We start from the raw sequence: 54,670 nt of genomic DNA on the forward strand, positions 1-54,670 counted from the left end.
GTGCACGTTGGCGAGGGACTGGCCGTAGGTGTCGTGCAGATGCAGGGCGATCGCCTCGACGGGGATGCCGGCCGCGCGCGCCTCGCCGATGATCGACGCCGTGTGACCGGGCGTCGCGACGCCGATCGTGTCGCTGATGGCGATCGTTCGGGCACCCGCCTCGTGCAGGGCGCCGGCCGCCGAGACGACGGCGTCGGACTCGACGGCGCCCTCCCACGGGTCGCCGAACGCCATCGACACATACCCGCGCACCGGCACGCCTTGACGGGTCGCCTCGGCGATCACCTCGACCGCGCGGTCGATCGCGCCCGAGCGGGTCGTGTTGAGATTCGCCTGGGCGAACGACTCGGTTGCGCTCACCACCACGGACACCTCGCGGATGCCGGCGTCGAGCGCGCGCTGCAGACCGCGCAGGTTCGGCACCAGTCCGACGGCCCGCGCGCCCTCGGGCACCTCGAGCGCCGCGACGACCTGCTCGGCGTCGGCGAGCTGTGGGATCCACGTCGGCGGCACGAAGCTCGTCACCTCGACGTCGCGGCTGCCCGCGGCGTACAGCCGTCGGCACAGCTGGGCCTTGATCGGCGCGGGGATGATGTCGGTCTCGGCCTGGAGGCCGTCGCGGGGCCCGACCTCGAACACCGTGACGCGGGCCGGCAGGCCCTCCTCGCGGACGACCCGGGGGGCGGGGAGCGCGTCGGTCATGCGGATGCCCCGGCGCGCAGCTCGGCGAGCACCTCGCGGGCGTGCTCGACGCGGATGCGGCGGTCGGCGACGATGCGCGCGGCGACGGCGCCGATCTCGTCGACCTCCGCGCCCGCCGAGGCGGCGATCGTGCGGGCGTGCAGGGTCATATGCCCCCGCTGGATGCCCTCGGCGGCGAGCGCGCGGCACGCGGCGAGGTTCTGCGCGAGGCCGACCGCGGCGATCACGCCGGCGAGCTCGCGGGCCGTCTCGACGCCGAGCAGGCGCACGGCGGCCTGCGCGGTGGGGTGCGCCCGTGTGGCGCCGCCCACGAGGCCGACCGCGAGGGGCACCTCGAGGGTGCCGACGAGGTTGCCGTCGGCATCCTTCTCGAACTGCGACAGTGCGGTGTAGCCACCGGCGCGCACGGCGTGCGAGTGGCATCCGGACTCGACGGCCCTGGTGTCGTTGCCGGTCGCGAGCACGACCGCCGTGATGCCGTTCATGATGCCCTTGTTGTGCGTGGCGGCGCGGTAGGCGTCCGCCTCGGCGAAGGCGCTCGCGGCGACGATGTCGTCGACGACCTGCGCTCCGCCGAGCATCTCGGCGTCGAACACGGCGCGGGCGCGGGTGAGGCGCAGCTCGGCCTTGTTGGTGAGGATGCGCAGCAGGGTGCGTGTGCCGGCGACCTCGGCGATGCGCGGGGCGATCGCCTCGGCCATGGTGTTGACGGCGTTCGCGCCCATCGCGTCGCGGACGTCGACGTGCAGGTGCACGATGACCTGCGTGCCGGCGCGGGTGGGCAGCACCCGCACCGAGATCTCGAAGGCGCCGCCGCCGAGCGACACGAGCATCGGGTCCTGCTCGTTGGCGAGGGCGAGCAGCTCGTCCTTCGCCTCCAGCAGCGCGAAGCGCGTACCGTGCGGGTCCACCGCGTCGAGCACCTGGATCTGGGCGATCATGACGTCGCCCGTGTAGGACGTGGTGAAGCCGCCGTGCGCGCGGGCCATACGGGCCGCGTTCGAGGCGGCGGCGACGACGCTCGGCTCCTCGGTGGCCATGGGCACGAGGTGGTCACGGCCGTCGATCGTGAAGTTCGTGGCCACTCCGACCGGGATCCCGACCATGCCCACAACGTTCTCGATCATGTGGTCGGCCTGGGCGAGCGAGAGGCCGCCGTCCGGACGCAGCGCCTGCAGGGCGTCGGCGTCGAGCCCCGCCCCCTCGGCGACGAGAGCGAGCCGCTCGTCGGGCGTGTGGTCACGCAGTCCGGAGATTCGGCTGTTGGTCGGCATCGGCCACCTTCCTTCGTCCAGCGACCGGGTCCTCGGCGCTGTGGTCACAGATGACACTAGGAGCGTGCGTCGGGGTCGACGATGGGTGGAACACTCATCGCCGGGGCCTCTCTGTATGCGGTCCTCACATCTCGTCCGCCCCGAGACGAACCTAGACTCGCACCACGCCCGCACCGCGGCCCCGCCCCCGAAGCGCGAGGAGAACCGATGCCGTACACCGAAACCGCCGACGTGCGCCTCTACTACGAGGTGTTCGGTTCGGAGCACGACCCCGTGCTCGTGCTCGTCTCTGGCGGCGGTGCGCAGCTGCTGAGCTGGGACGAGGAGTTCATCCGTCTGCTGACGGCCGGTGGCCTGCGCGTCGTGCGCTTCGACAACCGCGACACCGGACTCTCACAGCTCTTCGGCGGTGACGACGAGGTCGACGGCGGCTACGACCTCATCGATCTCGCGGAGGACGTGCTGCGTGTCCTCGACGAGCTGGGCGTCGACTCGGCCCACGTGGCCGGACATTCGATGGGCGGCATGATGGCGCAGGTGCTCGCGATCGAGCATCCGGAGCGCGTGCGCAGCCTCGGACTGCTCTCGACGATCCCCGGCCAGTCCCGCCGCTACGTGCTGCACGGCGAACGTCCCGAGCTCGCCGAGCCGCCGGTGCGCGTCACGCGCGAGCAGGCCGTCGCGTTCGCCGCCGCCGCGGTGCAGGCGGGCGGGCCCGGCCGGTACGACCCGCAGGTCGAGTGGCACGTGCGAGCCGCGGGCGAGGCCTACGATCGCGGCTACCACCCGGCCGGGTTCAGCCGGCAATGGGCCGCCCTGCGGCGGGCTCCCGAACGGCTTGAGGCTCTGGGCCGCGTCCGCGTCCCGACACTCGTCTTCCACGGGCGCGACGACGACGTGCTGCACTGGGCGTCCGCGGTCGACATCGCCGAGGCGATCCCCGACTCCGAGCTGCAGGTGCATCCCGACATGGGGCACCTCATCCCGCACGAGCTGTGGCCCGATCTCGCCGCCGCCCTGCTGCGCACGGCCGCCCGCGGCGAGGAGCAGCGCGGCGCGCGCTGATTCCCGCGCCGACGATCCGACGGCGGCGATCCCAGCGATTTGAGGGCGGCAAGGGTCATGCTCGACACTGAAGTCGGACGCCTCCCGGCGCCGCGCTCTCCGGAAGGGACGACGATGCCCGAACACGACGACGCGATCGCCGCTCTCCTCGACGCCGCCTACGACCCCGAGCTCGTCGGTCCCACAGGTGTGAGCGACGCGCTCCGACGACTCGGCGCGAGCGATGCGGACGCCGCTCTCCTGGCGGATCGTGTGGCGCGGACCCAGCGCGAGCTCTCCCGGCTCCGGCGGCGCGAGCACGAGCTGACCGCCCTGTTCTCCAGCGCACGCGAGCTCGCAGAGCTGCGCGACAGCGACGCCGTGCTCGCGCGACTCGTGCAGCGCGCTCGCGAGATGATGGGCGTCGACCTCGCCTACCTCTCCGAGTTCGACCCCGACACCTCGGAGCTCCGGGTGCGCGAGACCAGCGGCTCGGTCAGCGCGTCCTTCCAGCAGCTGCGAGTGCCGCCGGGACGGGGACTCGCGAGCGTCGTCGTCGAGTCGCGCTCGGCGCACTGGGCGGCCGACTACGCCCTGTACACGGCCGACCGCCACGACGCCGGGATCGACGACGCGGTGTCGGCCGAGGGACTCGTGTCCCTGCTCGGCGTGCCCATGCTCAGCAGCGACGACGTGCTCGGCGTGCTGTTCGTCGGCAACCGCGAGAAGAAGGAGTTCTCCCCCGACGAGGTGGCGCTGCTGTCGGCGCTGGCCGACCACGCGTCGGTCATCCTGCAGACCACGCAGACCCTGCGCGACCTGCGCGTCTCGGAGGATGCGAGCCGCCGCACCCTCGAGAGCCTCACGGCGCACCTCGTCGAGCGCGACCGCGCCAACACCGTGCACCAGGAGCTGGTGCAGGCGGTGCTCGCCGGCGGCGGTTTCGCGCCCGTCGCCGAGACCCTCGCCTCGGCTCTCGGCCGCGCCGTCGCGATCATCGACGCGCAGGAGAACGTGATCGCCGCGGCGGGGCTCCCGCTCGCCCCCGGGATGCTGTCGCTCGACGAGCCGGTGCGGGCGGCGCTTGCCGAGAGCCGCCGTCACGGTCACTGCGTGCCGGTCGCGGAGCCCGGTGTCCGCGCGGTGTCGGCTCTGACCGCCGGCAGCCGGCATTTCGGGGCCCTGCTGCTCGGCGACGGCGCCTTCGAACTCGGCGCGGTCGATCTGCGCACGATCGAGCGGGCCGCACAGGTCGGCGCGCTGCTGGAGCTCCAGCAGGAGGCGGCGTCGGGTGCCGACCGCCGGGTGCGCAGCGAGCTCATCGCCGACCTCCTCGACGACGTGCCCGAGCGCCGCTCCGACGTCGAGCGCCGCGCCCGGCGCCTGGACGTCGACCTGGCGGCCCTCGACTCGCTGCTGCTGCTGGCGGTGCCGGGCGACCAGCAGGCCACGGCCGCCCGTGCCCTCTCCCGCTCCCTCGATGACCGAGCGCTCGTGGGCGAATACCGCGGCTTCGTCGTCGCCGCGCTCGCCGGCGCCCGCACCGAGGTCGACCCCGAGCGAGTCCGCACGCAGGTCGCCGCTGCGATCCAGGACGAGGCAACGGTCGTCGTGCCTCCGCCCGCGAAGGATCCGCTGCCCGCGGCGTTCCTCTCGGCGCGGCGAACAGCACGCCTGCTCGCGGCCCTCGGGGTGGGCGGCCTCACCGCGCGGGTCGAGGACTTCCTCCCGTACTCGGCGGTGCTCGACACCGACGCGCACGGGCTGTCGACGTTCCTGCGAGACACGATCGGCGCCGTGCGCGCCTACGACGCCGACCGCAACGCCGACCTGCTCGGCACGCTGCGCGCATTCGTGCGGCACAACGCGAGCCCGACGCGCACGGCCCGCGCGCTGAACTTCCACACCAACACGATCCTGCAGCGCCTCGACCGGCTCGACCACGTGCTCGGCGCGGGGTGGCGCGACGACGAGCGCATGTTCCGCATCGGCATCGCCGTGCGGCTCGACGAACTCCGCGAGCGGCTGCAGGGCCCGGCGGCCTGACCCCGCGACGTACGCCGCGCGCGCCCGGCAGGAGATCACCCGCCCCGCAGGAGAGGATGCCGCACAGCATCCTTCCGATCGTGCGATCTCCTGCACAGCGTGCGGGCCGCGCCTACCGCTCGGCCTCGGCGTCGAAGATCTCGACGCCGGTCTGCGGGAAGGGATGCGGGCCCCGCGGGCCGAAGACCAGCACGAGCTCGGCGACGGCATCCGATTCGTTGCGGACCCCGTGCCGCATGCCCTCCGGCGCGTAGAACGCATCGCCGACCCGCAGCGTGCGGCGCTCGTCGCCGGCCGTGATCACGACCTCGCCGCGCGTGACGATGTACATCTCGTCGGAGCTGTTCGGCGAGCAGCTGTCGGGGTCGTCGTCGAGGTGATGGTGCTGGCCCTCCTCGGCGCCCGGCTCGAGGCGGTAGAGCATGACCGAGGTGGGGAGCGCCGTCGTCTGGCGGAAGTACCACTCGATGCCGATGCGGCCCTCGCCGTGGTACAGCTCCCAGTCGTGGCTGTCGTCCCCGCGCTTCTGCACGCGCATGCGGAATCCTCCCGTCAGGTCCGGTACAGCACCGGCATGGAGTCGAGCAGCGATCGCGTGTACTCGTGTTGCGGGGCGTTCATGACCTGCTCGCCCGTGCCCTCCTCGACCACGCGGCCGCGGTGCATGACCGCCACGCGGTGCGCGATGTGGTGCACGACCGACAGGTTGTGCGTGATGAAGAGGTACGTCACCCCGGTGTCCTGCTGCAGCTGCACGAGCAGGTTGAGCACCTGCGCCTGCACCGACACGTCGAGCGCCGAGGTGGGCTCGTCGAGCACGACGAACTCCGGGTCGGCGGCCATCGCGCGCGCGATCGCGATGCGCTGACGCTGACCGCCCGAGAACTCGTGCGGGAAGCGGCCGGCGGCGTCCATGGGCAACGCCACGCGGTCGAGCGCGTCGGCGATGCGGCGACGGCGCTCCTTCGCCCCGACGCCCGCGGCGACGAGGGGCTCGGCGATCGACCGGGCGACCGTGAAGCGCGGGTCGAGGGAGTCGTTGGGGTCCTGGAACACCATCTGCACCCGCCGGCGGTGACGGCGCAGCGCGCTGCCGCGCAGACCCGTCACGTCGACGCCGTCGAACTCGATCGACCCCGACGTGGGGGCGCGCATGAGCAGGATGGCGCGGGCGAGCGTGCTCTTGCCCGACCCCGACTCCCCCACGAGCCCCAGCGTCTGCCCGCGGGGCACCGTCAGGCTCACGTCGTCGAGTGCGGTCATGGTGTCGGCGCCGTGGCCGAAGCGCTGGGTGACGTTGCGCACCCGCAGCACGTCGGCGAGCGCGTCGTCGGCGAGCACGTCGGCGGTCATGAGGCCTCCTCGAGCACCGGGGCGACCTCGGCGAAGTCGTTCACGGCAGGGATCACGGCGAGCGGAGAGCGCACCGGGACGGACGGACGGGGGATGCTCTCGAGCAAGGCCCGGGTATAGGGATGCTGCGGGTCGTCGAGCACGCGGCGAGCCGAACCCGACTCCACCACCCGGCCGCGGTACATGACCGCCACGCGCTCGCAGAGCTGGCCGATGACGCCCAGGTCATGACTGATGAACAGCACGCCCATGCCCGTCTCGTCGCGGAGCCCGCGGATGAGGTCGAGGATCTGCGCCTGCACGGTGACGTCCAGCGCGGTGGTCGGCTCGTCGGCCACGAGCAGGTCGGGGCCCGCCGCGACGGCGATGGCGATCACGACGCGCTGGCGCTGGCCGCCCGACAGCTGGTGCGGGTAGTAGTCGAGGCGCCGTTCGGCATCCGGCATCTGCACGAGCTGCAGGATCTCGAGCGCCCGGGCACGCGCCTGCCGCTTGTCGGCTGTGCCGTGGATCCGCAGCACCTCGGCGATCTGCGCGCCGATGCGCATGCAGGGGTTCAGCGCCGACATCGGCTCCTGGAAGACCATCGAGGCGGCGACGCCGCGCACGCGGGTCCAATCACGTTCGCGCGCGCCGTTCATGTCGTGGCCGGCGACGTCGAGCCGCGAGGCCGTGACGCGGGCCGAATCGGGCAGCAGGCCCATCATGGCGAGCGCGATGCTCGACTTGCCGCTGCCGGATTCGCCGATCACGCCGACGATCTCGCCCTTGCGCACACGCAGCGACACACCCGAGACCGAGGGCGGCGCCCCGCCGTAGGCGATGCTGAGGTCGTCGACGCGGAGGGCGTCGGTGTCGTCGGTCATGCGCATCTCGTTCCTCTGCTGCGGGCGATCGGTCGGCCGGCGCCGATCCGCGGGTGGGGTGCCCCGGCGCCCGGAGGCCGGGCGCCGGGGCGGGGTGTCACTGCGTCAACCAGGCGTGGTCGAGTGCGGAGCGCGAGTAGAACGCGTCGTTCGTGTAGTCGTGGAGCTTGTTCGCGTCCCAGACCTCGAAGTACACCGGCACCGCGGCGGGCACGAACTCGAGCGCCTTGTCGGCGGCCTCGTTCGCGAGCTGCGCCACGAGGTCGTTGTACTCCTCGGGCGTGGCGGCGGACTTCGCCTGCACGAGCAGCTCACGGGCCTTCTCGGCGTCGGGGTTGCCGTCCCAGTGGTTGTAGTAGCCGCCCTCGAGCAGCACCGGCTCCAGGTAGTAGGCAGCCGAGGCGCGGGGGCTGCCCGGGATCGCCACGAGGTCGGTCCAGGACTCGCCCGTCGTGAAGATCGGCGAGATCTCGGCGAGCGGTGTGGCCTTGAGGTTTAGGGTGATGCCCGCTTCGGCCAGCTGCTGCTGCATCATCTCGTAGACAGGGTGGTGGGCCGCCGCGACATCACCCATGTAGCTGAGGGTGATCTCGGGGTTGGGCTGGCCGGCCTCCGCGAGCAAGCGCTTCGCCTCGTCGACGTCGCGCTCGTAGTACGGCAGCTTCGCGGCATCCGTGGCGCCGGGGTCACCCGCCGGCGGCACGAACGAGATGCCGGCGTTGCCGAGCATCGCGGTATCGACGATCGCCTGACGGTCGAGCGCGAGCGAGATGGCACGACGCACGTCGATGTCGGCCAGCGGTCCCTGCTCGGGGTTGATGTAGATCGCGAGGTTCTGTCGGAACGCGGCGTCGCCGAGGGTGAAGCCCGACGACGCGGCCTGCTGCGCGAGACTGCCGTCGATGAACGACGCGGCCTGCACGCTGCCCTGCTGCACCGCGGCGAGCAGGGTGTTCTCGTCGGGGTACAGCTCGAACACGATCGTGTCGAGATAGGGCTCCTCGCCCCAGTAGTTCTCGTTCTTCTCGAGCGTGACCGAGACGCCCTGCTTCCACTCGGTGACCTGGAACGCACCGGTTCCGACGGTCGTCGTCTGGCGCTCCTCCTCCGAGGCGTTGCCGTAGGCCTCCTCGCTCACGATGAGGAACGTCTGCCGCGCCGAGACGGCGTCGAGGAACGTGCCGTCCGGCGCACTGAAGTGGAACGTCACCTCGTGATCGCCCGTCGCCTCGACGCTCTCCATCAGGTTCAGGTAGGTGGCGTTCGTGCCTCCGTCCTTGCGCGTCTCGAAGGAGTACACGACATCGCCCGCGTCGAAGGGCGAGCCGTCGGCGAACGTCACGTCGTCGCGCAGCTGGAAGACCCACGTGAGCTCGTCGGGCTGCTCCCACTCGGTCGCGAGGGCGGGTTCGACCGTGCCGTCGTCGTCGCGCGTGAGAAGGGTGTCGTAGGCGATCGAGTCGATCACCTCGGCGGCGATCGCCGAGGCCACCATGGGGTCGATGCCGCCGGCCGAGGGCTCCGCGGGCACGCCCCAGGTGAGGGTGCCGCCGGAGACCGGGTCTCCCGCATCGCCGTCGCCGGTACCGGCGCCTCCGCCGGCCGAGCATCCGGCGACCGCCAGGGTCGCTGCGGCGACGGCTGCGGTCGCGGCCCAGCGTCGGCCGGTCCAGCCTCGTCCGGCCCAGTGTCGTCTGTTCATGAGCTGTGCTCCGTTCGGGTGTGGTGCATGGATGGGGTGGTGCGGTCGGGGGAAGCGGTGGCGCGGCCCGCGGCGCGAGCGGCGCGGCGGGCGGAGCGCCCGCCCAGCGAGAACGCGGGCTCGCGGCGGGGCGCGAGGTAGTCCTGCAGTCCGTCGGCGAGGAGGTTCCACGCCGCCGAGAGGAGGATGATCACAAGCGACGGAAGGATGATGAGCAGCGGCTGCATCTGCATGAAGCGGGTGAACTCGCTGATCATGCGTCCGGCGGACGGCTCGGGCGCCTGCACGCCCTGGCCGAGGTAGCTCAGTGCCGCCTCGATGAGCACGACCTGCGAGGCCACCGAGGCGAACTGCACGAACAGCGGCGTCAGCACGTTCGGCAGCAGGTGCTCAACGATCACGCGCGCGGGGCGGACGCCGCTCAGGGTCGCGGCGAGCACGAAGTCGCGCTCGCGGAGGGCGATCACGGGGGCGCGCATGACCCGGGCGAAACCGGGCGCGAACACCAGCCCGAGCGCGAGGATCAGGGGCCAGGGCCCGTTGCCGATCACGACGCCCACGACGAGCGCGACGAGGATCGCGGGCAGGGCGAGCACCGCGTCGACCACGCGCATGATGACCGCGTCGACCCACCCTCCGACGTAACCCGCGACGAGACCGAACACCGTGCCGATCACAGCGCCGAGCAGAGCGGCCGCGCCCGAGATCACGAGGCTCGTGCGCGCGGCGAGCGCGAGACGCGTGAAGGTGTCGCGACCGAGGTTGTCGGTGCCGAGCGGGTGATCGAGGTCGGGCGGTGCCAGCGCGGGACCGGAGGCGACGAACGGGTCGTGCAGCGGCCACAGGGTCATCCAGCCGGCGACGGCGAGGATGACGACCAGGATCCCGGCACCGCTCCAGAACGACGGACCGAAGCGGCGGCGACGCGGACGCCGTCCGGCGACCTCGGCGAGGGCGAGTTCTCTCGTGACGGTCATCGCGTGTGCACTCTCACTCGGGGATCGATCAGCGGATAGAGCAGGTCGACGGCGAAGTTGATCACCACGTAGACGACCCCGATCAGCAGCACCGTGGCCTGGATGATCGGATAGTCGGAGGAGCGGATGCCGGTGAGCAGCAGCGACCCCATGCCCGGAAGCGAGAACACGGCCTCGATCACGACGGTGCCGCCGACGAGCGCCGCGAGCTCGATGCCGATCACGGTCGTGACGGGGATCAGGGCGTTGCGCAGCGCGTGCCGCCCGACCAGGCGCGCCGGCGAGGCGCCCTTCGCCCGCGCCGTGCGCACGAAGTCCTGACCGAGGGTGTCCAGCAGCGTGCCCCGCGTGTACCGGGCGACGATCGCCGCGAGCACGATCCCGATGAGCAGGGCGGGCAGGATGAGCACGCCGATCGCGCGCAGCGGGTCGTTCGCCGCGCCCGCATAGCCCACGAGTGGCAGGCGCAGCGTGAGCGAGTTGACGAGGATCAGCACGGTGCCGAGCACGAACGGCGGCGTGGCGAGCAGCACGAACGAGAAGCCGCGCACGAGGTGGTCGGGCGCTGTCCGCCAGCGGGTGGCGGCGAGCACCCCGGCGGGGATGCCGATCACGGTGCCGAACACGGTCGCCATGACCGCGAGCGTGAGGCTCAGGGGCAGCCGCGTCGCGATCAGACCCGACACCTCCCCCGGGATCGTGATGGCCCGACCGAAGTCGCCCTGCACGACGCCCATCAGCCACGAGAAGTACTGGGTGATCCACGGCCGGTCGAGGCCCAGCTCGGCGCGCAGCGCCGCGAGCTTCGCGGGGTCGGGGTTCGCGGGGTCGACGAACGCGGCGAGAGGATCTCCCGGGATGACCCGGACCATCGAGAACACGAGCACCGACAGGATGAACAGCACGAGGAGCGACGACAGCACGCGCTGCAGGATGTATCGGGTCACGATCGCGTCATCCGTCCGTCAGGCGGGAGCCATGGCGTCCGCGGCGGCGAACTCGCTGAGATCGTCGGTCGATTCCCCGTCGAGCGCGAGCTCGGCGAGAACACGACCGAGCGCGGGAGTGAACTTGAAGCCGTGACCGGCGGCCAGTCCGACGATGATGTCGGGATGCTGGGGCAACGCGCTCAGCACGAACCGGCGGTCCTTCGTGAGCGCGTACTGGCAGGTGACGGTGCGCAGCTCCGGGCCGGATCCCGGGATCACGTCGTGCATGAACCCCGTGAGCTGCTCGATGAGTTCGGGCGAGGGGACGAACGAGCGCGTCGCCGGCGTCATCCGGTTCTCCGATACGTCCCGCGCGGCCTTGATGGTCGGCTCGCCGAAGGTCGGGAAGCCGTAGTAGCACTCCTCGTCCTCCCAGATCCAGACGGGGAACGACGAGCGATCGTACTGCCCGTCGTCTTCGGGCCGGAAGTAGCTGACCTGCTCCTGCATGATGTCGAGCGGGATCGTCGCGCCCAGCGGATCGAGCAGCTCGTTCGTCCACGCATCCGCGGTCACGATGACCTTGCCCGCGCGGATGTCGCCGTGCGCGGTGCGGACGATCACCCCGTCGCCGTCCGGCTCCAGCGCGAGCACCGGGGTGCGGTCGCGGATGTCGGCGCCGTGCACGCGAGCGCGCATCTGGAGCGTGGCGACCGTGCGAGAGGCGTGCGCGATTCCCGTGTCGGCCGTGTACACGGTCTCGACGTTCTCGGGAACGCGGAACTGCGGCCAGCGGCGCTGCACCTCGTCGGGCGCGAGCAGCTCGTGCTCCACCTCGCACTCGGTGAGAGCCGCGGTGAAGTCGGATGCCGAGTACGGGCCGTCGACGGGCAGCATGATGATGCCGCCGGTGATGGTGAGCAGGCGCTCCCCCGACTCGGCTTCGAGGTCCGCCCAGTCGCGGTATGCGGACTGCGCGAGGCGCACGTAGGCGCTCGCTCCGTACGAGGTGCGCACGATCCGAGAGGTGTCGTGCGAGGCTCCGCGCACGTGCCCCAGCTCGAACTGCTCGAGAGCCACGACCCGGGCTCCGCGACGGGCCAGGTGGTAGGTGGCGGCACTGCCGAGCGCTCCCATCCCGACGACTGCGACCTCGAACGACTCCATGACTCCCCGTCTCCTCCGTGTCGCTCCGCGCGACGACGACTGTGTGTGACGTTCAGTGTGGAGGGGCTGGGCGAGGGCGACCATGGACGGTCCACCCATGGTGGGCGGCGTGCAGTGTGCGGTCGTCACCGGATGCGGGCGGATGTGACGCCGCTGATGCCGCTGTGTTTCGGCGCGGTTTCGGTCACGGTTCGCGAGTGTCTCTCCTCACCGCACCGCGGTCAAGCCCCTGAGTGTTCGCGACACGGCGGGCGTAGCGTCGCCGGTCAACCGCAGAAGGCAACCGCACGAGACAGAGGAGAGGACCATGAGCGATCCGTCCAACACCCAGGGGACGCCGGGAGTCGACGAGGAGGCCGACACGGCCTCCGGTGGCGCTCCCGACCAGCCGGACGAGTCATCCGACCAGGACGACGACGTGCAGCAGACACTCGACGACCAGACGACCGACGACGACGGCGCGCCGCTCGAGAACCCGTCGGGCGGCTGACCGTGCCCCGCTGGCTCGCGTGGGTGCTCGTCGGCAGCGCCGCCACCGCGGGGCTGATCGCGGGCGCGCGCCTCGCACGCCGCACCTGACTCAGCCCGCGTACATCTCCCCCACCGGCACCGGCACGTCGAGGACGTTGCCCGGCTGCGCGAGGGGGCACGCCCATGCCGGGTCGTACGCGCACGAGGGGTTGTAGGCGAAGTTGAAGTCGAGCACGAGCGTGCCCTTCTCGGCATCCGCTCCGAGGTCTGCGCCCTTGATCGTGTCGATCAGGTAGCGTCCGCCGCCGTAGGTGCCGCCCGCCCGACCGGCGAGCGCATCGCGGATGGGGATGAACAGTCCGCCTCCGTAGGACATCAGGCGCCACACGTCGAGCGACCCGGCATCCGGCACCTCGACGCGGCCGATCCTCTCGAACGGCACGACTCCGTCCGTACCCGTCGCGAACTCGAACCCTCCGGGCTCGGCGTCGAGGATCGGCAGCTCGAACCGCCAGGCGGGATCGTAGGACACGATCGGCAGCCCCTCGAACAGGACGCGGTCCTCGGGGAGCAGGGCGGTCGCCGGATGCCGGAGCATGAGCTCGTCGCGTTCGATGCGCCACAGCTCATGCGCCTCCTCCGGGCTGTCGGCCCGACGGATCTCGGCGTACAGGGCGAAGATCCTCCGCCGCCAGTCGACGACCTCGACGGCGGTGCGTGCACTCGTGCCAGTCATGCTCCTCAGGCTACGCGAGCCCCGACGACGTAGGTTGGGAGACATGACCTCCCCCGTCGCGCGCACCGTGCTCGTCACCGGAGCGAACGCGGGCATCGGATACTGGTGCGCCGAGCGGCTCGCGGCGAGGGGCGCCCGAGTGCTGCTCGGATGCCGCTCCCCCGAACGGGCCGCCGTCGCGGCGTCGTCGATCCGCGCGCACGCGCCGGAGGCGGAGATCGACGTGCTCCCGCTGGACCTCGGAGACCTCGGCGCCATCGCCCGGGCTGCCGCCGCCGTGGACGAGCGGATCGACGCCGTGATCTGCAACGCCGGGGTCAAGGCGGCGACCCGCGAGGCGCGCACCGCCGACGGACTCGACCTCATGATCGGGACCAACGCACTGGGTCACTTCGCACTGCTCGCGGGGCTCACCCCCGTGCTCTCGAAAGACGCCCGGGTGGTCGCGGTCGGGTCGATCGCGCACCGCTTCGCGCACCTCGACCCTGCCGCCCTCGACGCCCCCTGGGCGGGCTCGTCGCTGCGCCAGTACGGGCGCTCCAAGGCCGCGCTCATGGCCCTCACGTTCGAGCTCGACCGCCGGTGGCGCGGCACGGCACGGTCCGCGCTGTGCGCGCATCCGGGGTACGCGGTCGATCCCCTGACCCCGCAGCGCGACGGGCTCGCCGAGGTCTCTCCGATCTCGCGGGCGCTCGCGGCGCCGACGCGCGTGCTCGTTCAGGGCAAGGATGCCGGGGCGCTGCCCGTCGTGCACGCCGCGATATCCGCCGACGCCACGGGCGGCGACTACTGGGGTCCGGGCGGGCTGCTCGAGTTCCGCGGTGCTCCTGCGCGCGTGCGGGCCTCCGACCCGGTGCGCTCGCCCCAGCTCGGTGCTGCGCTGTGGACGGCCGCCGAGCGCCTCACCGGAGTGCGCTTCGACGCCTGAGCTGGGCCGTCACCTGTCGGCCAGCGTCGGGATCTCGTCGATGGTCCGGTAGACGGGGAGCCCCCGCTCGAGGGCGATCTCGACGTCCTTGTCGGCTCCGGTCGAGTCGCCCGGAAGTCGGAGGACCGCGTCGCAGTGCTGGAGGAGCCGGTGCGCCGTCTCGTACATGACGTCGCCCTCCGCGGTCTCCTCAGGTCCCATCCCTCGCAGGATCGGCAGCGCGACCCACTCGCCGATCATCGGGACGTGTCCCAGGCGGTGGATGGGGGCGGCGGCCTGCTCGAGACGTGCGAGATTCGCGGCGATGAGGTCGGGATCGCCGCCGGTTCCAGAACGGTAGGGGCCGGCGATCAGGATCAGGAGTGGTGTGTTCATGCCGGAGACTGTAGCGTTAACCGTGCACAAACGTGAAACTTCGTGAAGGAACAAGATGCTCGGTGCGCAGCGCAAGGCCCATCTGCAGGAGATCCTGAGGCGTGACGGTCGCGTCGTCGCGAAAGACGTCGCCCGCGCGCTCGGAGTCTCGGAAGACTCCATCCGCCGGGACCTGCGCGAACTGGCGGATGCCGGCGAACTGGTGCGCGTCTACGGCGGAGCGCTGCCCGTGGCACCCGCCGACCGGCCCGTCGACGCCAGGGCCTCGCTCGCCACGGAATCGAAGGCGCGCGTCGCACAGCGGGCCGTCGAGCTCATCCCCCCGGGATCGACCGTGATCCTCGACGCCGGCACCACCACGCTCGCGATGGCCGCCCTGCTGCCTCGTCGCTCGGACCTGACCGTGATCACGCCGAGCCCCGCCGTGGCGATCGCCGTCGCTCAGCAGTCCGAGGCGCGCATCGTGATGATCGGAGGGGAACTCTCCCGCCACTCGATGGTCGCCGGCGGATCGCTCGCGATGGAGGCCGTGCAGCACCTGGCCGCCGATCTGTTCTTCCTCGGCGTCACGGGGATCGACCCGCGCGCGGGCCTCACGACCGGTGAGCTCGACGACGCCGTGACGAAGCGCGCGCTCGCAGCCCGCAGCTCCCGCGTCCTGGTGCTGGGCAGCGAAGAGAAGATCGGGGTCGCCTCGCGCTTCCCCGTGCTCGACCTGGACGCCGTGCACGGAGTCGTCGCCGATCCGCTCGACCGCAATCCCGTCCTCGCCGAGCTCCCGGGGACCTCGGGAGCGACGTTCAGCTGACCGTGGCCGCGACGACCGCCGGGGTCATGGCCGCCATCATCGCCGCGGCCATCGCCGTGTTGAGCGCGGCCGCCACGGCATCCCCCACGACCGCACCGGACGCGTCGGTCGAGCCGGAGACGAGCTCCTCGATGCGCGCCTTCAGGTCCTTCGCCGATGCGCCCGCGCACTCCTCGCGGAGGATCGCGTGCGCGGCTCCCAGGTTCTGCAGGATGCTCAGCAGCGACAGGTCCGCACGGGTCGCCTCCCGCGTGCCGGCGATCACCTCGGCAAGGCGCGCGCGGAGCACGAGTTCCGGCGCGGGATCGGACTCCGGGGTGCGTGCCGATCCCCAGCCGAAAAAGCCGCGCTCCCCGCGGATCAGCACTCCCTGCACCACGAGCGACTCCACGACGACGTCGAGCGGGTCGAGCTTAGGTCGCATGATGAGCGACTGCAGACGCTTGCCGCGCATGTGCACGATGCGATCGAGCGTCGAGTCCAGCACGGGATGACCGGTGGGTTCGGTCGACGCGATCTCGACGATCGGATGCCGTTCCTCCGTGAGGCGGATGCGTCCGCGCAGGGCGAGGTCGGTGAGGACGGCGGCGACCTCGCCGTACAGGCGGTTGACGCTCACCGAGGTCTCGACGCGGCCGTCCGGGCGGAGGAGGAGCATGTGGAGCTCTTCGACGATCAGCATGCTTTCACGTTACGTCGACCGGCCGACGCCCGGCATCCACCGTGGGGATGACTTCACTCCCCCAGGGTGCCGATCAGCGTACGCACGGTGTCGATGTCGCGGGTCCTGCGAGACGTCTCCTGGTCGACGCCCGATTTAGCCGCATTCGCCACCGCGTTCCCGCCTGCACGCGCGAGCCCCTCGGTGACCGGATCCGGCCCTACGGCGAGGAGGAGGGCGTTCATGGAGAACGAGACGAACGCGCTCGTGATCCATCCAGCGATCGTCCCCTTCCGCTTCGTTCGCGTCGCCGCCGCCTCCAGCCTCTCCAGGCGGTCTCGGAGGTGATGCGACGAGAGTTCCGCGAATCCCGCCGAGAAGCTCGCGTAACTGGAGTCGTGGCCGCCCGCCGCGACCGCACCCGCGAGAGCGGTCAACCCCTGGCGCATCTCGTGATGTACGTCGTCGTTCAGTCTGAGCCGGACGACATCGTCCAGAGTGACGTTGCTGACGCCAGGGAGCTGGTAGTGCACGGCCGCCTCAATACCTCGACGCTCTTCGGTTCGCTGACGAGGCTTCTCACCGAAGAGCACACGGGAGCTCTGGACGAGATGATCGCGCACGACAGCGCTGTTCGTGAACGGGATGACCGGAAGACCCTCGGACAACCGCTGCATCGACAGCGCGTCGGTGATCTCCTGATCGTTCACTGCGCCGAAAACGTCCGCCAGCACCGCATCCGGCACCAGACGCAGACTCGAGTCGTACGCCGCCTCGTTGGCCACGTTATGAGCGGCTTCGAAGAACTCCGTCAGAGGGTCGAGCCCCCAGGTCTCTCGGTACACCCACGCGTCCACCGGGGAGAACTTGTTCACGAGGGTCCACGCGAGCAGGGGATCCTCGCGGTGCGCGAGCCGATACCGCCCCGATCCGGCACCGCGATCGTGCGCGAAGTCATCGAGAGTCTGCATCGAGAACGGGTCGAGCCGCAGATGCGCGGGCGAAGGGAGGAGAGTGACGGCACCACCGTCGATCAGAGGGAGGAGCGGCTCGAGCCGTCGGATCGCGTTCTTCAGCGAGAGCGCCTCGCGCGGCGCGTCGGACGCGTTGACGCCCAGAATGCTGCCCCGCCCCGCGAGATCCTCCGCCCAATCGAGACACGGGTCCGGGAGCACGAGCTTCTCGGAGTACAGGATCGCGGTCTTCAGCGTGGAACTCGTGAACGCGTCCCCGCTCCGCTGATCGTGCAGGTAGAGCTCGTCGAAGAGGTGCGCGGATCGTGGAGCTCTCAGTCCCGCACCGGGGAGTTCCGGCACGATCGCGACCATCCCCGCGTGGATCCGCTCGGCCAGCTCCACGAGGTGTTCGATCGGGGATCCGAGTATCCGGGCATACAGTTCGACGCCGATCGGCTCGTCGAAGTACTCCTCGACGAGCCGCACCGCTGGGCGATGGATGTTCTCTGAGGTGTGCATGTCGAGTCCCTTCTGAGCCTTCGACGTTGACATGACAGCGGACGCCGTGCCCTCCGAAGAGGACTCGGCGCCCGGTGTCGGATGCAGGGCTCAGGCGCCGATCTTCTTGGCGTCGTCGGAGTTCAGCACGCGGAACAGTAGCGCGGCGATGACCGCGCCCGTCACGGGGGCGACGATGTAGAGCCAGAGCGAGGCCCAATCGAAGTAGCCGCCGACCGAGAGACCGAGCGCGACGGCCGGGTTGAAGCCTCCGCCGGAGATCGAGCCGACCGTCGCCGCGCCGACGAACACGGTGCCGCCGATCGCGAGACCGTAGAACGAGTTGCCGTCGGTGTCCTTCGAGGTCGCGGTGTTGAGCACGACCCAGACGAGGATGAGCGTGAACAGCGCCTCGACGAAGAAGGCCGGTCCGATCTCGACGACCTTGGCCTCGGCGCCGGCCGGCCAGACGGCGAAGCTCGTGAGGGCCGCGAGCGCCCCGCCGACGAACTGGGCGACGAGGTAGGCGATGAAGTCGGTGACGGTGAGGCCGCCGCGCAGGAAGACGCCGACCGAGACCGCCGGGTTGAGGTGCGCACCCGAGATGTGCCCGGTCGAGAAGACGAGCACGGCGAGAGTGAAGCCGATCGCGAGGGGCGTCAGCGGGCTCTCGCTGTTCACCGCGGCGATGATGGCGAGGACGAAGAGGAAGGTCGCGATCGCTTCGGCGAGCGCCTTGCGTGCAGTTCCGGTCATGTGCGTGCCCTTTTCTGGAGTCGGTAGGGCGAGTCGCATCGTCGGCCTCTGTATGCCGGCGACGCACCCCCCCCCTGTGCGAGACCGAATATATCGATGTGCCGGGCAGACGCCCGACACGAATCGCAACAATCCTGTGAAAATCCTGAATACACGGTCGGAGCGCTCCCATCGCCCTCGACGGCGGCCTCCGTCACTGTCAACCCCGTCGAGCCGATCGCTGCGTCTGCCTACCGTGGTGGGATGACCGGTCCTGTCCGCCCCGCTCCGTCCTCGGAGGCTGCTCCGGAGCGCCTGCGCCGCGCGATCACCGGGCCCCTCCTCTTCGCGTTCATTCTCGGCGACGTCCTGGGCGCCGGCATCTACGCACTCATGGGGGTGCTCTCCCAGGAGGTCGGCGGGATGCTGTGGGCTCCGCTCCTGCTCGCTCTGCTGCTCGCGCTGCTCACCGCCGGCTCATACGCCGAGCTCGTCACGAAGTATCCCCGCGCCGGGGGAGCATCCGTCTTCGCGGAGCGCGCGTTCCGCAGCCCCATCGTGTCGTTCCTCGTCGGCTTCAGCATGCTCGCCGCCGGCGTCACGAGCGCGGCAGGTCTTGCTCTCGCCTTCGCCGGCGACTACTTCGCCACGTTGGTCGACCTGCCGGCCGCGCCCGTGGCGATCGCGTTCCTCGCTGTCGTCGCCGCGCTGAACGCACGCGGGATCCGCGAGTCGATGGGGGCGAACCTGGTCATGACCGCGATCGAACTCAGCGGTCTCGTGATCGTGGTCGTCGTGGCGGCGATGCTCGTCACCGGCGGAGGCGGCGACGTCACCCGCCTCACCGATGCCCCGGAAGGCACCCCGGTCGCGCTGGCGGTGCTGGGCGGTGCCGTGATCGCCTACTACTCGTTCGTCGGCTTCGAGACATCGGCGAACATGATCGAGGAGGTGAAGGAACCCAGCCGCACCTATCCGCGTGCGCTGTTCGGCGCGTTGTTCACCGCCGGCGCGGTGTACATCCTCGTCGGGATCGCGAGCTCGGTCGCGCTGCCCGCATCCGAGCTGCAGGATTCCAGCGGTCCGCTGCTCGCCGTGGTCGAGGCCAGCGGCGTCAGCATCCCGTCCTGGCTCTTCAGCCTCATCGCGCTCATCGCCGTCGCCAACGGTGCGCTGCTGACGATGATCATGGTCAGCCGCCTCGCCTACGGCATGGCGGAGCAGCGATTGCTGCCAGCCGCGCTGGGTCGCGTGCTCCCGAACCGCAAGACGCCGTGGGTCGCGATCCTCACCACAACGCTCGTCGCCATGGGGCTCACGCTCATCGGCGACCTCGCCACCCTGGCGGAGACCGTCGTGCTGCTGCTCCTGGTCGTCTTCCTCAGCGTCAACATCTCCGTGCTCGCGCTGCGGCGCGAACGCGTGGACCATGACCACTTCCGCATCTGGACGGTCGTCCCCGTGCTGGGCATCGCCTCCTGCATCCTGCTCCTCACTCAGCAGCGAGGCCAGGTGTGGCTGTTCGGGGGAATCCTGCTCGCGGTCGGCGTGGTCCTCTACCTCGTGGCGCGCTGGGCGCGCCGCGCCCGCCCGACCGGCCCGAGATCCGCAGACCACCGCACGACGACCATCGACAACAGGGAGGAACCCCATGAGCACGCCTGAAGACACCAGCACCGACGCGAACGGCACGAGCAAGGACGCCATGACGTTCGACGAGAAGCGGCACGACCAGCTGACCACCGCCCCGAAGTCCACGGAAGCCGACGCCGCGCCGCGCATCGAGGTCACCGAGCACGACGGGAACACGCGGATCGACATACTGCCCGACGCCGCGGTGCGCCCCGGCCCGGGTCCCGGCGTCGAACTCGACGACGACGGCCAGCCCGTCTGAGCGCGGCCCGGATCAGCCCTCTACCGGGGCTACGCAGGGCAGGGCGTTGTCGATGATCGCCTGGTGCCACTGCTCCGCCGTGAACGGCAGCCCGAACTCCGGAGCCGTCTGACCAGAGGCCGCAGGCGCCTTCGAGGCGATCGCCGCGAGCTCCCACGCGAGGTAGGCGGCGAACGTGCCGCCGGCGGTCGAGTCGTTCAACGACACCGCGACGGTGAAGCCGGTGGTCGGATCGGAGTACGCCGCGGTGGCGTACCCGGGCGTCCAGCCGTACTGGCCCACGAGCGAGCCGACGAGGCTGGCCCCGCCGGTCGCCTGCTGCCAGGACGGCGCCCCGTCGTAGGCGGGGAGAGGCGCACCGAAGCGGTTCGGCTCCTCCTTCGTGCGCAGCGCCTGAGCGGCCTCCGCCTGCACGTAGCGTCCGAGATCCTCGATCGTGGAGACCACGCCCGAGTCGGTGAACCCGCTGCTCGACGACAGCGTCGTGATGTCTATCGGGGCCGCACACGTGTACCCGCCCTCGACCGCCGGCAGGTAGTGGCCCTCCATGACCGGACCGGTCGACGGCGCAGCGGCCGCGGCCCGGGGAAGCGAGGTCGACGGCAGCCCGAGCGGCTGCGTGACGTACTGCGAGATCAGCTCGGATGCCGTGAGGCCGGAGGCGCGCTCCAGAGCGAGCCCGAGCAGCAGGTAACCGGCGTCGGAGTCGCGGTACTGAGTGTGCGCGGGGGTGCGCGCCGTGCCGAGTCCGAACGAGGCGAGTTCGAGCGGGGCCCACACGCGCTCCGGCGTGTTCAGCCACGCGGACTTCGCGATCGCTTCGGAGGATCCGACGCCGCTCGTGCCGTTGCACAGGTCGAGGAGCGTGATGTCCTGGAGATCCGGGACGCCCGACACGTAGTCGGGCACCGGGGCATCGAGCTCGAGGATGCCGTCGTCGGCGAGGCCGTACAGCACATCGCAGGTCATGAGGCGCGTGACATCCCCGACGCGGAACGCCATGTCGGTCGTGATCTCGTCCTCCGACCCCGGCGTCTGCGTCCCGACGCCCGAGACCCAGCTGCCGCTCCACGGCACCCAGACACCCACGACCGCACCGGAGGCACCCGAGGCGGCGAGCGCATTCGTCACGGCATCCTGCATCGCGGCGACTGTGTCGTCGGGCAGAGCGCCGTCCGCCTGGGCGGGCGGTTCGTAGCTGAACGACGGCTCCGAGGTGCACCCGGTGAGGGCGAGTCCGAGCACGGCGACGCCGGCCGCTGCTGCGCGGAACCTGCGTGACGAGAGAAGCTGCATGGAAGGGACCCCCGGAAGACGTGTCTCCCGAGTCTAGAACGCCCTTCCTGAAAGCGCGCATCCGGCGGCACCGTAGGGTGATGTTCATGCCCCACTCCTTCGATGCCGACGTCGTCTCCGCGGTCCTGCGCCACATGAACGGCGACCACACCGACGACAACCTCCTGATCGCGCGCGCCTTCTCCTCCGACGACGACGCAGCCGACATCACCGGGGCGACCATGACCGGCTTCGACGGCGACGGGGGCACCTGGAGCGTGACGCGCGGCGGGACGGCATCCGAGCTGCGGGTGTCGTGGCCCGGTGGCCCGATCGATGACCGCCCCTCCGTGCGTCGTCAGGTGGTCGCGCTCTACGACCTCGCCTGCGAGCGCCTCGGCATCGAGCCGCGCCCGCACGACTGAGCAGCGCCGCGCGGCAGTCGACCCGCGACCGCGAGACGGATCGTCACGAGGGTTTCGCGGGAACTTAGGCAACCCTTACACTGGGGTCATGTCCGAGATCCTCTCCTTCTCCGCCGCCCTCCGCGAGCGTTCCTCCGGTTCGCACTCGCGCAGCGAGGGCGCGGGCTTCATGTCCGATCTGCTCAAGGGTGAGGGTTCGCGAGAGGACTACATCGCGCTGGTCGCCCAGCACTACTTCATCTACGAGGCCCTCGAGGGCGCCGGCGACCGGATGCGCAACGACCCCGTCGCCTCGGTCTTCCTCAGCGACAAGCTCACGCGGCTGCCCGCGCTCGAGGCCGACCTCGAGTTCCTGCTCGGGGCGGACTGGCGGGAGCAGATCGTCCCACTGCCGACCACCCGCGCCTACGTCTCGCGCATCCGTCACGTCGGGGCGACCTGGGCGGGTGGGTTCGTCGCGCACCACTACACGCGCTACCTCGGCGACCTCTCCGGCGGGATCTTCATCGGGCGCGTCATGGCACGCCGCTTCGGCTTCGAGACCAACGGCATCGGCTTCTACCTGTTCGACGACATCGCCGACCCGAACGCGTTCAAGGACGTGTACCGCGAGCAGCTCGACGCCGCCCCCTGGGACGACGCCGAGCGCGAGCGCGTGATCGACGAGGTGCTCCTCGCCTACCGCTTCAACACCGAGCTGTTCGAGGACCTCGACCGGGCGCGCGCCGCGGCCTGACACGAGCGCCTCACCGCGTTTCGTCTCGCTCCGCTCGCTCAACGACCAAGGGCGACTCCGGTCGTCGAGCGAGGAGCGCAGCGCCCCCACCGGTCGTTGAGCGAGGAGCGCAGCGCCCCCCACCGGTCGTCGAGCGAGGAGCGCAGCGCCCCCACCGGTCGTCGAGCGAGGAGCGCAGCGCCCCCACCGGTCGTTGAGCGAGGAGCGCAGCGACGAGACGAAACGCGCTCTCAGACCGTCCCGACCTCGGGGGCCGTGCGCGCGAGCCATGCCTCGCGCATGAAGCGCCTCACATCCTCGTCGACGCGGATGTCGCTGGGGCGCAGCGCGCGCGAGAGGTAGAGCCCGTCGAGCGATGTGAGCCGCGACAGCGCGACGTAGGTCTGTCCGGGCGCGAATGCCCCGGAGCCGAGGTCGATGACCGCACGGTCATAGGTCTTGCCCTGGGACTTGTGGATCGTCACGGCCCAGGCGAGACGCAGCGGGAACTGCGTGAACTCGGCGATCACATCGCGGGAGAGCTTCTTGGTCGACGGCTCGTACGAGTAGCGGAACCTCTCCCACACGGCCGGCTCGACGTCGACCTCCTCACCGTCGATCTCGACCCGGACCGTCTCGCCGAGGATCCGCACGACCGTGCCGATCGTGCCGTTGACCCACCGTGGCGGCTCCCCCGACATCGCCGTGTCGTTGCGCAGGAACATGACCTGCGCGCCGATCTTGAGCTTCAGCTCGGTCTCGGCGGGCAGTGACGCCTCGCCGCGACCGAACTCCCCGTTGATCTCGGCCCTCGCGGTCTGCTCCTTGCCGGGCAGCGCCGCGAGGTGGCGGCTGTTGATGCCGTTCACGATGTCGTTGCGCGTCGCGAGAGTGATCATCGGCACCTCCCCCGGCTCCGGATCCGGCGGCGTGCGAGCGCCCTGCGCGTTCAACACCCCGGCGATCTCTGCGGTGACCCGTCCGTAGCGCACCGCGTTCAGCATGGCCTTGAAGCCGTCGTCGGACTGCCGGTGGATCTGCACGAGCTCACGCACGTGCAGTTCGGCCTTCGTGTCGACCGCGAACAGCCCGCCGTCGTCGTCCGGGTTCTCTCCCCCGGACGATCCGGCCCACACCTGGGCGTCGAAGAACCAGAACGAGCGGTAGTGGTCCTTGACGTAGCGCAGCTCGTCCCCGCGCGGCGGCACGGGAGCGAGCTGATACGGGTCGCCGAACATCACGACCTGCACGCCCCCGAACGGGATGCCGCGCTTGCCGCGCGCCTGACGGAGAGACCGGTCGATCGCATCCATGAGGTCCGCGTTCACCATCGAGATCTCATCGATCACGAGGGTCTCGATCGCGTTGAGGATGCGGCGGGTGTTGTCGTTCTGGTCGATGTCGGAGTCGCCGATCAGACCGATCGGCAGCCGGAACAGCGAGTGGATGGTCTGGCCCTCGACGTTGAGCGCCGCGACGCCCGTCGGTGCGCAGATCGCGATCTGCTTCTTGGTGTTCCAGGAGAAGTGCTGCAGCAGCGTGGACTTGCCCGTGCCGGCGCGGCCCGTGATGAAGACGTGCTCGCTGGTGTCCTCGATCAGACGGAACAGCTCCTGCTGCTCCTCGGACAGGGCGGGAAGGGACACGACGCTCTCAGACGGGACGAAGACGGACGGTCACGGCAGGCGTGACGGGCGCGTGACGACGCAGTTCGCGCGCCCTCCCATGCTACGGGTCGACGGCGGCACGGCATCCGGTGGACACGGTCGTCGCACGTCGTCACGCGCACGGCGTCGTCCCAGGCCGTCCTCCTAGACTGACCGCATGCAGCAGGTCGAGACGAGTGCGCCCCGACGCAGGCGACTCGTCGGTGACCTCGCCATGCTCGCTGTGATCGGGCTGCTCCTCGTCGCCGCCCTCGCCGCCGGAGGGGCGACACTGTACCGGGAGTTCTACGGGCCGTCGGCCTTCGTGACCCGCTACCTCGACCTGCTGGCCGAGGGACGCGCCGCCGATGCGCTGCGCGTGCCGGGCGTCGCGATCGACCGCGAGACGCTGCAGGATGCGGGACTGGGTGCGACGGCATCCGAGGCGATGCTGCGCCGCGCCGCCCTCGGATCGCTCGCCGACGTCGAGGTGGTGTCGGAGGTGCACGACGGCGACCACTACGCCGTCACCGTGTCGTACAGCGCGGGCGGTCACGCCGGCACGACAACGTTCTCCGTCGCCCAGGACGGCTGGGCGGGCGTCACCCCCAACTGGCGCTTCACGACGAGTCCGCTCGCCGTGGTGGACCTGACCCTGCTCGGCGCCGATCGGTTCTCGCTCAACGGCTTCGAGGTCGACCGTCGGCAGATCTCCGTCGCGGGCGCGGACGCGTCGCCCACCGATCCCCTGCCGCTGCTCGTCTTCACGCCGGGGCTGTACTCGGTGACCGTCGACACCGCGATCTCGAAGTCCACGGGCACCGGGGTGCTCGCCGACACCCCGCTCGCGACCACGCCCGTCGAGGTCCAGACCGAGCCCACCGAGGAGTTCGTCGCGGTCGTGCAGGAGCGCGTCGAGGAGTTCCTCACCGCGTGCACGACGCAGGAGGTCCTGCAGCCCACGGCGTGCCCCTTCGGGATCGAGGTGTCGAACCGCATCGACTCTCTGCCGCAGTGGTCGATCGCGACGCAGCCGCAGGTCACGGTCGTGCCGGACGACGGCCAGTGGCGCATCCCGCCGACGGATGCCGTGGCGCACGTCGAGGTCGACATCCGGTCGCTGTTCGACGGCAAGGTCCAGGAGATCTCCGAGGATGTCCCGTTCACCGTGGACGGCACGATCCTGCTGCTGCCGGACGGGTCCGTGTCGATCCGCGTCGGTTCGCCGGGCGAGACGCCGCAGGACTGACCGGCGGGCTCAGCGCGCCGCGCGCTCGGCCTCGCGCCGGTCGCGCTCGGCGAGGGCGGCGAGCCGGGCGTTGTACTCCTCCAGCTCGGCGTCCCCTGTGCGATCGGCATGCCGGTCCCGGCGCTTCTGCAGGCGGGTGTCGCTGCGGCTCCACTGGATCGCGACCGTGATCGCCAGGATGAGGGTCGGGATCTCGCCGATCGACCACGCGACGCCACCGCCGATGTACTGGTCCTCCATGGGCGTGGGGCCCCACTCGCGCCCCATCGAGCCGAACCAGTCGGCGACCATGAGCCCCTCCTGCATCATCATCGCCACCCCGAAGAACGCGTGCATCGCCATCACGGCGATCAACGTGATGAGACGGCCCGGATACGGCAGGCGGTACGGCACGGGGTCGGCGCCGACGAGGCTCATGACGAACAGGTAGCCCGAGATCAGGAAGTGCGCGACCATCCACTCGTGGCCGAGGTGCTCGTACATCGACCAGCGCACGAGGTCGGTGAAGTAGAACGCCCACAGCGACACGATGAAGATCGCCGCCGCCACGAACGGGTGCGTCACGACCTTGGCGAATGGCGAGTGCACAGCCCACATGATCCATTCGCGACCGCCGCGCGTGCCGTCGTCGCGCTTGTGGATCGCGCGGAGCGCGAGCGTGACCGGGGCACCCGACACCAGCAGCAGCGGGATCGCCATCGACAGCATCATGTGCCCGAGCATGTGCACGCTGAAGAGGTACTCCTGGTACGCGTTGATCGGGCCGCAGGTGACCCACACGAGCATGAGCAGGCCCAGCACCCAGAACACGGTGCGGTGGATCGGCCAGCGGTCCCCGCGCCGCGCGAGGCGCACGACGCCCGCGATGTAGAGGAACAATCCGAACCCGGCGGCCACGAGCCACAGGATGTCGATGTCCCAGGCCGTGAACCAGCGGTCGATCGTGAACTCGGGAGGCAGCGGCGACCGGGTGAGGTTCTCCGCCGGCGTCTGCACGAACGCGGCCTCCTCGCCGGTCGGCGGAGGCGTGCGGGCCAGGGCGGCGGCCGCGCCGGACGCGAGGCCCATCAGCGCGATCTCGCCGAGCACGAGCATCCAGAACCATCGTGCGGCAGCGGGACCGTCCAGCCTGGGGATCAGCCGGAGGCGGTACCAGGCACCGAACAGGCCCATGCCGACGAGCAGCACGACCTTGGCGATGAGGATGCCGCCGTACGGCGTCATGAGCTGCGAGATGTCGCCGAGCGCCACCACCGAGCGCGCCACACCGGAGACCGCCACGACGGCGAACGCGGCGATCGCGAGGCTCGAGTAGCGGGAGACGAGAGCCGCCGTGCCGATGCCCGAGCGGTCGCGGAGGATCACGACGAGCAGCAGGCCGCCCAGCCACACCGCGGCGCCGATCGTGTGCAGCAGGATCGAGTTCACGGCGACGTTGTGGCCCGAGAGCTCGCCGGAGTGCCCCTGCGTGGCGAGCGGGAGGAAGGATGCCGCCGCGAGGATCGCCGTGATGAGCGTCGGGGTCCACGTGCGCCACGCGAACACGAGCACCGTGATGACCGAACCCATGATCGTGGTGATGAGCCAGGACTGGCCGAGGGCGGTCTCCAGCAGGAACCGCCCGAGCTGCGTGCCGAACTCCCGCTCGGCGCTGAGCTGCGGGTTGAACGCGGCCATGAACGTGAAGAACGCGCTGGCGCCCGCGGACACCGTGAAGACCGCCGCGCCGACCGAGGCCGTGTTCAGCGCGACCTCGAAGGGCTTCTCCTCGGCCTTGAGGGCGAACAGAGCCAGCACGAGCGATCCGAGCATGGCCGCGGCGGCGATGTTCATCACCAGCTTGACCACGGGGATCGCCCAGCGCACGAACGGTCCGGGGTCCTGCAGCAGCAAAGGCGCTGCGCCACCGCCGAGGGCGAGTGCGACGATCACGGCGACGAGGCCGGCTCCGAGCAGGATGCCGATCCCGACCGCGCGATAGGCAGGGCTCGTCGGGGTCGACACGGCACGGGAGGTCACCCCTCAAGCCTAAGCCGCGCGTGCCGGGAGAACGCACGAAGGCCGCCCCCGACGGATCGAGGGCGGCCTTCGGTGAGGTGCGGTCTTACTTGACGGCAGCCTTGAGCTTGGAACCAGCGGTCACCTTGACGCGCTTGCCGGCCGGGATCTTGATCTCGGCGCCGGTCTGCGGGTTGCGGCCCGTGCGGGCGGCCGTGGCGACCTGCTCGAACGAGATCCAGCCCGGGATCGAGACCTTGCTGCCCTTGGCAACGGCGTCGGAGACCGAGGAGAACAGCGCGTCGAGAACGCCCGAGACGGTGGCCTGGCTCTGGCCCGTGGCGGAAGCGATGCTCGCGACGAGCTCGGTCTTGGTGATGGACTTGTCAGCCATGTCATCCTCCAGCGACGGATTCGTCGCATCGTTGTCGTTCGGGAGGCGGATGCCGCCCGTTGGTCGAGTGACCGCCTCGAATGTACCAACCACGACCCACATTTCCGCGTCATTTCGCGGGTTTTGGGCTTTTCCGTGGCGTGTCGTGGTGCAGATGTGACGAAAGTGACGTGTGAGAGGGGGTCTTGACGGGGCCGCGCGGAGGCTTCCGGGGTCGTGACGCAGACTTCCGGGGGTGAGCCCGGGGATGCAGAAGGGGCGAGGATCCGAAGATCCTCGCCCCTTCCGGCTGTTGCTGTGGCTTACCAGCTCGACTTGGTCACGCCGGGCAGCTCGCCGCGGTGCGCCATGTCACGGAAGCGGACACGCGAGATGCCGAACTTCGTGAGGACACCGCGGGGGCGGCCGTCGATGACGTCGCGCGAACGCACGCGCGCCGGCGACGCGTTGCGCGGCAGCTTCTGCAGGCCGACGCGAGCGGCCTCGCGGGCCTCGTCGGTGGCGTTCGGGTCGACCAGGGTCTTCTTCAGCTCGGCGCGACGCTCGGCGTAACGCTCGACGATGACCTTGCGCTGCTCGTTGCGAGCGATCTTGCTCTTCTTAGCCATTGATCAACGCTCCTCTCGGAATTCGACGTGCTGACGGATGACCGGGTCGTACTTCTTCAGCACGAGGCGGTCGGGGGTGTTGCGGCGGTTCTTCTTCGTCACGTACGTGTAACCCGTACCTGCCGTCGAACGCAGCTTGATGATCGGACGGACGTCCTGTGCCTTCTTGGCCATTAGAGCTTCACACCCTTCGCCTGGAGGTCCTTGACCACGTTCTCGATGCCGCGGGCGTCGATCACCTTGATGCCCTTGGCGGACACGTTGAGCGTGATCTTACGACCGAGCGACGGAACGAAATAGGTCTTCTTCTGCACGTTCGGGTCGAAGCGGCGCTTCGTCCGGCGGTGCGAGTGCGAGACGTTGTGACCGAAGCCGGGAACTGCTCCGGTCACCTGGCACACTGCTGCCATGATGTGACTCCTTCTCTACCGTGGGGCCGGACGGCCCCACCCAAGATCCCTTGTCTGCGCGCAACCCCGATCCGCCGATTCCTCGGCGAGAGAGAAGGGAAGCACACGAACTGCGCACAGGAGTGTGCGCAGACGGAGACGAGTCTAGCACGGTCAGCGCGGCACGACCGACGCCGCCTGAGCGCCCCTGCCCCAGCGGAACGGCGAGACCGTCGGGTCGTCGGCGATCCAGAAGCGCCAGGGGAAGGCATCCGTCCCGGCGACGCCGGCCACGCCGACCCGCGGACCCGACGCGACCTCGGGAACCGGCTCATCGCGCAGCCACAGCTCGGCCGTCGCACCTTCGAGCTCGACGCCCGTGATCGCGTCGATGCCGTCGTGGATCGGATGCCGGAGACCTGCGGCCTGCCCCAGTCGGCCCGGCCCGCGTGCGAGATCGCGCACGACCCGCCCCGTGAGCGGTGCGGTCACGCCGCGACGCACGGCCGCGGCATCCGCTCCGTGCACGACCTCCCCGGCGCGCAGGAGTATCCCGCCCGCCTGGCCCGCGGGGCCGCTCACGACATTCACGCACGAGTGGATGCCGTGGCTGAGGTACACGTAGAGGTGCCCCGGTTCGCCCCACATGGTGGCGTTCCGGGCCGTGCGGCCCATGCGCGCATGCGAACCCGGATCCGCCTCCGGTCCCGTCCCCTGACCGTGGTACGCCTCGACCTCGGTGAGCCGCAGCCGCACCGACGACCCGGCCACGCGCGTGCGCAGCTCAGCGCCGAGCAGCAGAGGCGCGACCTCGACCGGGAGCCCCACGAGCTCGGCGCGGGTCGCGCGGTGCAGCCCCTCGGATCCCATGCCGCTCAGAACTGCGGTGCCGTCTGGCACCACGACGCGTCGAACCCGGTGAGAGCGACCATCTCGTCCCCCGTGCGGAGATCGATCAGATGCGTCTCCATGTTCTCGGGCAGCGGCAGGAGCATCCGGTCGTAGGGGTTGTTCGTCATGTCGGGCGAGATCACGACCGCCGCGTACTGGCCGCTGGGCGAGGCGCACGCCTGCAGGATCGAATCCGCGGGGCCGACCTCGACGAGCGGCGTCGCGGTGCCCTCGTCGTCGACCGTGATGATGGCCTGACCCTGCGGCAACCCGGTCGCATCGCGTGCGACCACGTGCCGCAGCGTCCCGCCCGGGTACGGGGTGATCGTCATGGCGGAGCCGTAGTCGGGGGTCGAGGCTGCGAGCGGCTGCTCCGACCCGTCCGCGAGGTTCAGCTCGACGACCGAACCGTCGAGTCGCTCGACGATCGCCGTGTAGGTGCCGCGCGAGATGCCCTGGATGGTCGTCGCGAGCCCGAGGGACTGCACGCCGGCATCCGTCGAGCGGTCGACGAGCGACAGCGCCCCGTCGAAGTCGATGAAGAGCACGGCGGCGCTGTCGGGCACGAACTGCCAGACGAAGATGTTCGCCTCCTTGCCGCCCACCTCGGTCACGACGGGTTCGTCGTCGCCGCTGAGCGACTGCGTGACGAGCACGCTCGCGCGGCCCTCGGTGTCGCTGAGCTCCTTGTCGGAGTAGCTGTAGCCGACGAAGCCGCCGCGTTCGGAGACCTGGATCGCACCGACATACCCGTCTCCGGGGAGCGGCAGGTCGCGCTGGTCGGTGCCGTCGCGCTTCATGACGATCAGCCGCGAGCTGTCGTCCTCCTCGACGGACACCACGAGCTGCGTGGAGGTCGAACGGAAGTCGTTGATCTTGTCGGCCGAGAACACCGGCACGGCCTTCTCGCCGGTGAGGTCCGTGCGGAAGATCTTGTCGTCACCGTCGGCGTCGCGGCGGAGCAGGAAGATGCTCGACTGCGGGGTCGTGAAGCTCGTCTCGAGGGTCGTCGAGGGCCCGCCGCCCGCGCCGGTCGCGTCGGCGACCTTGACCGTGTACTCCGTGTCGTCGTCGAGGGGCACCGTGAAGCGGATGCCGACGCCGCGGCCCGCCGCGTCGAGCGTGAACGGCACCGCGGGCTCGACCGACACCTGCGACTCGTCGATCGCGGCGAGCGACTGGTTCGCCGTGAGGATCACCCGGCTGCCCGACGACTCGATCGCGTGCGCCGGATCGACCTGCACCTCGGTGATGCGCGGGCCCTGCGTGAGGCTGACGACCCCGAGTCCCGCCCCGACCAGGACGAGGATGCCGAGCACGGCGCCGATCGCGAGGAGGAAGCGCCGGTCGCGCGGGGGCTTCGGTAGTGCGGAGGCCGTCCCTTCGGTCGCCTCGCGAGCGGCAGGCTCCTCGCTGGTCGCCTCGCGAGCGGCAGACTCCTCGCCAGTCGCCTCGCGAGCGGCAGGCTCCTCGCTGGTCGCCTCGCGAGCGGCAGGCTCCTCCCCGGTCGCGTCGCGAGCCGGACGCTCCTCCCCGGTCGTTGAGCGAGCCGGAGGCGAGACGAAACGCGCTTCATCCCGCGGAACATCGGCCTCCGGCATCCGCGATCCGGGCTCGAACGGCACCTGACGCGTTTCGTCTCGGTCGGCTCCGCCGTCCTCGCTCAACGACCGCGAGGGAACCCCGGCTCCGCCGTCCTCGCTCAACGACCGCGAGGGAACCCCGGCTCCGCCGTCCTCGCTCAACGACCGCGATGCGGCCTCGGCGGCAGCGGCCTCGGCAGCGGCGGCGGCCTCGCGGGCGGCGCGCATCTCGGCCCGCGTGCGGGGGACGGCAGGCGCCTCGGGGCGCTCGTCGTCAGTACTCATACGGGTCCCCGGGTTCGTCGATCTCCTTCACGCTGGTCGGCTCGACGTGCAACCTTCCGTCGGCATCCGCCTTCACCGTGCCCTCGACCTGCACCCACTGCCCGGTCGAGAACTCGCCCGCGTCGATCGTCACCGGAAGCGTGGCGGTCTGCGCATCGATCACGCAGTGCGTGATGACGAGGCGTGTGAGGTTGACGCCGTCGGCATCCGCGGGCGTCACGAATCCGGTGAGCGACACGGTCTTGCCGTCGTAGGCGGCCGTGTTGGTCGCGGTCGCGAACACGCTCGCCCAGTCGCCCACGCCGAACGTCGCGGTGTCGGCGACGCCGAGCGTGACGTCGTCGGCCCCCACGAACAGCGCGGTCTGCTCGCCCGCACGCGACATCGCGAGCTCGACCGAGAGCGAGGCGGGCGGCAGCACGAGCGCCGCGATCACGACACCCGACGCCACGACGCCGCCGGTCACGGTGCCGGCGACGGCCAGCACGCGCCGCGGGGACGCGGGAGCGGCATCCGCTTCCTCGTTCCCGGGGTCGTGAGCGTCGCCGTGCCCGTGGTCGTGCCCGTGGTCCTCCTCGTCACCGAGCGGGAGCGCGAACGACCAGATCGCGCCGGCCAGCGTCACCACGGCCGCGGCGCACGCGAACCACACGGATTCGGGGCTGATGTAGAGCGTGAGGCGACCGGTCAGGCCGAGGCCGAGCGTGACGACCGAGACGACCGAGGCGAGGCCGACGCCGAGCCAGCGGGTCACGAGGGCGCGACGACGTGTGGCGCGCGCAACGGAGACGGGATCAGACAAGGACGTTCACCCCGATCCCGATCACGAAGGCGGCGGCGACGACCACCCCGACGATGCCGATGAGCGTGCGGGTCGTGAAGGTCGTGCGCATGAGCGCGAGCATCTTGACGTCGACGAGCGGACCGACGAGCAGGAACGCCACGATCGCCCCCGACGAGAACGTCGACGCGAAGGACAGCGCGAAGAACGCGTCGACGTTCGAGCAGATCGCGACGGTCATCGCGAGCGCCATCATCGCGACGATCGACAGCACCGGGTTCGAGCCGATCTCGAGCAGGACGTCACGCGGGATCAGCACCTGCACGGCGCCAGCGAGCGCCGAGCCGATCACGAGCGCCGGCATGACCGCGCGGAGCTCGACGAGGAACTGCGTGAGACTGCGACGCACCGGGGTTCCGGGCTCGTGGGTCACGCGATCGCACGTGTCGATGAACTTTCTCGTCAGCAGCGCGTCGGGGTTCGGGTGCAGGCTGTAGATCCAGCCGATCACGTTGGCGATCAGGTAGCCGCCGATGAGACGGGCGACGAGGATGCCGTCGTCGAAGCCGAACGCGGCATGCGTCGTGAGGATCACGATCGGGTTCACGATCGGCGCCGCGATGAGGAAGGTCAGCGCCTCGGCGGGCGCGAGGCCGCGCATCATGAGGCCGCGCGCGAAGGGCACGTTGCCGCACTCGCACACCGGGATCAGCATCCCGAGCAGCGACAGCACGGCCCGCCGGGCCCACGCGCGCTTCGGCAGCCAGCGGTGGATCACGTCGGACGGCAGCCACACCTGCACCACGATCGACAGCAGCACCCCGAGGATCACGAAGGGCAGCGCCTCGATCAGCACGCTCATCGCGAGCGTCAACCCGTCCTGCGCCCGATCGGGCAGCGCGGCCTGGTACAGCGACGGCAGGAACCCGTCGACGAGGAACAGCGCCGCGACGATCGCCGCCCCGAGACCGACCCCGATCCACGGCGATCGCGGCGGTCGAACGGGCCTGTGCGAGTGGGCCGGCCGGGTCGCGGTCTGCGAGGTCACGCCGTCGCAGCCCGTTCCGCGTCGCGCTTGTTGGTGCACGGGGCGCAGAGCCCGAAGATGTCGACGACGTGCGCGGCGTCCGTGAACCCGTGCAGCGCGGCGGTGCGGTGGGCCCACTGCTCGACGTCGGTCGCCTCGATCTCGACCGTGAGACCGCAGTTGCGGCAGATCAGGTGATGATGGTGGCCCTGGGTGGTGCAGGCGCGATAGAGCGCCTCGCCCTCGGGACTCTGCAGCGAGTCGGCGTCACCGGAGGCTGCGAGACCGGCGAGCGCGCGATACACGGTCGCGAGGCCGATGCCCGTATTGTCGTCGCGCAGCGAAGCGTGCAGGCTCTGGGCGCTGACGAATCCGCGCGCGTCGGCGAGCGCTTCGCGCACGCGTTCGCGCTGCCAGGTGTTCCGCTGAGCCATACCCACGATTCTAGGCGCGTCGGGCTTGCCGGGGGCTGGGAGTCCCGCCGGTTTCGAATCGCTCGATGTGCGACTTTCGGGTTCGGATCGTTGCACATCAAGCGATTCGAAAGCGGAGTGGGACTACGCCCGTACCCGCCGCACCCCGCCGCGCACGCGCTGCACGATCCAGCACACGACGTAGATCGTGAACGACAGGGTCGTGATGTACGGGCTGACCGGGAGGGTTCCGGCGAGCGCGAGCAGGATGCCGCCCACCGCCGACACGAATCCGAACAGAGCCGCGAGCAGCGGCACGGCGACGGGTCCGGCGGTCACGCGCATCGCGGCGGCGGCGGGCGTCACGAGCAGCGCCATGACGAGCAGCGCTCCGATGATGTGCACGCTGACCGCCACGATGAGGCCCAGCAGCACCATGAACAGCAGGCTCACGGCGCGCGTCGGCACGCCGCGGGCAGCCGCGGACTCCGGATCGAGCGAGTCGAAGCGCAGCGGGTTCCACATGAGCAGCAGGCCCAGCAGGACGACGATGCTGATGCCGAGCAGCCAGCCGAGGTCGGGGCTCGACACCGAGACGATCTGTCCCGTGAGCAGGCTGAACCGGTTGGCGCTGCGCCCCTCGTAGAGCGACAGGAACAGGATGCCGAGGCCGAGACCGAACGGCATGAGCACGCCCACGATGGAGTTGCGATCGCGCGCCTTCGACCCGAGTATGCCGATGAGCATCGCCGCGACCAGTGCTCCGCCGAGCGAGCCCGCGACGACGCTGCCGCCGAACAGCAGGGCGGCCGCCGCGCCGGCGAACGACAGCTCGCTCACGCCGTGCACCGCGAAGGCGAGGTCGCGCTGCATCACGAAGACGCCGATGAGGCCGCCGACGATGCCGAGCACGGCGCCCGCGATGATCGAGTTCGACAGCAGCGCGACGAGGTCGCCGTAGTCCTGGAACGAGAAGACGTCGCTCCAGTCCACGGCCGACACGATGCCGGTCACGGCGGTCACGCGGCGCCCTCGTGGTCGTGATCGTGATGCGGCTCGGCGTCGGGCACGCCGACGACCACGAGCCGGTCGCCGGCGCGGAGCACGAACACGGGCGTGCCGTACAGCTCGGTCAGCACGCGCGTCTGCAGCACCTCCTCCGGGGTGCCGAGCGCGAAGCGGCCACCGGCGATGTAGAGGATGCGGTCGACACGACCGAGGATCGGGTTGATGTCGTGCGTGACGAACAGCACCGCGGCGTCGCGCTCGCGCCTCTGGCGGTCGATGATGTCGGTCACGGCGACCTGGTTCGCGAGGTCGAGATTCGACAGGGGTTCGTCGCACAGCAGCAGCACGGGCTCGTCGGCGAGAGCCTGCCCCACCCGCAGTCGCTGCTGCTCCCCGCCCGACAGCAGTCCGACCCGGCGGTCGGCGAAGTGCGCGGCGCCGACGGACTCGAGAAGTCGATCCACCTTGGCGCGGTCGCCGCGGTGCGGCACCGGGAACCCGAAGCGACTGCCCTGCACGCCCAGGGCGACGAGGTCGCGTGCCCGCATGCTCGTGTCGGGGGCGAGGGAGCGCTGCTGCGGCACGTAGCCGATGCGACGGTTGCCCTTGCGGACCGCTCCACCGGCGACCCGGATCTCACCCGAGGACAGGGGCTGCAGACCCAGGATGCTGCGCAGCAGCGTGGTCTTGCCCGAGCCAGAAGGGCCGAGCACGGCGAGGAACTCCCCCGGCTCGACGGTCAGGTCGAGACCGGACCATAGTTCGCGGTCACCGCGCTGCAAGGCGGCGCCGCGCACCTCCAGAACGGGGGTGCGCGGCGCGGTGCCTGCGTTCGTGTCGGCGGCGCCGCTCACGACTCGAGCGCGTCGGCGAGGCTCTGGATCGCGTCACTCATCCATTCAGAGTACGACGATCCGTCGGGGAGCAGCTCCGTGAAGGCGACGACCGGGATGCCGGCGTCCTTCGCGGCATCCTCCACGCGCTGCGTCTCCGGTCCGCCGGTCTGCGCGTTCGTGAGCACGGCCCTGACGTCGCCGGCCGAGATCACGTCGAGCGTGGCGAGCAGAGTTACGGGCGCGACGTCCGTCCCCTCCTCGACCGACTCGGCGAAACCCTCGGGGGTCACGTCGGTGAGACCGGCGGCCTCCGCCAGGTAGCCGGGCACGGGCTCGGTGATGATGACGTTCGCGCCGCCTGCGCCGGTCTTGATGTTCTCGAGGTCGGACTCGAAGCCCTCCAGGTCGGCGACGATCGCCTCAGCGTTCGCGGTGAAGTCGGCCTCGCCCTCGGGGTCGAGCTCGCTCAGCTCGTCGGCGATCGCCTCGGCGACGTGGATCATGGTGTGCGGGTCGAACCACACGTGCTCGTTGAAGCCCTCGATGTGGTCATGGCCCTCGTGACCGTCCTCGCCCTCGGCGTGGTCGTGGTCGTGGTCCTCCTCGGTGGCCTCGGCATCCGGCGCAGCGGTCTCCTCCGCGTGGTCGCCCTCATCGTCTGAGTGCTCGTGACCCTCGTTGCCCGGGTAGTCGTGCGAGTACTCGACGGCCGTGACGACGTGCGGGTCGTCGGCATCCTGCAGCAGGGTGTCGATGAACGCGTCGTAGCCGCCGCCGTTCTCGATCACGAGGTCGGCCTTCTGCACCGTGAGGCGGTCGCGGGCGGTGGCTTCGTAGGAGTGCGGGTCCTGCGTGACAGAGGTGATGATCGACTGGACGTCGATGCGGTCGCCGCCGATCTGCTGTGCGAGAGAGCCGTAGACGTTGGTGCTCGCGACGACCGTGATGCCGTCGTCGCCGCCCTCCCCCGCCGCGGGGGTGGAGGAGCATCCGGCCAGCGTCAGGGCGGCGACGGATGCGAGGGCGAGGGCGAGCACGGGCTTCTTCATGCCCTCACTCTACGCGCTAATGATAACCGTTATCAAACTCGCAACTAGACCTGCTCACCCACCCCGGGGGCCGACACGCCAGATCGCGGCCGGATCCGTCGAAACGGTCCGACATCTGGCGTGTCGGCCCCCGAAGTGGAACGCGACGAAACGCGTCAGGCCACGAGCCCCGCGGGAGCGATCCACACCGTCGAATCCGCAGGCACGGCGCCGTCGACGACTGCGCCGAGCACCACATCGCCCGCGGCCTCCCCGAGGTCGAACGGCTCCGACCCGAAGTTCGTCACGATCTGCCAGCCGTTCGGTCGAGCGAAGCGCAGCACGTCGGCGCGGCCGGTCTCGATCCACTCGAGGCTCTCCTCGGTCTGCAGCAGGTGCCGCAGACGCAGCGCCTCCCGGTACAGCGTCAGCGTCGACGAGGGGTCGCCGTCCTCGGCATCCACCGCGTACTCGGCGAACCACGCCGGCTGCGGCAGGTGGGCCTCACTCGCGCCGAAGCCGAACGAGGGGCCGGATGCGGTCCACGGCAGCGGCACGCGGCATCCGTCCCGTCCGAGCCCGTCGAAGTCGGCTCCGCGGAAGAACGACGGGTCCTGTCGCTGTTCCGGTGCGATCTCGGCGACCTCCTGCAGGCCGAGCTCCTCGCCCTGGTACAGGTAGGTGCTGCCGGGAAGGCCGAGCAGCAGCAGCGTCGCGGCGTGGGCCCGGCGCAGACCGAGCTCGCGGTCGAGCTGGTCGGCGGGACCGCCGTCGCGCACCCATTCGACGCCCTGCTTCACGCCCTCGCGTCCGGCGAGCGGCGCGAGGCCGTACCGCGTGGCGTGGCGGGTCACGTCGTGGTTCGACAGCACCCAGGTCGTCGACGACCCCGTGGCGCGCGCCTGGGCGAGATTGTCGGTGATGATCGTCCGGAAGGAGGGAGCGTCGAAGTCCGCCACGAGCAGGTCGAAGTTGAACGCCTGCCCCAGCCCCTCGGCCGAGGCGTAGCGGGCACGGCGCTCGGGCGTCGACACCCAGGCCTCTGCGACGGCCGTGCGAGGCGGGTCGTACTCGTTGAAGACCCGTCGCCACTCGGCGTACACCTCGTGCACGTCGTCGCGGTCGTGCAGCGGGTGGTTCCCGTCGTGCGGCAGCGCGTCGAGCGCGGCGCGGTCGGGCAGCGGCTCGCTGAGGTCCTTCGTGAGCATGTGCGCCACATCGATGCGGAATCCGTCGACACCGCGATCCGACCAGAAGCGCAGGGTCTTCAGGAAGTCCTCGCGCACCTCGGGGTGGTCCCAGTTGAGGTCGGGCTGCTCGGGCGCGAAGCTGTGCAGGTACCACTGGCCGTCCTCGACGCGCTCCCACGCCGATCCGCCGAACGCGGCACCCCAGTCGGTCGGCGGCTCCGCGCCATCCGGCCCCGCGCCCTCACGGAAGATGTACCGCTCGCGCGCCGCCGAGCCGCGGCCCGCGGCGAGCGCCTCCCGGAACCACTCGTGCAGGTCGGACGAGTGGTTGGGAACGATGTCGACCACGACGCGGATGCCGCGGGCGTGCAGCGCCGCGACCATGTCGTCGAAGTCGTCGAGGGTCCCGAGCCGCGGGTCGACGTTCCGGTAGTCGGCGACGTCGTACCCGCCGTCGGCGAGCGCCGAGGGGTAGAACGGGCTCAGCCACACCGCATCGATGCCGAGCTCGGCGAGGTAGTCGGCGCGCGAGACGATGCCGGGGATGTCACCCAGGCCGTCGCCGTTCGCATCCGCGAAGCTGCGGGGGTAGATCTGGTAGACGGCCGCCTGACGCCACCAGGCGGCGGCATCCGACGTGTGGTCGTTGCGGGTCTCGGTGAGAGTCGCATCGGTCATAGCGGGGTGGTGCTCCTTCTTCTTGTTGCGGTGGTTCGGGGAGTGGTCGTGCGGTTCTCGGCGCGTTTCGTCACTTCGTCTCGCTGCGCTCGCTCAGTACGGCGCTCGTCGCTGCGCTCCTCGCTCAACGACCGGGACTCAGAGGTCGTTGAGCGAGCGGGGCGAGACGAAACGCGCCGCATCCTCGATCAGCCCTTGACGGCACCCTGCGTGACGCCCTCCATCACGAAGCGCTGCGTGAACAGGTACGCGAGGATCGCCGGCGCCATCGCCATGAGGTACGACGCGAAGGCGACGTTGTAGTTGTTGCTGAACTGGTTCTGGAAGAGGTTCTGCCGCACCGGGAGCGTCTGCAGCGCCGGGTCGGAGATGATGAGCGACGGCATCATGAAGTCGTTCCACGCGTACAGGAACGCGAAGATGCCGACCGTGGCGCTCATGGGCGCGAGCAGCGGGAAGATGAGCTGCCAGAACGTCTGCCACGTGGTCGCGCCGTCGATGCGGGCGCTCTCCTCGAGCTCCAGCGGGATCGACCGCAGGAACGCGGTGAACAGCAGCACGCTGAAGCTCAGCTGGAACATCGTGGCGAGGATGATCACGCCGAACGGGTTGTCGAGGCCGACGCGTCCGGTGAGCTGGATCTGCGGCAGCGCCACCACCGGGAACGGGATGAACATGGCCGCGAGCAGGTAGAAGAACGACCAGCGGAACAGCTTGCGGTCCCAGTTGCGCACGATCGCGTAGGAGGCGAACGCCGCGAGGACGATCGTCGCGCACACCGTGCCCGCGGTCACGAGCAGCGAGATGCCGGCGCCGACGGGGAACTTCGTGAGGTTCCACGCCTCCACGAAGCCGTCGAGGCTGAACGGTGCGGGGAACGAGAAGGCGTTGCCGTCGACCGCCTGGCCCGTGGTCTTGAACGCCATCGAAATCGTCACGTACAGCGGTAGCAGCACCGTGACGGCGCACAGGATGAGGATGATCGTGCCCGACCAGTTGACGCGCTCCATGCGGATGCGCGGCTTCTTGCCGGAGGAGGTGACGGTGGTGAGTGTCTGCGTCGACATCAGAGGGCGTTCCTTCCGCGGGTCAGCGAGAGCTGCAGCAGGGAGATGAGCACCGCGACGATGAAGAAGATCGTGGCGTTGGCCATCTGGTAGGCGTAGTCGCCGCCGTTGAAGCCGGCGATGATCGTCATGGCGACGCTGCGGGTCGCGGTGCCCGGTCCGCCGTTGGTCAGACCGACGATGATGTCGTAGGCGTTGAGGAAGCCCTTGAACCCGAGGATGACGTTGATCACGACGTAGCCCGCGACGAGCGGCACCGTGATGCGCATGAGCTGCTGCGTCTCGCTCGCGCCGTCGATGCTCGCGGCCTCGTACACATCGCCGGGCACCGACAGGAGACCGGCGATGTAGATGAGGAGCGTTCCGGGCGTCGCCTGCCAGGCCGTCACGATCACGATCGCGACCCAGGCGAGGTCGGGGTTCGCGAGCAGGCTCGTCTCGAGCCACGGGATGCCGGTAGCGGCGCCCGCGGCGGGGAGGGAGTTCGAGAACAGGAAGTTGAAGACGTAGGCGATGATGATGCCCGAGATCACCATCGGGATCACGAAGATCGTGCGCAGCCCGGTCTTGAAGCGGATGCGGGAGGTCAGGCCCACCGCGAGCATGAACGCGATCACGTTGACGACGATCACGGTCGCGATCGAGAAGCCGAACGTGAAGAGGTAGCTCTGCAGGATCGACGGATCGCTGAACATCGCGATGTAGTTCGTGAGGCCGTTGAAGCTCCACTCGCCGATGCCGATCGAGTCGGTGAAGCTGAAGAAGATGCCCATGACGCCCGGCACCGTGATCGCGAGCGTGAACAGGATCAGCGTCGGCACGAGGAAGAAGTAGTAGATCGGCTCGACGCGTCGGCGCTTGTGCAGCGTGCGCGGTGCGCCGGTCACGATCGCGGTCGTGTCAGTCGTCGGGGTGTTCGGCTTCGTGAGGTTCGACACCGCGGGTGCCGGGGTGGCGTTCGTCATGGCGTCGGCTCCTCTGCCTCGGCGGATGCGTTGTCCTGCGTGGTGGGGATCGGCGCGCGGAACGCGATGCGCGCCCAGTCGGCGTCCATGGTGCGCAGCGTCGACGCGGGCGAGGCGCCGAGCACCATCGCCTGCACGTAGTTGTTGAGCGGCAACGTCTTGGGGACGAGCACGGAGGGGCCCTGATAGATCTGCCCGTTGTCGTAGTACTCGATCATCCCCTCGATGCGCGGGTCGTCGGGGGCGGGAGCATCCGTCGTGGGCGTGAACCCGAGCTGCGAGGCGTTGTAGGCCTCGATGTTCTCGGGGAGGTAGAGGTACTCGAGGAAGTCGCGGGCGGCCTCCTGGTGGCGCGAGCCCTCGGGGATCATCGCCGCGAGGTCCATGTTGACGCGCACGCCGAGGTCGGCGGGGTCGTCGGTCATCGGGAGCGGGAAGGTGCCGAGTGCGAGGTCGGGCGCGGTCTTGGCGATCTCGCTGAACGCCCACGGACCCTGCAGGTACATCGCGGCCTCGCCCTTCGAGAACGCGAGGTTGCCGTCGCCGTAGCCGCGGCTCGCGGCATCCGAGTTCGTGTAGTCGTTCGCGAGCTGCATCATGCGGTCCATGGGCTCGGCGAAGTCCTTCTCGAAGGAGACGGGCGAGTCGGCGCCGACGTCGGCGCCCTCTTCCGCCATCGAGTCGAAGAAGTCGATCACGTCGACCGAGCCGCCGGCGGTGTAGTCGTACCAGCCCTGCGCGACGGTCCAGTCGTCCTTGAAGGTCGCGTAGAACGGGTCGATCCCCGCGGCCTTCAATTGGTCGCAGACGGCGATCAGCTCGTCCCAGGTGGTGGGGACCTCGAGGCCCTGCTGGGCGAAGATGTCTTTGTTGTAGATGACGGATGCCGCCATCACGGAGTACGGCAGAGCACTGGTGCGCCCCTCGCAGGATCCGTACTGGTCCATGAGCGGACCGAGGTCGTCGCGGATGCCGCTCGCGGCCTCGGTGCCGGAGAGGTCGGTGAGCGCGCAGCGCTGCACGAACCGGGCGATCTCGTAGTTGTAGTTGGCGAGCATGATGTCGGGCGGGTTGCCGCGGACGAAGCTCGCCGACACGACGTCGACGCCCGAGGTGTCGATCTCGACCTTCACGTCGTTCTGCGAGGCGTTGTAGTCCGCGACCAGCTGGGTCATGAACTCGATCGCCTCGCGTTTGCTGAAGGTGAACCGGATGGTCTCGGCGCCGCCCGCCGAGGAGCAGGCCGTCAGCGCCGCGCCGACGAGCGCAAGCGTGGCGATTCCGGCTGCGACACGAGCCGGGCGTGGGGATCTCTCAGACACCGTCGTCCTTTCGTCCTGTAAATCGCAAGACTAAATCTAGTGAGCGAATTTACTTCGATGAGGGGTACTCTCTCATCTGAACGAGAGTGAGGTCAAGACCCGTGGCAGAATCCAGCGCCGGACTCGGCACCGGACGCGCGAGCGTCAGCGCGGTGCTCGACTTCGCCTGGACCGCGGGCGAGTTCACCGCGACCGAGGTCATGGCCGGCACCTCCCTCACGCGCTCGACCGCGATCGATGCGATCGACACCCTCGTGAGCGCGACCGTGCTGCGCGAGCTGCCGAACGCCCGCGCCGCCGGCAGCTATCGTGCGGGCCGACCCGCGCGACGCTTCATGCTCGCCGACGACCTCGGCGTCGTGATCGGAGTGGATGCCGGCGACAGCCACCTCGCCGTCACGGTCGCCGACCCGATCGATCGCACGCTCGTGCACCACCGCACCGACCTCGACACGACGCAGACCGGACGCGCCCGCCGCGCGACGATCCTGCGACAGATGGAGCACGCGCTGGATGAGGCCGGGTCGACGCGCGACGACGTGCTCGCGATCTGCGTGGGCGTCGCGGCGCCCGTGAATCGCGACGGCGTCTCTCCCCCGCATCCCGAAGGATTCTGGGAGCGCACGAACCCCGGACTCGCCGCGGCCCTCTCGGACTGGGCGCCCATCATCGAGGTCAAGAACGACGCCCAGCTCGCGGCGATCGCGGAGGGCTCGACAGGAGCCGCCATCGGATGCCGCGACTACGTCGCACTGCTCGCGAGCGACCGTTTCGGCGGCGGGGTCGTGGTCGACGGGCATGTGCTGCACGGTGCCCATGGCGGTGTCGGCGAGGGGGTCGTCTTCGACCACATCGTCGGCGTGGGCTCGGCCTTCGGCCTCAGCCTCACCCTGCAGTCGCAGGTCCGTGCGGCCGTCGACGCGGGAGAGATCGGTCCCGACACCGCGATCGGCCGCCTCGCTGCGGCTGACCGCATCGACCCGCGTCTCGTGCTCACCGCCGCCGCCTCCGGGGACGCGGATGCCCTGCTCGCGACCACCCGCGTCGGCACGACCCTCGCCCGCGTGGTCGGCGTTCTCGGCAGCATGTACGACCCCGCGCGGGTGATCGTGTGCGGGGCCGTGGCCGAGAGGATCGAACCCGTGCTCGCCGCGGCCCGCGAGGTGCTCCCCACGCAGCTGCATCTCCCCGCTCCCGAGATCCTCGCCTCGACGCTCGGCGCCGAGGTCGTCTCGATCGGTGCCGTCACGACCGCGCGTCGCGCGGCGCGTGAGGTCGCCGTGCCGCGGCTGGCGGAGCGTCGGCTCGCCGCACGGGCGTAGCGCCGCGGCTTCCATCGCGGCCCCGTCCGCTAGTCCGGCAGCTGCGCCGTGAAGCGTTCGTCGGTGGCACGGAGCACGCGCAGGATGTTGCCCGACCAGACCTTGTCGATATCGGCATCCGACCACGCCGATGCGGCGAGCGCCTCGCGGAGTCGCGGGAAGCCTGTGACGTCGCCGAGCCCCTCGGGGAAGTGGTCGAATCCGTCGAAGTCGCTGCCGATGCCCACGTGATCGACGCCGGCGACCTCGCGGGCGTGCTCGAGGTGCGCGACGACGTGGTCGATCGTCACGGGCGGGGCGTCGCCCTCCTGCCCCGCGGCGAACCAGTCGGCCCACTCCCGCGAGACGAAGACGGGCACGAACGAGACCATGATCACGCCGCCGTTGCCCTCCAGCCGCTGCAGGATGCCGTCGGGCACGTTGCGCGGATGGTCGGTCACCGCCCGGCACGACGAATGACTGAAGACGACGGGCGAATCGGTGATGCTCAGGGCGTGCTCCATCGTCGCCTCCGACACGTGCGACAGGTCGACGAGCATGCCGAGCGCGTTCATCTCGCGCACCACCGACTCGCCGAAGCCGCTCAGCCCGTCGTGCTGCGGCTCATCGGTCGCCGAGTCCGCCCAGGGCGTGTTGTTGTTGTGCGTGAGCGTCATGTACCGCACGCCGAGCCGCGCGAGCATCCGCAGTGCGGCGAGGGAGCCGCCGATGCTGTGGCCCCCCTCGGCACCGAGCAGGCTGGCGATCCGGCCCTCCTGTCCTGAGCGCACGACATCGTCGGCGGTGTGCGCGAGGGCCAGCCGCTCCGGATACCGCCGCACGAAGCGGTGCACGAAGTCGATCTGCTCGAGCGTGTACTGCACGGCATCCACGCCCGGCTCGTCCTCGGCGTAGACCGACCAGAACTGCCCGAGCACGCCGCCCTGCTGCATGCGGGGGAGGTCCGTCTGGAACGGGGAAGGTGCGGCGGCGTCGTCGAGTCCCTCCGCGGAGTAGTCGGCACGATTGCGTACCGCCCAGGGGAGGTCGTTGTGGCCGTCGATGAGTCCGGTCACCGGTGAGTCGGTCATAGGTCGAGGCTAGAGGCATCCTCGCCGTCACGGGATAATCGACCCGTGCGAGATCTCGAACTCCGACACTCCCCTTCGGCGATCGAGCTGCTGCTCGATCCGGAGACCGAGTCCGCAGTGCGCGCCGAGTGGGAGGCGCTCGCCGCCCTCGGGGTGTCGAGTCTCGCGGCGCACCTGTCGCCGACCAACCGTCCGCACATCACGCTCGTCGCGCGCGTGGGTCTCGCGACCGTGGATCCGGAGGTCTTCGCCGCGATGACGGGTTTCCCGATCACGCTCGGCGCACCGCTGCTGTTCGGGAGCGGCGAGCGCCGCGTTCTCGCCCGCAGCGTCGTCCCGACGGCGGAGCTGCTGGCGCTGCGGGATGCGGTGCTGTCGGCAGCCGGTCCCGGCGACGACGCCCCGCACACCGGCCCCGGGGAATGGATGCCGCACGTGGCCCTCGCGCGCCGGATCCGCGTCGCGGACCTCCCCGCAGCGCTGGGCTGCATCGGGGCAGATCTCCACGGACGTGCTGGCGTCGCGCGGCACTGGGATGCGGATGCCGGGGTCACATCCGTGCTGGCGGTGGACCGATGACTCCGGCTCGCTCAGTCCCTCTGTACGACGATGATGAGGGCCACGTCATTCTCAGCGTCACGGTGTTCGGGCAGGACGAGGTGCCCGGTCTGGACGCCCTCACGGAGCATCGAGAGGCGGACGGGGTTCGCTACGACATCGAGTCGTCCTCTTTCGATGAGACGGATGCGGGCGCCCGCGCGGACAAGCTCAACGACGCGATCCTCGAACGCGTGGCGTTGCTCGGCCCTGCCGCCGAAGCGCTGCACCGTGCTGACGTCTGGGTCAGGTTCTTCGTGACCCTGCCACGCGGTGCGGAGACCCTGCGCGCCGATACGGTGCGCGCGCTCGCTGACGTCAACGCGACTCTGTGGATCGACGCGTAGGCGGGGTCGATCGGCCGGATTCGGCGGTCAGTAGTTGCGCTCGGCGCGCCGCTGCTGTTCGGTGCCGGCGAGCGCCGCGTGCTCGCGCAGCGTCGTGCCGGCGCAGGTGCGCCTCCGCTCAGCCGCCCCGTCGGCTGCGCAGAACCTGCTCACCCGCCTCGACGTAGGACGAGAACAGGTCCGTGACGTCGCGGAGCCTTTCCGTCGCGCGCCGGTCATCAGTCAGCCCTTCGGCACCGCGGAGAGTTCTGATGTAAGCGCGCGATCGCTCGTGGCTCGCCGCGAGGAGAGGTCGTCTCGATCGGCGCCGTCACGACCGCGCGGCGCGCGGCGCGGTCGGTCGCCGTGTCACGGCTGGCGGAGCGTCGGCTCGCCGCGCGGGCGTAGCCCTCGCCGAGTCGCGGCGCTCCCCGTCGTCTCTCGAACTGCTCATCGATCGCGCGACCGAGGCGGCGGTCCGTGCCGAGTGGGAGGCGCTCGCCGCGCTCGGGATGTCGAGCCTCGCTCGTCACATCGCGGACAGCAACCGCCCGCACCTCACCCTCGTCGTGCGCGTCGATCTGCCGCTGCCGGATACCGGTGACTTCGCCGACCTTCGCGCGATACCGATCACGCTGGGCGCGCCCGTGCTCTTCGGCGCCGGCGACCGACGCGTGCTGGCGCGCAGTGTCGTGACCAGCGCAGAACTGCTCGACCTCCACCGGGCGGTGCACGCCGCGGTCGGGGCGGGAGAGGATGCGTTGCACACCGCACCGGGAGAATGGACCCCGCACGTGACCCTGGCGCGCAGAGTCCGCGTCGCGCACCTTGCGGAGGCGCTCGACGCCGTCGGCGGCGAGGTCCGTGGGCATGCCCGGCCCCTCCGGCACTGGGATCCCGAGACGGCGACCGTCACCCCGGTGGCGGAGCTGCGGAGCGCTTGACGAGCCCTCCGCGCGCAGATTGTGCAATGGGCCGTTGCACATGGCCCGAGCTGCCTCAGATCGCGCAGAGTAGCGGCATCGTCGTCGGGCTCGAGGTCACTCATGGCCAGAGTCGGGCCCCACCGCTTCTGCCCCGCCAACCGGGCACCAGGGCAAGGAGGAGCGCAATCAGGAGGCATGCGGCACTACCGGCGACGAGAAGAATGTCGCTCACCCGCACCTTAGCCGCTTCCCCTGCCGCGTCCACCTCGAAGCCGTACGCGACCACACTGAAGAACCACGCGATGAGCAGCGCGACACCGAGCACGACGAAAATCCAGATGAGGAACCTTCTCTTGTTCTTCACTCAGATCTCAGATCACCAGTTGCAGAGCTGCGGGTTGACGCCCCACCAGTCGTTCGTGCCTCGCCACCGCTCGAGGTTCCAGGGGTTCTTTGCTGCAGCGTAGACGGTGTGGCAATCGTACTGCTGTCGAATTGTCGTCGCGGTACCCAGACCCTTCGACACTGCTTCTTTCCAACCTTGGTCACGCATGATCTGGGCACCGAGGAGCGGGTCGTCTCCGCCACCCAGCCCGTACCCGAGGGAGACACTGTGGCCGAACGTGCTCTTGGTCACTGAGTATCTCGGCTGGCCCTTCTCCGACGCGGAGGTAACAGAACTGATCAAGGACTTTCCTACGTAGGGGTCAGCAACGACCGGGTACTCGAAGCCGGTGTGTTCGACGATCTGACTGAGAGTGCTCCCCTTCACCTCGAAGTGGGTCGGAACCGCTGCTCCACTCGCGTCGAGTGCCCATGGCGCCGCAACCGCTCTGCGGGTTCGGCTCGGTGGCCTCACGTTAACCGCTACCGGCGACTTGGTGGGTGCTGCCGACTGCGCCATACCGTCATTTCGATACGCCGCAGTCGAGAGAGATTACGCCCATCGATGCTTGGGCTTCCGAGGTACGCCGATACGCCGGGAGCAATCGCGAACAAGTGAGCCGGCGGGCGCGTTCTACGCGGACTGACCTGCCTCATGCGATGACGCCGCCGGCGCCTGCGCCCAGGAGGCGAGCAGGCGCAGCCGCTCGGCGGAGGGCGAGCCGGGTTCGGCGCTGTAGATCAGCATGACCTGGCCGGGCTCGGCCGTGATCGCGAGCTCGCCATCGTCCGCTACGCGCCCGGCGCCCGCACCGCGTGGCACTCCCATGCGCGCGGTCAGTATCGGACGAGGACTACGAAGGGAAGGTGGGGTCGTTCGAGAAGGAGGCGATGCCGCCGACGTAGGACTATTCCGGCGAGATACGCCTACCTCGGCGTCATCTCCTACCTCGGCGTCGGAGCCGCGCCAGCTGACCGACTCACTCGACGAGCAGTGCGGGCTCCTCCAGCACGCTCGCGACGTCGGCGATGAAGCGGCTCATCCCGTCGCCGTCGACGACACGATGGTCGAACGAGCCGGCGACCGTGGTCACCCAGCGCGGGCGCACCTCGCCGTCGACGACCCACGGCTTCTGACTGATCGTCCCCATGGCCACGATCCCGGCCTCACCCGGGTTGATGATCGGCGTCCCGGCATCCATCCCGAACACGCCGATGTTGGTGATGGTGATGGTGCCGTGCTGCTGGTCGGCCGGCGAGGTCTTGCCGTCGCGCGCCGTCAGGGTCAGGCGGTTCAGGGCGCGGGCGAGGTCCCTCATGCTGAGGTCCTGCGCATCCTTGATGTTCGGCACGAGCAGACCGCGCGGGGTCGCCGCGGCGATTCCGAGGTTCACATAGTGGCGCACCGCGATCTCGGCGCCGTTCTCGGTCTCGATCCAGGCGGCGTTGACCATCGGCGTGCGGCGAGCAGCCCAGATCACAGCGCGCGCCACGATGAGCAGCGGCGAGACGCGGATGTCGGCGTAGTCGGGCGAGGCCTTGAGCCGCTTGACGAGCTCCATCGTGCGGGTCGCGTCGACGTCCTTCCACACCGTGACGTGCGGGGCCGAGTACGCGCTCTGCACCATCGCCGAGGACGTCGCCTTGCGCACGCCCTTGACCGGGATCGACTCGGTGCGGTCGTCGGATGCCGGGGCGCCGGATGTCGGGGACGGTGCCAGGCCGCGGGCGAGCCCGGCCGGCGCGGACTGCGGCGCGGGCACGGTCTCCTCGCGCACATCGCCCCACTCGGGCGTCTGGATGTTGCGGAACACGCTCGCCTGCTCGGCGTGCTTCATGACGTCGTCACGCGTGACCTCGCCGTCGGCGCCGCTCGGCGTGACGGCCGTGAGGTCGACGCCGAGGTCGCGGGCGAGCTTGCGGATCGGCGGCTTCGCGATCACGCCGACCGAGGAGCGCACGGGCCGCTCGGCCGGACGCTTGCGGCGCGAGGTCGCCCCGCCGCCGCTGCCGTAGCCGACGAGCACCGAGCCGCCGCCCTCCTCAGGCGCCGGTGCCTCGGCGGTCGCGATCACTCCCGGACCGGCATCGTCACGAGCATCGGTCACGAAGGTGATGATCGGCGAGCCGACCTCGACCGTCGCGCCCTCGGCGACGAGCAGCTCGCCGACCACCCCCGCGTGCGGAGAGGGCAGCTCGACGAGCGACTTGGCCGTCTCGATCTCGCAGATGACGTCGTTGATCGCGACGGTGTCGCCCGGGGCGACCTTCCAGGCCACGATCTCGGCCTCGGTCAGGCCCTCGCCCACGTCGGGGAGGGTGAAGTTCTGCGTGCTCATGATTGATCCTTACTCATTCGCGGTCATTGAGCGACAAGAGCGAGACGAAACGTGGAGGCATTTCGTCTCGTCGCTGCGCTCCTCGCTCAATGACCGGGGGAAGGCGATCCCGGCGGCCATCAGTAGGCCAGGGAACGGTCGACGGCCTCGAGGATGCGGTCGGCATCCGGGAGGTAGGTGCCCTCGAGCTTCGCGGGCGGGAACGGGGTGTCGTACCCCGAGACGCGCAGCACCGGCGCCTCGAGAGCGTAGAAGGCGCGCTCCATGACGGTCGCCGCCACCTCGCTGCCGATGCTCGTGTGCCCCTGCGCCTCCTGCGCGTAGACCATGCGTCCGGTCTTGCGCACCGAGTTCAGGATCGGCTCGTAGTCGATAGGCGACAGCGAGCGCACATCGACGACTTCGCAGCTGGTGCCCTCGGCCTCGGCGAGCGCCGCCGCCTGCAGCAGCGTTGTGACCATGGCACCGTGCCCGACGAGGGTCACATCGGATCCGGTGCGCACGACCCGCGAGGCGTGCAGCGGCAACGCCGAGGCCTCGAGCTCGACCTCGCCCTTGGGCCAGTAGCGGCTCTTCGGCTCCATGAAGATCACGGGGTCGTTCGAGGCGATGGCCTCCTGGATCATCCAGTACGCGTCGTTCGGCGTCGACGGCGAGACCACGCGCAGACCCGGAGTGTGCGCGAAGTACGCCTCGGGGCTCTCCTGGTGGTGCTCGACCGCGCCGATGTGCCCGCCGTACGGGATGCGGATCACGATCGGAAGGCTCAGCGCGCCCTCGTGACGGTTCGTGAGCTTCGCGAGCTGCGTGGTGATCTGGTCGAACGCGGGGAACACGAAGCCGTCGAACTGGATCTCGATCACCGGGCGGAATCCGGCCATCGCCAGACCGATCGCCGTGCCCACGATCCCGGACTCCGCGAGCGGGGTGTCGAGAACGCGCTTCTCGCCGAAGTCGCGCTGCAGGTGCTCGGTCACGCGGAACACGCCGCCGAGCTTGCCGATGTCCTCGCCCATGAGCAGGACCTTCTCGTCGTCCTCCATGGCCTTGCGGAGCCCGGCGTTGAGGGCCTTGCTGAACGGCATCGTCTCGAGAGTCATCAGTTCCTCCCTGCGCTGTGTCCGGCCGCTTCGCTGGAGGCCTCGAACGACGCCTCGTAGCGGGCGCGCCATGCCTTCTGCTCGTCGATCAGCGGATGCGGGTCGCTGTAGACGAAGTCGAACATCTTGTCGGGGCTGGGCGGGCCGAGCTCGACCGTGCGCGCGCGCAGGTCTTCGGCGGCGTCCGCCGCCTCGGCATCCGCATCCGCGAAGAACTGTCCCGACGCACCGCGGTTCTCGAGGAACGCCCGCAGCCGCACGATCGGGTCGCGCAGCGCCCAGGACTCCTCTTCGTCGGAGCCGCGGTACTTCGTGGGGTCGTCGCTCGTGGTGTGCGCGCCGAGCCGGTAGGTCACGGCTTCGATCGCGCGCGGGCCGAGTCCGCTGCGCGCTTCGTCGAGGGCGACGCGGGAGACCGCGTAGCTCGCGAGCACGTCGTTGCCGTCGACGCGGACGCTGGGGATGCCGTAGCCGGCGCTGCGCTCGACGAGCGGGACGCGCGACTGGGTCTCGACCGGCACGGAGATCGCCCAGTGGTTGTTCTGCAGGAAGAACACGGTGGGCGCCTGGTAGCTCGCGGCGAAGACCATGGCCTCGTGCACGTCGCCCTGGCTGGAGGCGCCGTCGCCGTAGTAGACGATCACGGCCTCGTCGCGCTCGGGGTCGCCGGTGCCGCTGCGCCCGTCGAAGTTCAGTCCCATCGCGTAACCGGCGGCGTGCAGGGTCTGAGATCCGAGCACGAGCGTGTACAGGCGGGTGTTGCCGTTCTTCGGGTCGGTCGGGTCCCAGCCGCCGTGCGAGACGCCCCGCATCAGCTTGATGATGTCGAGCGGGTCGACGCCGCGGATGCGGGTGACCACATGCTCTCGGTAGGAGGGGAAGATCGTGTCCTGCGCGCGGGCGGCCCGGGCGGAGCCGACCTGCGCGGCCTCCTGACCGCGGCTCGGCGGCCAGAGGGCCAGCTGCCCCTGCCGCTGGAGGTTGGTGGCCTGGACGTCGATCGCGCGGATGCTGACCATGTCGCGGTAGAACTGCTCGAGCTCCGCATCGCTGATCGCCTCGATCAGGGGCAGGTACTGCTCGGCGGCCGCGCTCGGCGCGAAGCGGCCGTCGGCGTCCAGAACACGAACGAGGGGGGTCTCGGAGGTACTCACGCGCTCCACGCTACCGGCGCCCGCATGCCAGGTCACGTATACCTAGGACGTCCTCGCATCTGCCGGGAATCCGAAGAAAAGGCCGGTCAGCGGCGATCGCCGCAGCGCGTCAGGCGGTCAGCGCAGCGTCGCCGCGACCTGCAGCACGCGATCGACCGACTGCTCCTCACCCACGGAGATGCGGATGCCGTCGCCGGGGAACGGCCGCACGACGAGGTCGTTCTCGACGAACACTGATGCGGCGACCTCGGTCTGCGCGCCGGTCGGCAGCCAGACGAAGTTGGCCTGCGAGTCAGGAACGTCCCACCCCTGGGCGCGCAGTCCCTCGACCAGGCGGGTGCGGCGCTCGACGATGACCGAGACGCGTTCGAGAAGCTCGGCTTCGGCGTCGAGACTGGCGATCGCGGCGTTCTCGGCGGCCGAGGTGACCGACAGCGGGATGCCGGTGGTGCGCGCCGCGTCGAGGACCTTCTCGTTGCCGATCGCATAGCCCACGCGCAGTCCGGCGAGGCCGTAGGCCTTCGAGAACGTGCGGAGCACGACCACGTTCGGGTGCGTCTCGAACACGCGCTCGGCGAGACCGTCGATCGCGTCGGGGGCGGTGACGAACTCGGCGTAGGCCTCGTCGAGGATCACGAGCACGTCGGAGGGGACCCGTGCGATGAACTCCGCGAACTCGGCGGAGGTGATGATCGGACCCGTGGGGTTGTTGGGCGTGCAGAGGATGACGGCCCGGGTGCGCTCGGTCACGGCATCCGCCATCGCGGGGAGGTCGTGACGGGACTCGGCCGTGAGGGGGACCTGCACGCCGGTGGCGCCGGCGACGAGCGGGAGGCTCGGGTAGGCCTCGAACGAACGCCAGGCGTACACGACCTCGTCGCCGACGGACGCGGTCGCGAGGATCAGCTGGTGGAGGATCGACACGCTGCCCGCGGCGACGTGGACCTCGTCGGGCGACACCCCGTAGCGCTCGCCCAACCGGGCGCGCAGACGTCCGGCCGTCGCGTCCGGGTACCGGTTGATCGGCGTCGTGTGCTGCAGGGCCTCGACGACCGACGGCAGCGGTTCGAACGGGTTCTCGTTGCTCGACAGCTTGAACGCCTCGGGTCCTGCTTGCTTGCCCTGACGGTAGGGCGGGAGCGAAGCGATGGCAGGACGGATGCGCGGGAGGATCGGGTCGGTCACAGGACCACTCTAGGATCCGCCGGGCTCCGGCAGCCAGGATGCTGGTGGAAGGCGCGTGCCCGGTAGTACCATTCTGGTATGGCCATGAATCTGCGACTTCCAGAGGAACTCGACGCGCAGCTCGAGGAGATCGCGCGCGCCCGACACACATCGAAGCATGCCGTGATCATCGAGGCTGCCGCACGTTTCGCACAGAGCGAGTCGAAGACGGAGAGAGTGCTGTCCTTCGCCGACGAGATCGCGGAGCGGTACGCCGACACGATCCAGCGACTCGAAGACGCCTGAGCGGTGACGGAGTACATCGAGCCAGAGCAGGCGCTCGCGGTCATCGCGAAGCTGGGTCTGCACGTGCGTGACGAGGGCCTGCTCTTCTCTGCCTTGGCGCGACCGTCAGCGGGCATGTTCGGGGTCGATGCGTATCCGACGTTCGAAGGCAAGGCCGCTGCGCTCATCAGCTCGCTCGCACAGAATGATTCCTTGTTCGACGGAAACAAGAGGATCTCGCTCATCCTGACGTTCATCTTCATCCGGATGAACGGCTTCGAGCTGACCTTCACGAACGACGAGGCATTCGACTTCGTCCTCGACGTCGCCCAGAGTCGGATCGATCTCGACCGGATCGCGGAGACGATCGCAGCGCACATCCGCTGAACAGCGACCTGTCCGAGGACGACCTCCTGACTTCCGCGCACCCGCGTGGGAGACTGGCCTGATCATGCGCTTCATCATCCGTGTCGTCGTCAACGCGTTCGCCCTCTGGGTCGTCACGCTGATCCCCGTCCTGCAGGTCACGATCACGGCGTTCCCGCCGGGCGAGACCCTGCAGCTCGTGCTGACGCTGCTCGCGGTGGCCGCGATCTTCGCGCTCGTGAACACGATCATCGGCACGATCGTGAAGATCGTCGCGTTCCCGCTGTACATCATCACCTTCGGTCTGATCGGCTTCGTCATCAACGGCTTCCTGCTGTGGCTGACGGCCTGGATCACGAGCGGCTTCGGCTGGGGCCTCTCGGTCGGACACTTCTGGTGGGGTGTCGTCGCCGCGCTGATCATCTCGATCATCAACGGCCTCTTCGGCTTCATCCTGCGCCCGCAGAGCAAGCGCTCGCGCCGCGACTGAGTCGGCCCACGCGTCCGGCGACCCGCACGCACTAGTCCTCCTTCGCGACGCGCTCCGCTCGGAACTCGGTGCGTTCGATGACCTCCGCCTCGTCGAGGCGCTGCCAGAACGCGTCGAGCTCCTCGATCCGCGGGTCCCCTGACGCATCGGCCTGCGCCGCCAGCTCGCCGTACGACGCGAGGTGGTGCGGAATCCCGACATCGTTCGTGGTGAAGCCCGGATCCTGCTCCCGCGTGATCGTGATGCTGTCTGCGGTCCCGGTGCCACCGGGCGACCCCCCGCCCGACAGCGCCCGCACCCCGTCGTCGGTGTGCCCCAGCGTCACCAGGGTCTGATCGTCGCGGAGCGTCGGGTCGATGGGGCTGCCCGCCGTGATGACCACGGGCACGTCGTACTCGCTCTGCATCGCGACGTAGGTCGCGACCGCACCGCCCTGTGAGTGCGCCACGACCGCGACCTGGTCGCCGGGCCGCGCACCGGCCGCCTCGAGCGCGGCGATCGTCGCGTCGTACGACGCCGATCTCCGTCCGCTGTAGAGCTCGGAGTTCGACTTCATGTCCCAGGGGTCGCGTCCGCCCCAGTCGCCCGGCGCGAAGGTCTGCGTGCCCTTGATGTACACGACGTATGTGGAGGTTCCGCCGGCGAAGGAGTACTTCTCCACGGCGACCTGCGCTCCGCGCTTCTCGGGGATGCGCAGCACCGCCCCCTCGAGACCGGCCGGAGCGCCCGCCGGGGTCGACGCCTTCACCGGAGCGACCGACACCGGCTCAGCTTTGCCGTGCAACTTCGCCCCGCGGGGTACGACGCCGAGCGATGTCCCGCCCCCGATGAAGGCGAGCGGCAGGAACACGGGCCCGAGAAAGCCGCCCCACGGCATCTGCGTGATCAGCCCTTCGAATCGCTCGACCCGCCACTGATCGAGCAGGTCCGCCGCCATCCCCGGAATCCGCGCATCGGCATCCTCGAGACGTCGCATGCCCTCCCGCGCCTCCCTCCCGGCCGCGCTGCGCTCATCCATGAGCCATTGCACCCGCAGCTCGACGTATTCGTACACGTCGGCCATGAGCAGCGTGCTCTCGATCGTGTCCTCGCACTCGTCACGGAGCTCCTCCACCCGTTCCCCGACCACGTGGAACCCCACGAGATCCATCCGGGCGCTCAGCCCCGGGGTGTCCACCACGAACTCGTAGGCGCGTGCGAGCAGTCGCCGCGCGTCGCGGTACGCCTCGGCGACGGCATCCAGCCTCCTCGC

General features: G+C 70.0%; 59 protein-coding genes and 1 pseudogene (2 of these 60 only partly in view). 17 read left to right on the plus strand and 43 right to left on the minus strand.

Annotation, left to right across the window (positions count from 1 at the left end; translation table 11 throughout):
• Together AKH00_RS17000 and AKH00_RS17005 are read right to left on the minus strand one after the other, a co-directional pair.
• On the minus strand, positions 1-702 hold the 5' portion of the coding sequence (locus tag AKH00_RS17000; RefSeq protein ID WP_050723960.1) for a hydroxymethylglutaryl-CoA lyase. It extends 282 nt beyond the left edge of the window; the window shows 702 of its 984 coding nt (coding positions 1-702); it begins with the start codon at positions 700-702; the stop codon falls past the left edge of the window.
• Positions 699-1,976 carry a hydroxymethylglutaryl-CoA reductase, degradative gene (locus AKH00_RS17005; protein WP_050723961.1) on the minus strand — a complete coding sequence of 426 codons (1,278 nt, stop codon included), beginning with the start codon at positions 1,974-1,976 and terminating at the stop codon, positions 699-701. Before AKH00_RS17005 ends, AKH00_RS17000 begins: the two co-directional genes overlap by 4 nt.
• 207 nt (positions 1,977-2,183) lie before the next feature.
• Between AKH00_RS17005 and AKH00_RS17010 the strand changes: the two genes are divergently transcribed.
• Positions 2,184-3,041, plus strand: a complete 858-nt coding sequence (locus AKH00_RS17010) for an alpha/beta fold hydrolase (RefSeq protein WP_050723962.1) — start codon at positions 2,184-2,186, stop codon at positions 3,039-3,041.
• Positions 3,042-3,155: 114 nt separating this feature from the next.
• A complete protein-coding gene (locus AKH00_RS17015; RefSeq protein WP_050724053.1) occupies positions 3,156-5,066 on the plus strand; it encodes a helix-turn-helix domain-containing protein in 1,911 nt (636 codons plus the stop codon).
• 112 nt (positions 5,067-5,178) lie between these two features.
• On the opposite strand, the gene AKH00_RS17020 is transcribed toward AKH00_RS17015, so the two are convergent.
• From AKH00_RS17020 to solA, 7 genes are all read right to left on the minus strand, one after another.
• Complete coding sequence (locus AKH00_RS17020; protein ID WP_050723963.1) at positions 5,179-5,604, minus strand: cupin domain-containing protein; 426 nt, start codon at positions 5,602-5,604, stop codon at positions 5,179-5,181.
• A 14-nt stretch (positions 5,605-5,618) separates the two neighbouring features.
• Positions 5,619-6,419 (minus strand): ATP-binding cassette domain-containing protein, encoded by an 801-nt coding sequence (locus tag AKH00_RS17895; protein WP_050723964.1) that lies wholly within the window; start codon positions 6,417-6,419, stop codon positions 5,619-5,621.
• Entirely contained in the window at positions 6,416-7,285 is an 870-nt protein-coding gene (locus AKH00_RS17900) for an ABC transporter ATP-binding protein (RefSeq protein ID WP_050723965.1), read from the minus strand. Before AKH00_RS17900 ends, AKH00_RS17895 begins: the two co-directional genes overlap by 4 nt.
• 97 nt (positions 7,286-7,382) lie before the next feature.
• Positions 7,383-8,987, minus strand: a complete 1,605-nt coding sequence (locus tag AKH00_RS17035) for an ABC transporter substrate-binding protein (RefSeq protein WP_050723966.1) — start codon at positions 8,985-8,987, stop codon at positions 7,383-7,385.
• On the minus strand, positions 8,984-9,964 hold the full coding sequence (locus tag AKH00_RS17040) for an ABC transporter permease (RefSeq protein ID WP_050723967.1): 981 nt from the start codon (positions 9,962-9,964) through the stop codon (positions 8,984-8,986). The genes AKH00_RS17035 and AKH00_RS17040 overlap by 4 nt, the downstream gene beginning before the upstream one ends.
• The gene (locus AKH00_RS17045) at positions 9,961-10,911 is read right to left on the minus strand and encodes an ABC transporter permease (RefSeq protein ID WP_050723968.1); all 951 of its coding nucleotides are present in this window, start codon (positions 10,909-10,911) and stop codon (positions 9,961-9,963) included. The genes AKH00_RS17040 and AKH00_RS17045 overlap by 4 nt, the downstream gene beginning before the upstream one ends.
• 18 nt (positions 10,912-10,929) lie before the next feature.
• Positions 10,930-12,060 carry an N-methyl-L-tryptophan oxidase gene (gene solA, locus AKH00_RS17050; protein WP_050723969.1) on the minus strand — a complete coding sequence of 377 codons (1,131 nt, stop codon included), beginning with the start codon at positions 12,058-12,060 and terminating at the stop codon, positions 10,930-10,932.
• A 307-nt stretch (positions 12,061-12,367) separates the two neighbouring features.
• Here solA and AKH00_RS17055 point away from each other — a divergent pair, with 307 nt between their 5' ends.
• Positions 12,368-12,550: a hypothetical protein gene (locus tag AKH00_RS17055; RefSeq protein WP_050723970.1), complete on the plus strand. Its 183-nt coding sequence runs from the start codon at positions 12,368-12,370 to the stop codon at positions 12,548-12,550.
• A gap of 90 nt (positions 12,551-12,640) precedes the next feature.
• On the opposite strand, the gene AKH00_RS17060 is transcribed toward AKH00_RS17055, so the two are convergent.
• Complete coding sequence (locus AKH00_RS17060; RefSeq protein ID WP_050723971.1) at positions 12,641-13,267, minus strand: DUF1684 domain-containing protein; 627 nt, start codon at positions 13,265-13,267, stop codon at positions 12,641-12,643.
• 43 nt (positions 13,268-13,310) lie between these two features.
• Between AKH00_RS17060 and AKH00_RS17065 the strand changes: the two genes are divergently transcribed.
• On the plus strand, positions 13,311-14,195 hold the full coding sequence (locus AKH00_RS17065) for an SDR family NAD(P)-dependent oxidoreductase (protein ID WP_050723972.1): 885 nt from the start codon (positions 13,311-13,313) through the stop codon (positions 14,193-14,195).
• Between the two features lie 9 nt (positions 14,196-14,204).
• On the opposite strand, the gene AKH00_RS17070 is transcribed toward AKH00_RS17065, so the two are convergent.
• The gene (locus AKH00_RS17070; RefSeq protein ID WP_050723973.1) at positions 14,205-14,570 is read right to left on the minus strand and encodes an NUDIX hydrolase; all 366 of its coding nucleotides are present in this window, start codon (positions 14,568-14,570) and stop codon (positions 14,205-14,207) included.
• 55 nt (positions 14,571-14,625) lie between these two features.
• Between AKH00_RS17070 and AKH00_RS17075 the strand changes: the two genes are divergently transcribed.
• Complete coding sequence (locus AKH00_RS17075; RefSeq protein ID WP_050723974.1) at positions 14,626-15,378, plus strand: DeoR/GlpR family DNA-binding transcription regulator; 753 nt, start codon at positions 14,626-14,628, stop codon at positions 15,376-15,378.
• On the opposite strand, the gene AKH00_RS17080 is transcribed toward AKH00_RS17075, so the two are convergent.
• From AKH00_RS17080 to AKH00_RS17090, 3 genes are all read right to left on the minus strand, one after another.
• Positions 15,371-16,060, minus strand: coding sequence for a GOLPH3/VPS74 family protein (locus AKH00_RS17080; protein WP_050723975.1), 690 nt, complete (start codon positions 16,058-16,060; stop codon positions 15,371-15,373). The two genes, AKH00_RS17075 and AKH00_RS17080, sit on opposite strands and share 8 nt — an antisense overlap.
• 53 nt (positions 16,061-16,113) lie before the next feature.
• Entirely contained in the window at positions 16,114-17,514 is a 1,401-nt protein-coding gene (locus AKH00_RS17085; protein ID WP_152926240.1) for a hypothetical protein, read from the minus strand.
• Positions 17,515-17,604: 90 nt separating this feature from the next.
• Entirely contained in the window at positions 17,605-18,249 is a 645-nt protein-coding gene (locus AKH00_RS17090; RefSeq protein WP_050723977.1) for an MIP/aquaporin family protein, read from the minus strand.
• Between the two features lie 243 nt (positions 18,250-18,492).
• On the opposite strand from AKH00_RS17090, the gene AKH00_RS17095 reads away from it, so the two are divergent.
• Together AKH00_RS17095 and AKH00_RS17100 are read left to right on the plus strand one after the other, a co-directional pair.
• Positions 18,493-19,893: an APC family permease gene (locus tag AKH00_RS17095; protein WP_050723978.1), complete on the plus strand. Its 1,401-nt coding sequence runs from the start codon at positions 18,493-18,495 to the stop codon at positions 19,891-19,893.
• The gene (locus tag AKH00_RS17100; protein ID WP_050723979.1) at positions 19,880-20,122 is read left to right on the plus strand and encodes a hypothetical protein; all 243 of its coding nucleotides are present in this window, start codon (positions 19,880-19,882) and stop codon (positions 20,120-20,122) included. Before AKH00_RS17095 ends, AKH00_RS17100 begins: the two co-directional genes overlap by 14 nt.
• A 12-nt stretch (positions 20,123-20,134) precedes the next feature.
• On the opposite strand, the gene AKH00_RS17105 is transcribed toward AKH00_RS17100, so the two are convergent.
• Positions 20,135-21,418, minus strand: coding sequence for a serine hydrolase domain-containing protein (locus AKH00_RS17105; protein WP_050723980.1), 1,284 nt, complete (start codon positions 21,416-21,418; stop codon positions 20,135-20,137).
• Positions 21,419-21,504: 86 nt separating this feature from the next.
• On the opposite strand from AKH00_RS17105, the gene AKH00_RS17110 reads away from it, so the two are divergent.
• Together AKH00_RS17110 and AKH00_RS17115 are read left to right on the plus strand one after the other, a co-directional pair.
• Positions 21,505-21,822: a DUF2470 domain-containing protein gene (locus AKH00_RS17110; RefSeq protein ID WP_050724054.1), complete on the plus strand. Its 318-nt coding sequence runs from the start codon at positions 21,505-21,507 to the stop codon at positions 21,820-21,822.
• A gap of 88 nt (positions 21,823-21,910) precedes the next feature.
• Positions 21,911-22,558, plus strand: coding sequence for a biliverdin-producing heme oxygenase (locus tag AKH00_RS17115; protein WP_050723981.1), 648 nt, complete (start codon positions 21,911-21,913; stop codon positions 22,556-22,558).
• A gap of 230 nt (positions 22,559-22,788) precedes the next feature.
• On the opposite strand, the gene AKH00_RS17120 is transcribed toward AKH00_RS17115, so the two are convergent.
• Positions 22,789-24,183 carry an ATP-dependent DNA helicase gene (locus AKH00_RS17120; RefSeq protein ID WP_050723982.1) on the minus strand — a complete coding sequence of 465 codons (1,395 nt, stop codon included), beginning with the start codon at positions 24,181-24,183 and terminating at the stop codon, positions 22,789-22,791.
• A 178-nt stretch (positions 24,184-24,361) separates the two neighbouring features.
• Between AKH00_RS17120 and AKH00_RS17125 the strand changes: the two genes are divergently transcribed.
• Positions 24,362-25,432, plus strand: coding sequence for a hypothetical protein (locus AKH00_RS17125; RefSeq protein WP_050723983.1), 1,071 nt, complete (start codon positions 24,362-24,364; stop codon positions 25,430-25,432).
• Positions 25,433-25,441: 9 nt separating this feature from the next.
• Here the strand turns inward: AKH00_RS17125 and AKH00_RS17130 are convergent, their stop codons facing one another.
• The 17 genes from AKH00_RS17130 to AKH00_RS17210 all read right to left on the minus strand — a co-directional run bounded on the left by AKH00_RS17130 (position 25,442) and on the right by AKH00_RS17210 (position 41,895).
• Entirely contained in the window at positions 25,442-27,451 is a 2,010-nt protein-coding gene (locus tag AKH00_RS17130) for a cytochrome c oxidase assembly protein (protein WP_082297714.1), read from the minus strand.
• 85 nt (positions 27,452-27,536) lie between these two features.
• On the minus strand, positions 27,537-27,824 hold the full coding sequence (locus AKH00_RS17135; RefSeq protein ID WP_050724056.1) for an HU family DNA-binding protein: 288 nt from the start codon (positions 27,822-27,824) through the stop codon (positions 27,537-27,539).
• 302 nt (positions 27,825-28,126) lie between these two features.
• A complete protein-coding gene (rpsN, locus tag AKH00_RS17140) occupies positions 28,127-28,432 on the minus strand; it encodes a 30S ribosomal protein S14 (RefSeq protein WP_017829734.1) in 306 nt (101 codons plus the stop codon).
• 3 nt (positions 28,433-28,435) lie between these two features.
• Positions 28,436-28,606: a 50S ribosomal protein L33 gene (gene rpmG / locus AKH00_RS17145; protein ID WP_017203558.1), complete on the minus strand. Its 171-nt coding sequence runs from the start codon at positions 28,604-28,606 to the stop codon at positions 28,436-28,438.
• Positions 28,606-28,842, minus strand: a complete 237-nt coding sequence (gene rpmB / locus AKH00_RS17150; RefSeq protein WP_025102729.1) for a 50S ribosomal protein L28 — start codon at positions 28,840-28,842, stop codon at positions 28,606-28,608. Before rpmB ends, rpmG begins: the two co-directional genes overlap by 1 nt.
• A 153-nt stretch (positions 28,843-28,995) precedes the next feature.
• Entirely contained in the window at positions 28,996-29,691 is a 696-nt protein-coding gene (locus AKH00_RS17155; RefSeq protein WP_050723984.1) for a DNA-3-methyladenine glycosylase, read from the minus strand.
• 5 nt (positions 29,692-29,696) lie between these two features.
• A complete protein-coding gene (locus AKH00_RS17160; protein WP_050723985.1) occupies positions 29,697-31,580 on the minus strand; it encodes a hypothetical protein in 1,884 nt (627 codons plus the stop codon).
• Positions 31,570-32,382, minus strand: coding sequence for a TIGR03943 family putative permease subunit (locus AKH00_RS17165; RefSeq protein WP_152926241.1), 813 nt, complete (start codon positions 32,380-32,382; stop codon positions 31,570-31,572). The genes AKH00_RS17160 and AKH00_RS17165 overlap by 11 nt, the downstream gene beginning before the upstream one ends.
• Positions 32,375-33,409, minus strand: coding sequence for a permease (locus tag AKH00_RS17170; RefSeq protein ID WP_082297715.1), 1,035 nt, complete (start codon positions 33,407-33,409; stop codon positions 32,375-32,377). The genes AKH00_RS17165 and AKH00_RS17170 overlap by 8 nt, the downstream gene beginning before the upstream one ends.
• Complete coding sequence (locus AKH00_RS17175; protein WP_050723987.1) at positions 33,406-33,822, minus strand: Fur family transcriptional regulator; 417 nt, start codon at positions 33,820-33,822, stop codon at positions 33,406-33,408. Before AKH00_RS17175 ends, AKH00_RS17170 begins: the two co-directional genes overlap by 4 nt.
• Positions 33,823-33,945: 123 nt before the next feature.
• The gene (locus AKH00_RS17180) at positions 33,946-34,794 is read right to left on the minus strand and encodes a metal ABC transporter permease (protein ID WP_442922404.1); all 849 of its coding nucleotides are present in this window, start codon (positions 34,792-34,794) and stop codon (positions 33,946-33,948) included.
• A gap of 26 nt (positions 34,795-34,820) precedes the next feature.
• A complete protein-coding gene (locus AKH00_RS17185; RefSeq protein ID WP_050723988.1) occupies positions 34,821-35,663 on the minus strand; it encodes a metal ABC transporter ATP-binding protein in 843 nt (280 codons plus the stop codon).
• Positions 35,660-36,694 carry a metal ABC transporter solute-binding protein, Zn/Mn family gene (locus AKH00_RS17190; RefSeq protein ID WP_050723989.1) on the minus strand — a complete coding sequence of 345 codons (1,035 nt, stop codon included), beginning with the start codon at positions 36,692-36,694 and terminating at the stop codon, positions 35,660-35,662. Before AKH00_RS17190 ends, AKH00_RS17185 begins: the two co-directional genes overlap by 4 nt.
• 155 nt (positions 36,695-36,849) lie before the next feature.
• Positions 36,850-38,541: a glycoside hydrolase family 13 protein gene (locus tag AKH00_RS17195; RefSeq protein ID WP_050723990.1), complete on the minus strand. Its 1,692-nt coding sequence runs from the start codon at positions 38,539-38,541 to the stop codon at positions 36,850-36,852.
• A 188-nt stretch (positions 38,542-38,729) separates the two neighbouring features.
• On the minus strand, positions 38,730-39,608 hold the full coding sequence (locus AKH00_RS17200; protein ID WP_050723991.1) for a carbohydrate ABC transporter permease: 879 nt from the start codon (positions 39,606-39,608) through the stop codon (positions 38,730-38,732).
• Positions 39,608-40,573 carry a carbohydrate ABC transporter permease gene (locus AKH00_RS17205; protein ID WP_235556818.1) on the minus strand — a complete coding sequence of 322 codons (966 nt, stop codon included), beginning with the start codon at positions 40,571-40,573 and terminating at the stop codon, positions 39,608-39,610. The genes AKH00_RS17200 and AKH00_RS17205 overlap by 1 nt, the downstream gene beginning before the upstream one ends.
• A complete protein-coding gene (locus AKH00_RS17210; protein WP_200903889.1) occupies positions 40,570-41,895 on the minus strand; it encodes an ABC transporter substrate-binding protein in 1,326 nt (441 codons plus the stop codon). Before AKH00_RS17210 ends, AKH00_RS17205 begins: the two co-directional genes overlap by 4 nt.
• A 101-nt stretch (positions 41,896-41,996) precedes the next feature.
• On the opposite strand from AKH00_RS17210, the gene AKH00_RS17215 reads away from it, so the two are divergent.
• Positions 41,997-43,217 carry an ROK family protein gene (locus tag AKH00_RS17215; protein WP_050723992.1) on the plus strand — a complete coding sequence of 407 codons (1,221 nt, stop codon included), beginning with the start codon at positions 41,997-41,999 and terminating at the stop codon, positions 43,215-43,217.
• A gap of 29 nt (positions 43,218-43,246) precedes the next feature.
• Here AKH00_RS17215 and AKH00_RS17220 read toward each other — a convergent pair whose 3' ends face one another.
• Positions 43,247-44,287, minus strand: a complete 1,041-nt coding sequence (locus AKH00_RS17220; RefSeq protein WP_050723993.1) for a dipeptidase — start codon at positions 44,285-44,287, stop codon at positions 43,247-43,249.
• Between the two features lie 45 nt (positions 44,288-44,332).
• Between AKH00_RS17220 and AKH00_RS17225 the strand changes: the two genes are divergently transcribed.
• A complete protein-coding gene (locus tag AKH00_RS17225; protein WP_050723994.1) occupies positions 44,333-44,866 on the plus strand; it encodes a 2'-5' RNA ligase family protein in 534 nt (177 codons plus the stop codon).
• Complete coding sequence (locus AKH00_RS17230; RefSeq protein WP_050723995.1) at positions 44,863-45,231, plus strand: hypothetical protein; 369 nt, start codon at positions 44,863-44,865, stop codon at positions 45,229-45,231. The genes AKH00_RS17225 and AKH00_RS17230 overlap by 4 nt, the downstream gene beginning before the upstream one ends.
• A 27-nt stretch (positions 45,232-45,258) precedes the next feature.
• On the opposite strand, the gene AKH00_RS18435 is transcribed toward AKH00_RS17230, so the two are convergent.
• Positions 45,259-45,384: a hypothetical protein gene (locus AKH00_RS18435; protein ID WP_268768121.1), complete on the minus strand. Its 126-nt coding sequence runs from the start codon at positions 45,382-45,384 to the stop codon at positions 45,259-45,261.
• 338 nt (positions 45,385-45,722) lie between these two features.
• Between AKH00_RS18435 and AKH00_RS17235 the strand changes: the two genes are divergently transcribed.
• Complete coding sequence (locus AKH00_RS17235) at positions 45,723-46,154, plus strand: 2'-5' RNA ligase family protein (protein WP_082297716.1); 432 nt, start codon at positions 45,723-45,725, stop codon at positions 46,152-46,154.
• A 100-nt stretch (positions 46,155-46,254) separates the two neighbouring features.
• Here the strand turns inward: AKH00_RS17235 and AKH00_RS17240 are convergent, their stop codons facing one another.
• From AKH00_RS17240 to AKH00_RS17265, 7 genes and pseudogenes are all read right to left on the minus strand, one after another.
• Positions 46,255-46,500 (minus strand): hypothetical protein, encoded by a 246-nt coding sequence (locus AKH00_RS17240; RefSeq protein WP_082297717.1) that lies wholly within the window; start codon positions 46,498-46,500, stop codon positions 46,255-46,257.
• 12 nt (positions 46,501-46,512) lie between these two features.
• A complete protein-coding gene (locus tag AKH00_RS18465) occupies positions 46,513-47,040 on the minus strand; it encodes a DUF2599 domain-containing protein (protein ID WP_327037283.1) in 528 nt (175 codons plus the stop codon).
• A 114-nt stretch (positions 47,041-47,154) separates the two neighbouring features.
• Positions 47,155-47,301: pseudogene (locus AKH00_RS17245) on the minus strand (transcriptional regulator); the annotation flags it as partial.
• Between the two features lie 199 nt (positions 47,302-47,500).
• Entirely contained in the window at positions 47,501-48,859 is a 1,359-nt protein-coding gene (locus tag AKH00_RS17250; protein ID WP_050723999.1) for a dihydrolipoamide acetyltransferase family protein, read from the minus strand.
• Positions 48,860-48,978: 119 nt separating this feature from the next.
• Positions 48,979-49,959 carry an alpha-ketoacid dehydrogenase subunit beta gene (locus AKH00_RS17255; protein ID WP_050724000.1) on the minus strand — a complete coding sequence of 327 codons (981 nt, stop codon included), beginning with the start codon at positions 49,957-49,959 and terminating at the stop codon, positions 48,979-48,981.
• Positions 49,959-51,113: a thiamine pyrophosphate-dependent dehydrogenase E1 component subunit alpha gene (locus tag AKH00_RS17260; protein ID WP_050724001.1), complete on the minus strand. Its 1,155-nt coding sequence runs from the start codon at positions 51,111-51,113 to the stop codon at positions 49,959-49,961. Before AKH00_RS17260 ends, AKH00_RS17255 begins: the two co-directional genes overlap by 1 nt.
• Positions 51,114-51,230: 117 nt before the next feature.
• Positions 51,231-52,298: a histidinol-phosphate transaminase gene (locus tag AKH00_RS17265; protein ID WP_050724002.1), complete on the minus strand. Its 1,068-nt coding sequence runs from the start codon at positions 52,296-52,298 to the stop codon at positions 51,231-51,233.
• 78 nt (positions 52,299-52,376) lie between these two features.
• Here AKH00_RS17265 and AKH00_RS17270 point away from each other — a divergent pair, with 78 nt between their 5' ends.
• The 3 genes from AKH00_RS17270 to AKH00_RS17280 all read left to right on the plus strand — a co-directional run bounded on the left by AKH00_RS17270 (position 52,377) and on the right by AKH00_RS17280 (position 53,418).
• Positions 52,377-52,583, plus strand: coding sequence for a ribbon-helix-helix protein, CopG family (locus AKH00_RS17270; RefSeq protein ID WP_050724003.1), 207 nt, complete (start codon positions 52,377-52,379; stop codon positions 52,581-52,583).
• A 3-nt stretch (positions 52,584-52,586) separates the two neighbouring features.
• Complete coding sequence (locus tag AKH00_RS17275) at positions 52,587-52,949, plus strand: type II toxin-antitoxin system death-on-curing family toxin (protein WP_050724004.1); 363 nt, start codon at positions 52,587-52,589, stop codon at positions 52,947-52,949.
• Positions 52,950-53,013: 64 nt separating this feature from the next.
• The gene (locus AKH00_RS17280) at positions 53,014-53,418 is read left to right on the plus strand and encodes a phage holin family protein (RefSeq protein ID WP_050724005.1); all 405 of its coding nucleotides are present in this window, start codon (positions 53,014-53,016) and stop codon (positions 53,416-53,418) included.
• Positions 53,419-53,449: 31 nt separating this feature from the next.
• Here AKH00_RS17280 and AKH00_RS17285 read toward each other — a convergent pair whose 3' ends face one another.
• A protein-coding gene (locus tag AKH00_RS17285) for an alpha/beta hydrolase (protein ID WP_050724006.1) crosses the window boundary here: on the minus strand, positions 53,450-54,670 show its 3' portion. It continues 66 nt past the right edge of the window; 1,221 of the gene's 1,287 nt are visible here — the last part of the coding sequence; the start codon falls outside the window, past its right edge; the stop codon is at positions 53,450-53,452.

Origin of the sequence: Microbacterium sp. GCS4, assembly GCF_001262495.1 — a bacterium.
Taxonomy (GTDB): Bacteria; Actinomycetota; Actinomycetes; order Actinomycetales; family Microbacteriaceae; genus Microbacterium.

Bases quoted from the DNA above. Each gene is read 5' to 3' on its own strand.
- AKH00_RS17005 (WP_050723961.1), bottom strand. From the start codon at position 1,976: ATGCCGACCAACAGCCGAATCTCCGGACTGCGTGACCACACGCCCGAC.
- AKH00_RS17010 (WP_050723962.1), top strand. From the start codon at position 2,184: ATGCCGTACACCGAAACCGCCGACGTGCGCCTCTACTACGAGGTGTTC.
- AKH00_RS17015 (WP_050724053.1), top strand. From the start codon at position 3,156: ATGCCCGAACACGACGACGCGATCGCCGCTCTCCTCGACGCCGCCTAC.
- AKH00_RS17020 (WP_050723963.1), bottom strand. From the start codon at position 5,604: ATGCGCGTGCAGAAGCGCGGGGACGACAGCCACGACTGGGAGCTGTAC.
- AKH00_RS17895 (WP_050723964.1), bottom strand. From the start codon at position 6,419: ATGACCGCCGACGTGCTCGCCGACGACGCGCTCGCCGACGTGCTGCGG.
- AKH00_RS17900 (WP_050723965.1), bottom strand. From the start codon at position 7,285: ATGACCGACGACACCGACGCCCTCCGCGTCGACGACCTCAGCATCGCC.
- AKH00_RS17035 (WP_050723966.1), bottom strand. From the start codon at position 8,987: ATGAACAGACGACACTGGGCCGGACGAGGCTGGACCGGCCGACGCTGG.
- AKH00_RS17040 (WP_050723967.1), bottom strand. From the start codon at position 9,964: ATGACCGTCACGAGAGAACTCGCCCTCGCCGAGGTCGCCGGACGGCGT.
- solA (WP_050723969.1), bottom strand. From the start codon at position 12,060: ATGGAGTCGTTCGAGGTCGCAGTCGTCGGGATGGGAGCGCTCGGCAGT.
- AKH00_RS17055 (WP_050723970.1), top strand. From the start codon at position 12,368: ATGAGCGATCCGTCCAACACCCAGGGGACGCCGGGAGTCGACGAGGAG.
- AKH00_RS17060 (WP_050723971.1), bottom strand. From the start codon at position 13,267: ATGACTGGCACGAGTGCACGCACCGCCGTCGAGGTCGTCGACTGGCGG.
- AKH00_RS17065 (WP_050723972.1), top strand. From the start codon at position 13,311: ATGACCTCCCCCGTCGCGCGCACCGTGCTCGTCACCGGAGCGAACGCG.
- AKH00_RS17070 (WP_050723973.1), bottom strand. From the start codon at position 14,570: ATGAACACACCACTCCTGATCCTGATCGCCGGCCCCTACCGTTCTGGA.
- AKH00_RS17075 (WP_050723974.1), top strand. From the start codon at position 14,626: ATGCTCGGTGCGCAGCGCAAGGCCCATCTGCAGGAGATCCTGAGGCGT.
- AKH00_RS17080 (WP_050723975.1), bottom strand. From the start codon at position 16,060: ATGCTGATCGTCGAAGAGCTCCACATGCTCCTCCTCCGCCCGGACGGC.
- AKH00_RS17085 (WP_152926240.1), bottom strand. From the start codon at position 17,514: ATGCACACCTCAGAGAACATCCATCGCCCAGCGGTGCGGCTCGTCGAG.
- AKH00_RS17090 (WP_050723977.1), bottom strand. From the start codon at position 18,249: ATGACCGGAACTGCACGCAAGGCGCTCGCCGAAGCGATCGCGACCTTC.
- AKH00_RS17095 (WP_050723978.1), top strand. From the start codon at position 18,493: ATGACCGGTCCTGTCCGCCCCGCTCCGTCCTCGGAGGCTGCTCCGGAG.
- AKH00_RS17100 (WP_050723979.1), top strand. From the start codon at position 19,880: ATGAGCACGCCTGAAGACACCAGCACCGACGCGAACGGCACGAGCAAG.
- AKH00_RS17105 (WP_050723980.1), bottom strand. From the start codon at position 21,418: ATGCAGCTTCTCTCGTCACGCAGGTTCCGCGCAGCAGCGGCCGGCGTC.
- AKH00_RS17110 (WP_050724054.1), top strand. From the start codon at position 21,505: ATGCCCCACTCCTTCGATGCCGACGTCGTCTCCGCGGTCCTGCGCCAC.
- AKH00_RS17115 (WP_050723981.1), top strand. From the start codon at position 21,911: ATGTCCGAGATCCTCTCCTTCTCCGCCGCCCTCCGCGAGCGTTCCTCC.
- AKH00_RS17125 (WP_050723983.1), top strand. From the start codon at position 24,362: ATGCAGCAGGTCGAGACGAGTGCGCCCCGACGCAGGCGACTCGTCGGT.
- AKH00_RS17135 (WP_050724056.1), bottom strand. From the start codon at position 27,824: ATGGCTGACAAGTCCATCACCAAGACCGAGCTCGTCGCGAGCATCGCT.
- rpsN (WP_017829734.1), bottom strand. From the start codon at position 28,432: ATGGCTAAGAAGAGCAAGATCGCTCGCAACGAGCAGCGCAAGGTCATC.
- rpmG (WP_017203558.1), bottom strand. From the start codon at position 28,606: ATGGCCAAGAAGGCACAGGACGTCCGTCCGATCATCAAGCTGCGTTCG.
- rpmB (WP_025102729.1), bottom strand. From the start codon at position 28,842: ATGGCAGCAGTGTGCCAGGTGACCGGAGCAGTTCCCGGCTTCGGTCAC.
- AKH00_RS17155 (WP_050723984.1), bottom strand. From the start codon at position 29,691: ATGGGATCCGAGGGGCTGCACCGCGCGACCCGCGCCGAGCTCGTGGGG.
- AKH00_RS17160 (WP_050723985.1), bottom strand. From the start codon at position 31,580: ATGAGTACTGACGACGAGCGCCCCGAGGCGCCTGCCGTCCCCCGCACG.
- AKH00_RS17175 (WP_050723987.1), bottom strand. From the start codon at position 33,822: ATGGCTCAGCGGAACACCTGGCAGCGCGAACGCGTGCGCGAAGCGCTC.
- AKH00_RS17190 (WP_050723989.1), bottom strand. From the start codon at position 36,694: ATGAAGAAGCCCGTGCTCGCCCTCGCCCTCGCATCCGTCGCCGCCCTG.
- AKH00_RS17195 (WP_050723990.1), bottom strand. From the start codon at position 38,541: ATGACCGATGCGACTCTCACCGAGACCCGCAACGACCACACGTCGGAT.
- AKH00_RS17200 (WP_050723991.1), bottom strand. From the start codon at position 39,608: ATGTCGACGCAGACACTCACCACCGTCACCTCCTCCGGCAAGAAGCCG.
- AKH00_RS17205 (WP_235556818.1), bottom strand. From the start codon at position 40,573: ATGACGAACGCCACCCCGGCACCCGCGGTGTCGAACCTCACGAAGCCG.
- AKH00_RS17220 (WP_050723993.1), bottom strand. From the start codon at position 44,287: ATGACCGACTCACCGGTGACCGGACTCATCGACGGCCACAACGACCTC.
- AKH00_RS17230 (WP_050723995.1), top strand. From the start codon at position 44,863: ATGACTCCGGCTCGCTCAGTCCCTCTGTACGACGATGATGAGGGCCAC.
- AKH00_RS17235 (WP_082297716.1), top strand. From the start codon at position 45,723: ATGTCGAGCCTCGCTCGTCACATCGCGGACAGCAACCGCCCGCACCTC.
- AKH00_RS18465 (WP_327037283.1), bottom strand. From the start codon at position 47,040: ATGGCGCAGTCGGCAGCACCCACCAAGTCGCCGGTAGCGGTTAACGTG.
- AKH00_RS17250 (WP_050723999.1), bottom strand. From the start codon at position 48,859: ATGAGCACGCAGAACTTCACCCTCCCCGACGTGGGCGAGGGCCTGACC.
- AKH00_RS17255 (WP_050724000.1), bottom strand. From the start codon at position 49,959: ATGACTCTCGAGACGATGCCGTTCAGCAAGGCCCTCAACGCCGGGCTC.
- AKH00_RS17270 (WP_050724003.1), top strand. From the start codon at position 52,377: ATGGCCATGAATCTGCGACTTCCAGAGGAACTCGACGCGCAGCTCGAG.
- AKH00_RS17280 (WP_050724005.1), top strand. From the start codon at position 53,014: ATGCGCTTCATCATCCGTGTCGTCGTCAACGCGTTCGCCCTCTGGGTC.